This window comes from Streptomyces sp. KL116D, from assembly GCF_030766975.1.
GTDB lineage: Bacteria > Actinomycetota > Actinomycetes > Streptomycetales > Streptomycetaceae > Streptomyces > Streptomyces longispororuber_A.
The window spans coordinates 1-56,311 of record NZ_JASERH010000061.1; the positions used below are offsets into that span (position 1 = coordinate 1).

Annotated in this window: 53 protein-coding genes and 2 pseudogenes (1 of these 55 cut by a window edge); 23 read left to right on the forward strand and 32 right to left on the reverse strand. The window is 72.2% G+C overall.

Translation table 11 applies throughout. From position 1 onward, the window contains the following. Positions 1-218: 218 nt before the first annotated feature. Both RBJ77_RS25095 and RBJ77_RS25100 read right to left on the reverse strand, forming a co-directional pair. Entirely contained in the window at positions 219-725 is a 507-nt protein-coding gene (locus tag RBJ77_RS25095) for a flavin reductase family protein (protein ID WP_372347109.1), read from the reverse strand. Between the two features lie 227 nt (positions 726-952). Then, the gene (locus RBJ77_RS25100; protein ID WP_372347110.1) at positions 953-1,273 is read right to left on the reverse strand and encodes a TlpA family protein disulfide reductase; all 321 of its coding nucleotides are present in this window, start codon (positions 1,271-1,273) and stop codon (positions 953-955) included. 239 nt (positions 1,274-1,512) lie between these two features. On the opposite strand from RBJ77_RS25100, the gene RBJ77_RS25105 reads away from it, so the two are divergent. Then, positions 1,513-2,241 carry a lysophospholipid acyltransferase family protein gene (locus RBJ77_RS25105; protein WP_372347111.1) on the forward strand — a complete coding sequence of 243 codons (729 nt, stop codon included), beginning with the start codon at positions 1,513-1,515 and terminating at the stop codon, positions 2,239-2,241. 1 nt (position 2,242) lies between these two features. On the opposite strand, the gene RBJ77_RS25110 is transcribed toward RBJ77_RS25105, so the two are convergent. The 9 genes from RBJ77_RS25110 to RBJ77_RS25150 form a co-directional block, all read right to left on the reverse strand. Further along, positions 2,243-2,929, reverse strand: coding sequence for a B3/4 domain-containing protein (locus RBJ77_RS25110; protein WP_372347112.1), 687 nt, complete (start codon positions 2,927-2,929; stop codon positions 2,243-2,245). Positions 2,930-2,982: 53 nt separating this feature from the next. Beyond that, positions 2,983-3,582, reverse strand: a complete 600-nt coding sequence (locus RBJ77_RS25115) for a transglutaminase family protein (RefSeq protein WP_372347113.1) — start codon at positions 3,580-3,582, stop codon at positions 2,983-2,985. An 86-nt stretch (positions 3,583-3,668) separates the two neighbouring features. Next, positions 3,669-4,739, reverse strand: coding sequence for a low specificity L-threonine aldolase (locus RBJ77_RS25120; protein ID WP_372347114.1), 1,071 nt, complete (start codon positions 4,737-4,739; stop codon positions 3,669-3,671). Further along, entirely contained in the window at positions 4,736-5,500 is a 765-nt protein-coding gene (locus tag RBJ77_RS25125) for an SDR family NAD(P)-dependent oxidoreductase (protein WP_372347115.1), read from the reverse strand. Before RBJ77_RS25125 ends, RBJ77_RS25120 begins: the two co-directional genes overlap by 4 nt. 26 nt (positions 5,501-5,526) lie before the next feature. Further along, positions 5,527-6,936, reverse strand: a complete 1,410-nt coding sequence (locus tag RBJ77_RS25130) for a DUF6421 family protein (protein WP_372347116.1) — start codon at positions 6,934-6,936, stop codon at positions 5,527-5,529. An 81-nt stretch (positions 6,937-7,017) separates the two neighbouring features. Beyond that, complete coding sequence (locus tag RBJ77_RS25135) at positions 7,018-8,037, reverse strand: alpha/beta hydrolase (protein ID WP_372347117.1); 1,020 nt, start codon at positions 8,035-8,037, stop codon at positions 7,018-7,020. 605 nt (positions 8,038-8,642) lie between these two features. Continuing rightward, positions 8,643-9,764 (reverse strand): LLM class flavin-dependent oxidoreductase, encoded by a 1,122-nt coding sequence (locus RBJ77_RS25140; RefSeq protein WP_372347118.1) that lies wholly within the window; start codon positions 9,762-9,764, stop codon positions 8,643-8,645. A gap of 124 nt (positions 9,765-9,888) precedes the next feature. Further along, on the reverse strand, positions 9,889-10,887 hold the full coding sequence (gap, locus tag RBJ77_RS25145; protein WP_372347119.1) for a type I glyceraldehyde-3-phosphate dehydrogenase: 999 nt from the start codon (positions 10,885-10,887) through the stop codon (positions 9,889-9,891). Between the two features lie 159 nt (positions 10,888-11,046). Continuing rightward, positions 11,047-12,009, reverse strand: a complete 963-nt coding sequence (locus tag RBJ77_RS25150) for a GlxA family transcriptional regulator (protein ID WP_372347120.1) — start codon at positions 12,007-12,009, stop codon at positions 11,047-11,049. Between the two features lie 87 nt (positions 12,010-12,096). Between RBJ77_RS25150 and RBJ77_RS25155 the strand changes: the two genes are divergently transcribed. The 4 genes from RBJ77_RS25155 to RBJ77_RS25170 all read left to right on the forward strand — a co-directional run bounded on the left by RBJ77_RS25155 (position 12,097) and on the right by RBJ77_RS25170 (position 14,245). Continuing rightward, positions 12,097-12,639, forward strand: a complete 543-nt coding sequence (locus tag RBJ77_RS25155; protein WP_372347121.1) for an FABP family protein — start codon at positions 12,097-12,099, stop codon at positions 12,637-12,639. Between the two features lie 46 nt (positions 12,640-12,685). After that, positions 12,686-13,291: a PadR family transcriptional regulator gene (locus RBJ77_RS25160; protein ID WP_372347122.1), complete on the forward strand. Its 606-nt coding sequence runs from the start codon at positions 12,686-12,688 to the stop codon at positions 13,289-13,291. Positions 13,292-13,368: 77 nt separating this feature from the next. Beyond that, the gene (locus RBJ77_RS25165; RefSeq protein WP_372347123.1) at positions 13,369-13,494 is read left to right on the forward strand and encodes a hypothetical protein; all 126 of its coding nucleotides are present in this window, start codon (positions 13,369-13,371) and stop codon (positions 13,492-13,494) included. A gap of 67 nt (positions 13,495-13,561) precedes the next feature. After that, positions 13,562-14,245 carry a glycerophosphodiester phosphodiesterase family protein gene (locus RBJ77_RS25170; RefSeq protein ID WP_255982138.1) on the forward strand — a complete coding sequence of 228 codons (684 nt, stop codon included), beginning with the start codon at positions 13,562-13,564 and terminating at the stop codon, positions 14,243-14,245. 3 nt (positions 14,246-14,248) lie between these two features. Here RBJ77_RS25170 and RBJ77_RS25175 read toward each other — a convergent pair whose 3' ends face one another. After that, entirely contained in the window at positions 14,249-14,785 is a 537-nt protein-coding gene (locus RBJ77_RS25175) for a GNAT family N-acetyltransferase (RefSeq protein WP_372347124.1), read from the reverse strand. 80 nt (positions 14,786-14,865) lie between these two features. Here RBJ77_RS25175 and RBJ77_RS25180 point away from each other — a divergent pair, with 80 nt between their 5' ends. Next, positions 14,866-15,258 (forward strand): VOC family protein, encoded by a 393-nt coding sequence (locus tag RBJ77_RS25180; RefSeq protein WP_372347125.1) that lies wholly within the window; start codon positions 14,866-14,868, stop codon positions 15,256-15,258. Between the two features lie 587 nt (positions 15,259-15,845). Here RBJ77_RS25180 and RBJ77_RS25185 read toward each other — a convergent pair. After that, positions 15,846-16,070 (reverse strand): hypothetical protein, encoded by a 225-nt coding sequence (locus RBJ77_RS25185; protein WP_372347126.1) that lies wholly within the window; start codon positions 16,068-16,070, stop codon positions 15,846-15,848. A gap of 375 nt (positions 16,071-16,445) precedes the next feature. On the opposite strand from RBJ77_RS25185, the gene RBJ77_RS25190 reads away from it, so the two are divergent. From RBJ77_RS25190 to RBJ77_RS25200, 3 genes are all read left to right on the forward strand, one after another. Beyond that, positions 16,446-17,183, forward strand: coding sequence for a DUF6879 family protein (locus tag RBJ77_RS25190; protein ID WP_372347127.1), 738 nt, complete (start codon positions 16,446-16,448; stop codon positions 17,181-17,183). 13 nt (positions 17,184-17,196) lie between these two features. Beyond that, on the forward strand, positions 17,197-18,048 hold the full coding sequence (locus RBJ77_RS25195) for a helix-turn-helix domain-containing protein (protein WP_372347128.1): 852 nt from the start codon (positions 17,197-17,199) through the stop codon (positions 18,046-18,048). Between the two features lie 384 nt (positions 18,049-18,432). Next, positions 18,433-19,044 carry a hypothetical protein gene (locus RBJ77_RS25200; RefSeq protein ID WP_372347129.1) on the forward strand — a complete coding sequence of 204 codons (612 nt, stop codon included), beginning with the start codon at positions 18,433-18,435 and terminating at the stop codon, positions 19,042-19,044. Between the two features lie 4 nt (positions 19,045-19,048). Here RBJ77_RS25200 and RBJ77_RS25205 read toward each other — a convergent pair whose 3' ends face one another. Next, a complete protein-coding gene (locus tag RBJ77_RS25205) occupies positions 19,049-19,771 on the reverse strand; it encodes a recombinase family protein (protein ID WP_372347130.1) in 723 nt (240 codons plus the stop codon). Positions 19,772-19,980: 209 nt separating this feature from the next. Between RBJ77_RS25205 and RBJ77_RS25210 the strand changes: the two genes are divergently transcribed. After that, positions 19,981-21,420, forward strand: coding sequence for an NAD(P)/FAD-dependent oxidoreductase (locus RBJ77_RS25210; protein ID WP_372347131.1), 1,440 nt, complete (start codon positions 19,981-19,983; stop codon positions 21,418-21,420). Positions 21,421-21,446: 26 nt separating this feature from the next. Here RBJ77_RS25210 and RBJ77_RS25215 read toward each other — a convergent pair whose 3' ends face one another. From RBJ77_RS25215 to RBJ77_RS25245, 7 genes are all read right to left on the reverse strand, one after another. Beyond that, a complete protein-coding gene (locus RBJ77_RS25215; protein ID WP_372347132.1) occupies positions 21,447-23,732 on the reverse strand; it encodes a penicillin acylase family protein in 2,286 nt (761 codons plus the stop codon). 2 nt (positions 23,733-23,734) lie between these two features. Continuing rightward, positions 23,735-25,366, reverse strand: a complete 1,632-nt coding sequence (locus RBJ77_RS25220; protein ID WP_372347133.1) for an amidohydrolase — start codon at positions 25,364-25,366, stop codon at positions 23,735-23,737. Between the two features lie 6 nt (positions 25,367-25,372). Beyond that, the gene (locus tag RBJ77_RS25225) at positions 25,373-26,887 is read right to left on the reverse strand and encodes a sodium:solute symporter (protein WP_372347134.1); all 1,515 of its coding nucleotides are present in this window, start codon (positions 26,885-26,887) and stop codon (positions 25,373-25,375) included. Beyond that, the gene (locus RBJ77_RS25230) at positions 26,884-27,129 is read right to left on the reverse strand and encodes a DUF3311 domain-containing protein (RefSeq protein WP_372347135.1); all 246 of its coding nucleotides are present in this window, start codon (positions 27,127-27,129) and stop codon (positions 26,884-26,886) included. The genes RBJ77_RS25225 and RBJ77_RS25230 overlap by 4 nt, the downstream gene beginning before the upstream one ends. A gap of 77 nt (positions 27,130-27,206) precedes the next feature. Continuing rightward, entirely contained in the window at positions 27,207-27,974 is a 768-nt protein-coding gene (locus tag RBJ77_RS25235; protein ID WP_372347136.1) for an SDR family NAD(P)-dependent oxidoreductase, read from the reverse strand. Positions 27,975-27,994: 20 nt separating this feature from the next. Further along, the gene (locus RBJ77_RS25240) at positions 27,995-29,473 is read right to left on the reverse strand and encodes an aldehyde dehydrogenase family protein (protein ID WP_372347137.1); all 1,479 of its coding nucleotides are present in this window, start codon (positions 29,471-29,473) and stop codon (positions 27,995-27,997) included. Continuing rightward, positions 29,470-30,657 carry a M20 family metallopeptidase gene (locus RBJ77_RS25245; RefSeq protein ID WP_372347138.1) on the reverse strand — a complete coding sequence of 396 codons (1,188 nt, stop codon included), beginning with the start codon at positions 30,655-30,657 and terminating at the stop codon, positions 29,470-29,472. Before RBJ77_RS25245 ends, RBJ77_RS25240 begins: the two co-directional genes overlap by 4 nt. Before the next feature lie 183 nt (positions 30,658-30,840). Here RBJ77_RS25245 and RBJ77_RS25250 point away from each other — a divergent pair, with 183 nt between their 5' ends. Continuing rightward, entirely contained in the window at positions 30,841-31,602 is a 762-nt protein-coding gene (locus RBJ77_RS25250) for a FadR/GntR family transcriptional regulator (protein ID WP_372347139.1), read from the forward strand. Between the two features lie 538 nt (positions 31,603-32,140). Here the strand turns inward: RBJ77_RS25250 and RBJ77_RS25255 are convergent. Both RBJ77_RS25255 and RBJ77_RS25260 read right to left on the reverse strand, forming a co-directional pair. Then, positions 32,141-32,677, reverse strand: a complete 537-nt coding sequence (locus RBJ77_RS25255) for a MarR family winged helix-turn-helix transcriptional regulator (RefSeq protein ID WP_255974193.1) — start codon at positions 32,675-32,677, stop codon at positions 32,141-32,143. Between the two features lie 46 nt (positions 32,678-32,723). Then, positions 32,724-33,512, reverse strand: a pseudogene (locus tag RBJ77_RS25260) (FUSC family protein); the annotation flags it as partial. Positions 33,513-33,654: 142 nt separating this feature from the next. On the opposite strand from RBJ77_RS25260, the gene sigK reads away from it, so the two are divergent. From sigK to RBJ77_RS25290, 6 genes and pseudogenes are all read left to right on the forward strand, one after another. Then, positions 33,655-34,239, forward strand: a complete 585-nt coding sequence (sigK, locus tag RBJ77_RS25265; protein WP_255975534.1) for an ECF RNA polymerase sigma factor SigK — start codon at positions 33,655-33,657, stop codon at positions 34,237-34,239. Beyond that, positions 34,236-34,988 carry an anti-sigma factor domain-containing protein gene (locus RBJ77_RS25270; RefSeq protein WP_372347140.1) on the forward strand — a complete coding sequence of 251 codons (753 nt, stop codon included), beginning with the start codon at positions 34,236-34,238 and terminating at the stop codon, positions 34,986-34,988. The genes sigK and RBJ77_RS25270 overlap by 4 nt, the downstream gene beginning before the upstream one ends. A gap of 280 nt (positions 34,989-35,268) precedes the next feature. Next, positions 35,269-35,619 (forward strand): annotated as a pseudogene (locus RBJ77_RS25275) (molybdopterin-binding oxidoreductase); the annotation flags it as partial. A 127-nt stretch (positions 35,620-35,746) separates the two neighbouring features. Beyond that, positions 35,747-36,388 carry a fasciclin domain-containing protein gene (locus RBJ77_RS25280; protein ID WP_372347141.1) on the forward strand — a complete coding sequence of 214 codons (642 nt, stop codon included), beginning with the start codon at positions 35,747-35,749 and terminating at the stop codon, positions 36,386-36,388. A gap of 285 nt (positions 36,389-36,673) precedes the next feature. Further along, the gene (locus RBJ77_RS25285) at positions 36,674-38,599 is read left to right on the forward strand and encodes an AAA family ATPase (protein ID WP_372347142.1); all 1,926 of its coding nucleotides are present in this window, start codon (positions 36,674-36,676) and stop codon (positions 38,597-38,599) included. Positions 38,600-38,788: 189 nt separating this feature from the next. Then, positions 38,789-41,143 (forward strand): GH92 family glycosyl hydrolase, encoded by a 2,355-nt coding sequence (locus tag RBJ77_RS25290; protein ID WP_372347143.1) that lies wholly within the window; start codon positions 38,789-38,791, stop codon positions 41,141-41,143. Between the two features lie 54 nt (positions 41,144-41,197). Here RBJ77_RS25290 and RBJ77_RS25295 read toward each other — a convergent pair whose 3' ends face one another. The 4 genes from RBJ77_RS25295 to RBJ77_RS25310 form a co-directional block, all read right to left on the reverse strand. Beyond that, on the reverse strand, positions 41,198-42,337 hold the full coding sequence (locus RBJ77_RS25295; RefSeq protein WP_372347144.1) for an LCP family protein: 1,140 nt from the start codon (positions 42,335-42,337) through the stop codon (positions 41,198-41,200). A gap of 56 nt (positions 42,338-42,393) precedes the next feature. Continuing rightward, positions 42,394-42,909, reverse strand: a complete 516-nt coding sequence (locus tag RBJ77_RS25300) for a transglycosylase SLT domain-containing protein (RefSeq protein ID WP_372347145.1) — start codon at positions 42,907-42,909, stop codon at positions 42,394-42,396. A gap of 446 nt (positions 42,910-43,355) precedes the next feature. Then, positions 43,356-44,561: a cysteine desulfurase-like protein gene (locus RBJ77_RS25305; protein WP_372347146.1), complete on the reverse strand. Its 1,206-nt coding sequence runs from the start codon at positions 44,559-44,561 to the stop codon at positions 43,356-43,358. Positions 44,562-44,727: 166 nt separating this feature from the next. Continuing rightward, complete coding sequence (locus tag RBJ77_RS25310; RefSeq protein WP_372347147.1) at positions 44,728-45,138, reverse strand: RidA family protein; 411 nt, start codon at positions 45,136-45,138, stop codon at positions 44,728-44,730. A 411-nt stretch (positions 45,139-45,549) separates the two neighbouring features. Between RBJ77_RS25310 and RBJ77_RS25315 the strand changes: the two genes are divergently transcribed. The 3 genes from RBJ77_RS25315 to RBJ77_RS25325 all read left to right on the forward strand — a co-directional run bounded on the left by RBJ77_RS25315 (position 45,550) and on the right by RBJ77_RS25325 (position 50,156). Beyond that, the gene (locus tag RBJ77_RS25315; RefSeq protein ID WP_372347148.1) at positions 45,550-46,836 is read left to right on the forward strand and encodes a phosphatase PAP2 family protein; all 1,287 of its coding nucleotides are present in this window, start codon (positions 45,550-45,552) and stop codon (positions 46,834-46,836) included. A gap of 59 nt (positions 46,837-46,895) precedes the next feature. Next, a complete protein-coding gene (locus RBJ77_RS25320) occupies positions 46,896-49,373 on the forward strand; it encodes a Helicase associated domain protein (RefSeq protein ID WP_372347149.1) in 2,478 nt (825 codons plus the stop codon). Between the two features lie 90 nt (positions 49,374-49,463). Then, positions 49,464-50,156 (forward strand): DUF899 family protein, encoded by a 693-nt coding sequence (locus tag RBJ77_RS25325; RefSeq protein ID WP_372347150.1) that lies wholly within the window; start codon positions 49,464-49,466, stop codon positions 50,154-50,156. A gap of 19 nt (positions 50,157-50,175) precedes the next feature. Here the strand turns inward: RBJ77_RS25325 and RBJ77_RS25330 are convergent, their stop codons facing one another. The 3 genes from RBJ77_RS25330 to RBJ77_RS25340 all read right to left on the reverse strand — a co-directional run bounded on the left by RBJ77_RS25330 (position 50,176) and on the right by RBJ77_RS25340 (position 52,264). After that, the gene (locus RBJ77_RS25330; protein ID WP_372347151.1) at positions 50,176-51,021 is read right to left on the reverse strand and encodes a methyltransferase; all 846 of its coding nucleotides are present in this window, start codon (positions 51,019-51,021) and stop codon (positions 50,176-50,178) included. Positions 51,022-51,115: 94 nt separating this feature from the next. Beyond that, a complete protein-coding gene (locus RBJ77_RS25335) occupies positions 51,116-51,709 on the reverse strand; it encodes a helix-turn-helix domain-containing protein (protein WP_372347152.1) in 594 nt (197 codons plus the stop codon). A 57-nt stretch (positions 51,710-51,766) separates the two neighbouring features. Continuing rightward, positions 51,767-52,264: a DUF3592 domain-containing protein gene (locus tag RBJ77_RS25340; protein WP_372347153.1), complete on the reverse strand. Its 498-nt coding sequence runs from the start codon at positions 52,262-52,264 to the stop codon at positions 51,767-51,769. Between the two features lie 256 nt (positions 52,265-52,520). On the opposite strand from RBJ77_RS25340, the gene RBJ77_RS25345 reads away from it, so the two are divergent. The 3 genes from RBJ77_RS25345 to RBJ77_RS25355 all read left to right on the forward strand — a co-directional run bounded on the left by RBJ77_RS25345 (position 52,521) and on the right by RBJ77_RS25355 (position 54,809). Continuing rightward, positions 52,521-53,180, forward strand: a complete 660-nt coding sequence (locus tag RBJ77_RS25345; RefSeq protein WP_372347154.1) for a YceI family protein — start codon at positions 52,521-52,523, stop codon at positions 53,178-53,180. Positions 53,181-53,263: 83 nt separating this feature from the next. Further along, positions 53,264-53,863 (forward strand): cysteine hydrolase family protein, encoded by a 600-nt coding sequence (locus tag RBJ77_RS25350; RefSeq protein ID WP_372347155.1) that lies wholly within the window; start codon positions 53,264-53,266, stop codon positions 53,861-53,863. Between the two features lie 10 nt (positions 53,864-53,873). After that, positions 53,874-54,809: a GlxA family transcriptional regulator gene (locus RBJ77_RS25355; protein WP_372347156.1), complete on the forward strand. Its 936-nt coding sequence runs from the start codon at positions 53,874-53,876 to the stop codon at positions 54,807-54,809. On the opposite strand, the gene RBJ77_RS25360 is transcribed toward RBJ77_RS25355, so the two are convergent. After that, positions 54,806-56,149 carry a cytosine permease gene (locus tag RBJ77_RS25360; RefSeq protein ID WP_372347157.1) on the reverse strand — a complete coding sequence of 448 codons (1,344 nt, stop codon included), beginning with the start codon at positions 56,147-56,149 and terminating at the stop codon, positions 54,806-54,808. The genes RBJ77_RS25355 and RBJ77_RS25360 overlap by 4 nt on opposite strands. A 34-nt stretch (positions 56,150-56,183) precedes the next feature. Further along, positions 56,184-56,311 carry the 3' portion of a DUF1116 domain-containing protein gene (locus tag RBJ77_RS25365; protein WP_372347158.1) on the reverse strand. The gene runs 1,330 nt beyond the window's last position, so 128 of the gene's 1,458 nt are visible here — the last part of the coding sequence; its start codon lies beyond the right edge, outside the window; the stop codon is at positions 56,184-56,186.

Here is a 56,311-nt window from a genome sequence, read left to right on the forward strand (position 1 = left end):
CTCTCCTACTGCAATCGTCTTTTACTGGGCGGCCCAGCTGCTGCAACTGACCACGTCTTCTGCAGGCAGCATAGGCGCCTGAAGCGGACTCTTCCGGTCGGGGCGGCCCGCGCTCCGAACGAAACGTTACTCGTCAGTACATCCAGTTCATGCCCACTAAGCAAGCGCTTTGAACTGTGACCTTGCCAACGCTCCGTAACCGCCCCGCACAGGAACTCTCAGTCGCGCAGAGCGTTGAAGCGCCCCTGGTGGTAGAGCAGCGGACGCCCCGCTCCCGCCGGATCCCCGCAGACCGCCTCCGCGAGCACGATCCGGTGGTCCCCCGCGGGCACCCGGGCGATGACCCGGCAGACGAGCCACGCCAGCACGCCGTCGAGGACCGGGACGCCCTGGGGGCCCTCGAACCAGTCGGTCGACGCGCCGAACCGGTCGGCGCCGCTGCGGGCGAAGGTGCCCGCGAGTTCGGCCTGGTGCTCGCCGAGTATGTGCACGCCGACGTGGTCGGCCTCGGCGACGGTGGGCCAGCTGGAGGCGCCCAGGCCGATGCCGAACGAGATGACGGGGGGCTCGGCGGAGACCGAGGTGAGGGAGGTGGCGGTGAAGCCCACGGGGGCGGCACCGGCGGCGGTGATCACCGCGACGCCGGCCGCGTGCTGCCGGAAGACCGAGCGGAGCAGGTCGGGGGTGGCGGGCAGGGCGGTGCGCAGATCGGGCGTGGCCGTCATGGAGTTGTCCTTCTGCAGGAGGGTTCGAGCGGGATCCGTGGCTGCGTCAGGAGACGGGACAGCGGGCGCTCGAACAGCGCGCGAGATCCACATGGACTCGCTGGTAGAGAAGGAGTTCCGAGGGCATACGGTCAGACTGACGATACGTGGCGCGTGCAGTCAAGTGCGTTCCGTCATGTGGGAGATGCGTCACCAGACCCGCTGGGCCCGTCCCCCGGGGCACGGCGTCAGACCGCTTCGCCGAGCGCGGCGATCACATCGATCTTCCGGGGCTGCCCGGCGGCCCTGCGCACCTCGCGGCCGTGGGCATCGAGGACGAGGACGGTCGGGGTCTTGAGGACGCCCACCTCACGGACGAGATCGAGCCTCGCCTCGGCGTCGATCTCGACATGCGACACACCGGGGACCATGGCGGCGACCTCGTCGAGAACCCGCCGGGTGGCCCGGCAGGGCGCGCAGAAGGCGCTGGAGAACTGGACGAGCGTCGCCCGCTCCCCCAGCTCCTCGCCCAACTGCTCCGCGTCGAGCGCCACTTCACCCACGGTCACCTGACTCCTCCTTCGTAGGCCGCATTCGATGCAGCACTCGAACGCGCGCGCTGATTCCCGATGACGTGACAAGGATCTCGCGCACGGCCGGAACCAGGACTGGTCACCCGGCCGTTCTTGGGGCACGATCTGCGCAAGCCGGAAAACCTACGGCTGCGTAACTTACCGCCGGGAGCCCGCTCCTCCGGAAAGCCTCCGGGAGAGTTTCCCCACGGCACTAAGAAGGGTCCACCCCCTCCATGGCAGAGCTCGTCTACCGTCCGGTCATCGGCGCCGCGAAAACGATGTTCAAGGCGCTCGACCTGAAGATCGACTGCAAGGGCTCGGAGAACATTCCGCGCTCGGGCGGTGCCGTCCTGGTCAGCAACCACATCAGCTACCTGGACTTCATCTTCGACGGCCTCGCCGCCCTGCCGCAGAAGCGTCTCGTCCGTTTCATGGCGAAGGAGTCGGTGTTCCGGCACAAGATCTCCGGGCCGCTGATGCGCAGCATGAAGCACATTCCGGTGGACCGCGCGCAGGGTGAGCACGCGTACCAGCACGCCCTCCAGTCCCTGCGCTCGGGCGAGATCGTCGGGGTCTTCCCCGAGGCGACGATCTCGGAGTCCTTCACGCTGAAGAGCTTCAAGACGGGCGCCGTGCGACTGGCCCAGGAGGCCGGAGTGCCGCTGATCCCGATGGCGCTGTGGGGCACGCAGCGGGTGTGGACGAAGGGCCGTCCGCGCAACTTCAAGCGGCAGCACATCCCGATCACGATCCGGGTGGGCGAGGCCATGGAGGCGACGTCCGACCAGTACGCCGGGGCCATCACCCGCCGGCTGCGCGGCCGCGTGCAGGAACTCCTGGAGGCCGCTCAGCGCGCCTACCCCGTGCGTCCCAAGGGTCCGGACGACACGTGGTGGATGCCGGCGCACCTGGGCGGCACGGCCCCGACCCCCGAAGAGGTCAAGGCCGCCGAGGCCGGCTGAATCACTGCGCCGGGTGGACGGTGATGCGGGCGCCCGGGCTGAACTTCTCCAGGAGTTCGGCCAGTTCGGCGCCCGCCGCCTCCAGGCCGGCGTGCTCGCCCATGCCCTCCAGGAGGAACAGGGCGTTCACGGACGTGTCGTCGAGGCAGGTGCGCGGGCCCTGTCGCCAGTTCCAGCGGCGGCAGGTGACGCCCTCGTCGTCGCACCAGACGACCTCGCCCGCCTCCGGGTGGTCCACGACCCGCTCGCCGGAGGCGATGGTCACGAAGTCCTCGGTTCCGGTGGCCCGGACGAGCGTCATGCCGCCCACGATGCGGTCGAGGTCCTCGCCGCCGACCGGGATCAGATGGGCGACGCTGATCGCGTTGTAGACGTCGACGAGCGTGTTGATGCGGGGCAGTCCCGCCTCGCTCAGCGCCCGCTTCGCCAGCGCCTCCGCGGAGTTCCTGGTCCGGTTCGGCTTGGCGCCGAACGCGGTGTACGTCGCGCGCCAGGCCGCCATGTGCGGGTCCTCGTGCGGCGCACGCCCGTCCAGACGCTCGGCCAGCCGGCGCGCCGCGTCGTCGAGCAGGGCCGACGTGGCGTCCGTGCTGGGCGTGTTGACGAGGTCGTACGCCTCGATGGCGATGTGGTGGAAATCGGGCGCGAGTGCGTGGACGTCGTCGGAGACGGTGAGCCGGAGAGCCATGTTCTGCCTTGTCGGAGGGGTCACTGGGGTCACTCGGGGAGTCGCTCGGCGAGTCACAGGGGCAGCGAGTCGGGGAGGTTCTCCCAGAGGTACGGACGGTCCGGCGCGCTGCGCAGGACGTCGAGCACCACCGGATGCGGTACATCGAAGAGTACCGGATAGTCCACCTCATTGGACTCGGCGTCCGGCACCCAGGCCAGCCGCTCCCCGTCGAGCGAGAACTGGGCGTCGACCCCCGGCTTGTTCCCCCGGCAGTCCTGCCGGTGCCACGCCCCGTGGAACCGCACGGCGACCAGGCCGTGGACGCACCAGCCCGCGCCCGCGTCATGGGTGAGCCGCTGGTAGCAGAGGGCGGTCGGGATGTCCTCGGCCCGCAGCAGCGCGGTCAGGGCGTGCGCTTTCGCGTGGCAGATGCCGGTGCCCTGCTCCAGGACGCCGGAGGCCCGCCAGGTGACGCGCGGGTCTCCGCTGTCGGCGGAGTGCGGGATGGTGTCGCGGACGAACTCATAGGCGGCCCGAGCGTATGCATATGAATCGACGGCGTCCTTCGCGAGCCGCGCGGCCGTCTCCCGGACGAGCGGATGGTGGTGGTCGATTACGTCGTCGGCCGCCAAGTAGGCGGACAGATCAGGGGTGTTCTGGATCAGCTGCATGGCACGCGAGCATAGGAATGCGACCGACCGCGCGTCAATGACTTTACGGTCGATCGCATACCTATGCAGGATCCTGGGGTTTCCGGCTAGCGCGCCATCTCTTCCTTGAGGGCGGCGACGAAGCCGTCGACGTCCTCCTCACGGGTGTCGAAGGCGCACATCCAGCGGACGTCGCCGGCCGATTCGTCCCAGAAGTAGAAGCGGAACCGCTTCATCAGACGCTCGGACACGTCGTGCGGGAGACGGGCGAACACGCCGTTGGCCTGCACCGGATAGAGGATCTCCACGCCGTCGACGGCGCGGACGCCCTCGGCGAGGCGCTGGGCCATCTCGTTGGCGTGCCGGGCGTTGCGCAGCCACAGGTCCTTGGCGAGCAGCGCCTCCAGCTGCACGGACACGAACCGCATCTTGGAGGCGAGCTGCATGGACAGCTTGCGCAGGTGCTTCATGTGGCGCACGGCGTCCTGGTTGAGGACGACGACGGCCTCGCCGAACAGCGCGCCGTTCTTCGTGCCGCCGAGCGACAGGATGTCGACACCGACCGCGTTCGTGAACGTCCGCATCGGGACGTCGAGGGACGCGGCCGCGTTGGATATCCGCGAACCGTCCAGGTGCACGACCATGTTCCGCTCGTGGGCGTGGTCGCAGATCGCACGGATCTCGTCGGGCGTGTAGAGCGTGCCCAGTTCGGTGGACTGCGTGATCGACACGACCTGCGGCATCGCCCGGTGCTCGTCGTCCCAGCCGAACGCCTGCCGGTCGATGAGCTCGGGGGTGAGCTTGCCGTCGGGCGTGGGGACGGTGAGCAGCTTGAGGCCGCCCATCCGCTCCGGTGCGCCGCCCTCGTCCACGTTGATGTGCGCGGACTCGGCGCAGATCACGGCGCCCCAGCGGTCGGTGACCGCCTGGAGCGCCACGACGTTGGCACCCGTGCCGTTGAAGACCGGGAACGCCTCGGCGGTCGGGCCGAAGTGGCTGCGGATGATCTGCTGGAGGTGGTCCGTGTAGTCGTCCTCGCCGTAGGCGACCTGGTGCCCGCCGTTGGCGAGGGCGAGGGCCGCCATCACCTCGGGGTGGGCGCCCGCGTAGTTGTCGCTGGCGAAGCCCCTGATCGTGGGGTCGTGGTGCCTGCGGGCGTCGGTCCTGGGAGGGTTCACGGCTTCTCGGTCAGCCACAGGCGGGTCCCGTTCACTTCGGCGGCGGGCCGGTTCCAGACGCCGGCGATGGCCTCGGCCAGCTCCTTGACGTCCGTGAAGCCCGCGAACTTCGCGTTGGGGCGCTCCGCGCGCATCGCGTCGTGCACCAGCGCCTTGACCACCAGGATCGCAGCCGCCTGCTGCGGTCCGGCGTCGCCCCCCGCCTTGCGGAACGCGTCGCCGAGGGCGAGCGTCCACGCCTCGGCGGCGGCCTTCGACGCGGCGTACGCGGCGTTGCCCGCGGTCGGCTTGCTGGCGCCCGCGGCGCTGATCAGCAGGTAGCGGCCGCGGTCGGAGCGGCCGAGGCCCTCCTGGAAGGCGAGCGAGGTGTGCTGCACGGTGCGGATCAGGAGCTTCTCCAGCAGATCCCAGTCGGCGAGGTCGGTCTCGGCGAAGCTCGCGCTGCCGCGCCAGCCGCCGACGAGGTGGACGACGCCGTCGACCCGGCCGAAGTCCTTCTCCACCCGGCCCGCCCAGTCACGGGTGGCCTGCAGGTCGAGCAGGTCGACCGTGTCGCCGATGACCGTGGCACCGCCGTGCGCGTAGCGCGCCTCGTCGACGGCGGCGGCGAGCCGCTCGGCGTCCGCGTCGGCGCCGACGACGGTGGCACCGGCCTCCGCGAGCCGCTTCAACGTGGCGCGGCCGGCCGGGCCCGCCGCTCCCGCGACCGCGATCACGGCACCGCTCAGCGAGTCCCTGGTGACTTCGGTGGTGTCGGTCATGACAGTCGCCTCCTGTACGGGGTTGCTCACGCGGCCACCCGCTCGGCGTCCACCGCGGTGATGCCCTTCGTCGAGGCGATCACGTTCTTCAGCTTCTTCGAAAGGGCCTCATAGAACATGCTCAGCGGAAACTCGTCCGGAAGCACGTCGTCCACCAGTTTGCGCGGCGGCTGCGAGACGTCGAGCGCGTCGGGGCCCTTGGCCCAGCGGGACCCGGGGTGCGGGGCGAGGTACGTCGACACCAGGTCGTACGCGGCGAACCAGTGCACCAGCTTCGGGCGGTCGATGCCGTCCCGGTACAGGGTCTCGATCTCGGCGCACAGCTGGTTCGTCACCTCGGGGGCGCGCTGCCAGTCGATGTGCAGCTTGTTGTCCGTCCAGCGGACGACGTCGTGCTTGTGCAGGTACGCGAAGAGCAGCTGACCGCCGAGGCCGTCGTAGTTGCGCACGCGCTCGCCGGTGACCGGGAACCGGAACATCCGGTCGAAGAGCACGGCGTACTGGACGTCGCGGCCCTGCGGGAAGCCGTCGGACTCCAGCTTCACGGCCTCCTTGAAGGCGGTGAGGTCGCAGCGCAGCTCCTCCAGGCCGTACATCCAGAACGGCTGGCGCTGCTTGATCATGAACGGGTCGAAGGGCAGGTCGCCGTGGCTGTGCGTACGGTCGTGGACCATGTCCCACAGCACGAACGCCTGCTGACACCGGTCCTGGTCGCCGACCATGTCCTTGATGTCCTCGGGCAGTTCGAGCCCGAGGATGTCGACGGCGGCCTCGGTGACGCGGCGGAAGCGGGCCGCCTCGCGGTCGCAGAAGATGCCGCCCCAGGAGAACCGCTCGGGCGCCTCGCGCACGGCGATCGTCTCGGGGAAGAGCACCGCCGAGTTCGTGTCGTACCCGGAGGTGAAGTCCTCGAAGGTGATGCCGCAGAACAGCGGGTTGTCGTAGCGGGTGGCCTCCAGCTCGGCGAGCCAGTCGGGCCACACCATGCGCAGCACCACGGCTTCGAGGTTGCGGTCCGGGTTGCCGTTCTGCGTGTACATCGGGAACAGCACCAGGTGCTGCAGCCCGTCACGGCGCTGGGCGGCCGGCTGGAAGGCCAGCAGCGAGTCCAGGAAGTCGGGGACGACGAAGCCGCCGTCGGCCCAGCCGCGCAGGTCCCGGACGAGCGCCTCGTGGTACGCGGCGTCGTGCGGCAGCAGCGGAGCGAGCTGCTCCACGGCGGACACCACGCGGTCCACGGCCCGCAGAACAGTGGATATCGCGGGGGCGCCCTCGGCGTCGAAGTCGATGGACCCGTCCTTCTCCTGCCAGGTCCTGATCTCCTCCACGGCGTCCTTGAGCACGGGCCACGCCGGGTGCTCCACCACCCTGTCGCCAGCCACCTGGGCCGAAGGAACGATCCCCTCCACACCCGCCTGCACAAGAATTTCCGTCATGTCCCATCCTCCACGGGAGAACCTCGCGTATGGACACCGTATGCATGCGAGGTTCTCCGCCACAAGGGGAGACTCCGAAAATTATCCTGCGCGACCCCCTGTGTCACCGTCGTTTTTCCTGTCTCGAACGGTTGAAACGATGACCTGGGCCACATCGGCCCGTGCCCGGCGGGCGTCGTCGAGGAGCTCGGGGAAACCGAAGAAGCCGTGGAACATGCGCGGGAAGCGGCTCTCGGTGACGTCCGTCCCCGCGTCGCGGAGCGCCTTCGCGTAGGCCTGGCCCTCGTCGCACAGCGGGTCGCAGCCCGCGGTGACGACGTGGGCGGGCGGCAGTCCGGCGAGGTCGGCGGCGAGGAGCGGGGAGACGTGCGGGTGGGCGGGGTCGCCGTCGGGTCCGAGGTACTGCTCGCGGAACCAGACGCAGGCCGCGGCGGTGAGGAAGTAGCCGTCGGCGTTGGCGCCGAAGGAGGTGGAGGTCTGGCGGGCGTCGGTCACGGGGTAGACGAGGACCTGCCGGGCGATGTGCGGGCCGCCCCGGTCGCGGGCGAGGTGCGCCACGACCGCGGCGAGGTTCCCGCCGGCACTGTCCCCCGCCACGGTCAACGCCCGGGCGTCCGCGCCCAGTTGTGCCGCGTGGCCGGCGACCCAGCACAGGGCGGCGTACGCGTCCTCGACGGCGGCCGGGAAGGGGGCCTCGGGGGCGAGGCGGTAGTCGACGGAGACCACGACGGCGCCGGCGTCGCGGCACAGTCCGCGGGCGGTGGCGTCATGGCTGTCGAGGCCGCACAGCACCCAGCCGCCGCCGTGGAAGAACACGACGACGGGGCGCGCCGTGTCGGCGCCCTCCGGGACGTCCGGGACGTCCCGGACGTAGATCCGCACGGGTATCTCCGGCGCGTCCGGCGGGCCGGGTATGCGTCGGTCCTCCACGTGGCCTACGGCGGGTACGGGCAGCGGGGAGGTGGGCGCTGCCGCGAGGATCCGGCGGGCTTCGGCGGCGTCGGTGATGGTGCCGCCCACGTCGGGGAAGACGGTGGCGATGGCATCCACCAGCGGACGCGCCTCCGGGTCGAGCCGGTCGGGGTGGGCCGGGGTGGTCATGGCGGCTCCTGGGGTGGGTGGGGGTGCTTCGCGGTTCGGGCGGGTGCGGGTCTCGTCTTGGCTGGTCGCGCAGTTCCCCGCGCCCCTGAAATACCGACTGCGTCTGCCGGGTCGGGTTTCGTCGCGACCTGCGGGCCGGTGGGACTTCTCGCGCCGTTCCCCGCGCCCCTGAAAGCACGACTGCGTCTGCCGGGTCGGGATTCGTCGCCGGGTGCGGGCCGGTGGGGCTTCTCGCGCCGTTTTCCGCGCCCCTAAAAGCACGACTGCGGCTGCCGGACGGGGCTTTCGTCGCGGCCTGCGGGTCCGGTGGGGGCTGGTCGCGCAGTTCCCCGCGCCCCTGAGAGGCGCGCCCTTCGGGCGGCCTCTTCCCGGCGGGGGAAGGCTGCGCGCAGCGCATGCCTTCCAGGGGCGCGGGGAACTGCGCGAGAAGCCCCACCGGACGGTCAGACGGGAGCGAGACAGGCACGGTCAGGGGCGCGGGGAACTGCGCGAGCAACCACGACGGGACCCGCGGTCGAAGAACCGGCCGCCACCCGGCACACGGCCAGGGGCGCGGGGAACTGCGCGACCAGCCCCCACCGGGCCCGCAGACGCGCACGGGATGTCTACGCCCCACGGAAGTGCGGGATCACCCGTTCCCCCCACTGCCGCAGCGTCTCCACGCACGCCTCCTGCGGAACCGTGCCCATCTGGATGAGGCACATCACCTCATCCGCACCGGCGTCACGAAGACGCTCCACGTAGGCGATCGCATCGGCCGCAGTCCCGTACGCGTGGTCCGCGTTGAACGTGGCCGTGGCCGTCGGCCGGACCGGGATGCGCTGCTCGTTGAGCCGGGCCACGACCTGCTCGGCGGCCCGCCGCATCTCGGCCGCCTCGTCCGCTCCCTCGACGACCGCCTCGTCGGGAAGACCGGCCCCGCCGTACCAGTGCCCGATGGACTGGGCGAAGAAGCGCTGGCCCCGGATCCCGATGCTGCGCGCCGCCTCCCGGTCGTCCGAGACGATCGTGGGGCACAGGACCGCGAAGTGGTCGTTGACGACGGAGGAGACGAGGTGCTCCGGCGTCCGGGCGGCGAGCGCCGCGTCGTAGGCGTGCCGCATCTCGGCGATCGACTCCGGCCCCGCGAAGCCCATGACGAGGGCGCCGACACCGAGCCGGGCGGCCTGGCGCAGGGTGTCCGTGCGGCTGCAGGCGAGGAAGAGCGGCGGGTGCGGGGTCTGGGCGGGGCGGGGCAGGATCGGGTGCGGGTCGATGTCGAGGAGCGGGCCGTGGTGCTCCAGCTCGTCCTTCTCCCACGCCTTGCCGATGATCCGCAGCGCCTCCTCGACCTCCTGGGTCGTGCGGTCCCGGTCGACGCCGCACAGGGAGGTCTCCTGAACGGTGCCGCCCCGCCCGGCACCGAGGTCGAGCCGCCCGCCGGACAACAGGTCCAGCGTGGCGGCCCGTTCGGCGACCCGGGCGGGGTGGTTGAAGTGGAACGGCATGCACACCACGCCGTGGCCCACGCGGATCCGGGACGTCCGGGCCGCGACCCAGGTCAGGAAGATCTCCGGTGCGGACATGTGGGCGTACCACTTCAAGGAGTGGTGCTCGACCGCCCAGATCCGGTCGAACCCCATCTCCTCGGCGAGCACCGCCTGTTCGACGCAGTCGTGGAACAGGCGGTGCTCGCGCTCGACGGTGGGGTCGGCCAGCTGGGCCTCGAAGATGACGGAGAACTTCACGTTCCCTCCCGGGAGTTGCGCCCTAGGGCGTGTGGCATCGCCTCCATATGGCTAATAGCTATATGACGAACCGTCAGAGATGGGAAGAGTTACGGCACGGGTTGCGGCGCGATGAAGGTCTGCGTCAGCTCGCCGCCAGGAGCTCCAGCGTGTCGACCACCCGGTTCGAGAAGCCCCACTCGTTGTCGTACCAGGCGACGACCTTGACGTGCCGGCCGTCGACGCGGGTCAGGGCCGAGTCGAAGATCGAGGAGGCCGGGTTGCCGACGATGTCCGAGGAGACGAGCGGGTCGTCCGCGTACTCCAGGACACCCGCCAGCGGGCCGTCCGCCGCGGCCCGGTACGCCGCCAGCACGTCGTCTCGGGTCACGTCGCGCGCGACGGTCGTGTTGAGCTCGACGATCGAACCGACCGGGACGGGGACCCGGATGGAGTCGCCGGACAGCTTGCCCTCCAGGTTCGGCAGCACGAGACCGATCGCCTTGGCGGCGCCGGTCGTGGTCGGCACGATGTTGATGCCGGCGGCGCGGGCCCTGCGCGGGTCGCGGTGCGGGCCGTCCTGGAGGTTCTGCTCCTGCGTGTAGGCGTGCACGGTGGTCATGAACCCGTGCTCGATCCCGGCGAGTCGGTCGAGGACCGCGGCCAGCGGGGCCAGCGCGTTGGTCGTGCACGACGCGTTCGACACGATCGTGTGGACGGCCGGGTCGTAGGTGTCGGAGTTGACGCCGAACGCGAGGGTCACGTCCGCGCCGTCCGACGGAGCGCCGACGAGCACCCGGCGGGCGCCCGCGTCGAGGTGGGCGCGGGCCGCCTTGGCCGAGGTGAAGCGACCGGTGGCCTCCAGGACGAGGTCGACGCCGAGTTCGGCCCAGGGCAGCTGGGCGGGGTCGCGTTCGGCGAGGACCTTGATGCGCCGGCCGTCCACGACGAGCTCGTCGCCCTCGGCGGTCACCGGCCGGCCCAGGCGGCCCGCCGTGGAGTCGTAGGCGAGGAGCCGGGCGAGGGCAGTGGGCTCGGCGAGGTCGTTCACGGCGACGACTTCGAGGTCGGTGTCGCGTTCGAGCAGGGCGCGCAGCACGTTGCGGCCGATGCGTCCGAAACCGTTGATGGCGATGCGGGTCATGAGTGGTCTCCCTTCGGAACACCTCCAGGCTCGCGCGCGGCGACGGCCGGTGACAGCGGCGTGATCGCCATGGTTCGCAAGGATCCCGCCAGCCCCCGAGAGCCCCCGGTCAGTCCCGACGGGCACCTGCGGACAGCACCTGCGGAATCCCGCGGACGACTACTTCTCCGCGCCCTGCGAGAAGGTGCGCCGGTACTCGCTCGGCGTCGTACCGAGGATGCGGTGGAAGTGGAGCCGCAGGTTCGCGCCGGTGCCGAGGCCGACGTCGGCGGCGATCTGTTCGACGCCCCGCTGCGAGCGCTCCAGCAGTTCGCGGGCGCGGTCGATGCGGGCGCGCATCACCCACTGCATCGGCGTGTACCCGGTGTCCTCGACGAACCGCCGGGAGAACGTGCGCGGCGACACGGCGGCGTGCCGGGCCAGCGACTCCAGGGTGAGCGGTTCGTCGAGCCGGCGCAGCGCCCATTCGCGGGTGGCGGCGAACCGTTCGCCGAGCGGCTGGGGGACGCTGCGCGGCACGTACTGTGCCTGGCCGCCACTGCGGTAGGGCGCGGCGACGAGGCGCCGGGCGGCATGGTTCGACGCGGCCACGCCGAGGTCGCCGCGGAGCACGTGCAGGCACAGGTCGATGCCGGAGGCGGCGCCCGCCGAGGTCAGGACGCTGCCCTCGTCGACGAACAGGACGTTCTCGTCGACCTCGATCCGTGGGTACCGGTCCGCGAGCGCCCGCGTGTAGTGCCAGTGCGTCGTGGCGCGCCGGCCGTCGAGCAGGCCCGTCGCGGCGAGCGCGAAGGCGCCCGTGGAGATCGCGGCGAGCCGGGCACCCCGCTCGTGCGCGCCGGTCAGCGCGTCGACGACGCTGCGCGGCGGGTCGTCGCGGTCGGGGTGCCGGTAGCCGGGCACGTAGACGACGTCGGCCCACTCCAGCGCTTCGAGGCCGTGCGCCACCGCGTACGACAGCCCGTCGCCCCCGGTCACCGGTCCGGGCGCCGCACCGCAGACCCGGACCTCGTACGGCATGCTCGCCCGTGTCGTGAAGACCTGTGCCGGGATGCCGACGTCGAGAGGTTTCGCTCCTTCGAGCACGAGGACGGCGACGCGATGCAGACGGGAGGCGGGCACGCGCCCGAGCGTACGCGGCCCCGTGGGCACCGGCCCCCTTAGGCTTGCCCCGCCCCTCCGCAGGCCCACCACCCCAGGAGCTCCCCCGTGTTCGACCCCGCACCCGAGTACCCGTACGGCGAGTCCCTGGACCAGGGCGCGGCGCCCGCACCGCACCCGCTGCTCGGGCCGGTGCTCGGCCTGCTGGGCCGCTGGCACGGCCGGGGGCAGGGCGAGTACCCCACGCTCGACGACGCCTTCAGATACGCGCAGGAGGTCACGTTCAGCCACGACGGACGGCCCTTCCTGCGCTACGAGGCCCGCGCCTGGCTGCTCGGCACCGACGACGCCCCGCTGCGTCCGGCGGCCCGGGAGAGCGGCTGGTGGCGGCTGCAGCCCGACGGCCGGGTGGAGGCGCTGATCACCCAGCCGACCGGCATCGCGGAGATCGCGGTCGGCACGGCCATCGGTGACACGATCGACCTCGCCACGGACTCGGTGGCGCTCACCCCCACCGCCAAGCAGGTCGACGCGACCCGCCGCCGCTACACCCTCACCGACGAGGACACCCTCACCTTCACGCACGACCTCGCGGCCGTCGGGCAGCCGTTGCAGCACCACCTGTGGGCGCAGTTGCGCCGCAGGGCGTAGCCACGGCCTCTTGCGCGGACGGCCGCCGCTCACTTCAATGCGCCGCATGCCGACCTCGCAACTGCCGCCCACCGCCTGGGCCGTTCTGGGGCTCCTCTCCTTCCCCGGCGAGCGGACCGGGTACGAGCTGAAGAAGTGGGCGGACGCGTCGCTGCGGTTCTTCTACGGGGCGCCCGCCTTCAGCCAGATCTACGCCGAGCTGCGCCGCCTGGAGGAGCTCGGTCACGTCACGTCGCGGCGCTCGGGCCCCGAGGAGCCGCGCACGAAGCGGACGTACGCCATCACGGAAGAGGGGCGGGCGGCGCTCGCGAGCTGGGCGGCGGGCGGGCGGGACGCCGGTGCCGTGACGCTCAGGCACCCGGTCGTGCTGCGCGTGTGGCTCGGCCATCTCGCGGCGCCGGACCGGCTGCGGGCCCTCGTGGAGGAGCATGTGGCGCACGCCGAGGGCGAGTTGAAGGAGGTGCGGGACGCGCTCGCGCGGGCGGACGGCGTGGAGGCGTGGGCGCATCCGCAGATCGCGCTGCGCTGGAGCGAGCGGCACCTGCTGGCCGAAGTCGAGCTGGCGCGCGGCATGCTGGCCGACCTGGACGCGCTGCCGGCGGGGCCGACGGAGCCGGGTCAACCCGCACCGGAATCGCCCACGGACGGATGACATGGCGGGCGCCCGCGGCGGCCGGGCGGTAGGACGGGGCGGGTCCCCGTCCCCGTACCGTCCGGAGCGCGTCAGCCGTGAGCACCCGTGCCGTCCTCGTCGCCGCCGTCATCACCGGGCTCCTCCTGGGCGTCGTCGGCGCCAGAACGGACGACTCCGGTCACCCGCGTCGCAGCGGTTCCTTCGCCGAGGCGGGCCGTTAGGCTGCCAGGGCTGTCGCGTAGACGTACGAGCGGCAGCCGAGCCGCAGTCGACGGAAGCGAGACGATCTTGAACTTCCTCACCATCGGGCATCGTGGAGTCATGGGGGTCGAACCCGAGAACACCCTGCGGTCCTTCGTCGCAGCGGAGCGGGCCGGGCTCGACCTCATCGAGCTCGACCTGCACCTCAGCAAGGACGGCGCGCTCGTCGTCATGCACGACGCCGACGTGGACCGCACCACGGACGGCAAGGGGCCGATCGCCGAGAAGACCCTCGCCGAGCTGCGCGCGCTCGACGCGGGGCGCGGCGAGCGGGTGCCGGTCTTCGAGGAGGTCGTCGACGCGGTGAGCGCGCCGCTGCAGGCCGAGATCAAGACCACGGCGGCGGCGCGGTCCCTCGCCGAGGTGCTGCTGCGCCGCGATCTGGTGCACCGGGTCGAGGTGATCTCGTTCCACGACGAGGCCGTCGCGGAGATCGCCCGGCTGGTGCCCGGGATCCGTACGGCCCTGGTCGCGAGCCGCTACGGCACGGACGTCGTCGAGCGGGCCACGGCGGTCGGCGCCACGACCCTCGTGCTGAACATCCGGCGGCTCACCCAGGAGATCGTCGAGCACGCCCGCAAGGCGGACCTGCGGATCATCGGCTGGGTGGTGAACACCCAGGACGATCTGCGGCTCGTGCGGGCGCTCGGCCTGGACGGGGCGACCACCGACTACCCGGAGATCAAGCGCACCGGCCGGTTCACGGCCTGACGCTCAGCCCAGCGGCTTGACCAGCAGCTCGAACTGCAGGTCGTCGCGCTGCGGGATGCCGAAGCGCTCGTCGCCGTACGGGAAGGGGCTCATCTTTCCCGTACGGCGGTAGCCGCGGCGCTCGTACCAGGCGATGAGTTCCTCGCGCACGGAGATCACGGTCATGTGCATCTCGCGCACGCCCCACGTCTCGCGGACGAAGCGCTCCGCCTCCGCGATGATCACCTTGCCGAGTCCGGCGCCCTGGAGGGCCGGGCTGACCGCGAACATGCCGAAGTAGGCGTGGTCGTCGCGGTGCTCCAGCTGGCAGCAGGCGACGATCGTGCCGTCGCGCTCGACGGTGAGGAGCCGGCTGCCGGGGTTCTCGATGACGTCGAGGACGCCCTGCGGGTCGGTGCGCTGGCCCTCCAGGATGTCCGCCTCGGTGGTCCAGCCCGCCCGGCTGTCGTCCCCCCGGTACGCGGACTCGACGAGCGCGACGAGCGCGTCGGCGTCGGCGGTGACGGCGTCACGGAAGGTGAGGGGGGCGGCGGCGGTCATGGGCGGCTCTCCGATCTCGCATCTGTTTCGGGCCTGTCGGCGCCGTCGAGGTTAACCCGGTCGCACTACTCTGCGGCGGCATGGTTCACGTACTGAGCAGCAGGGTTCTGATCCGTCCCGTCGACCCCGAGCGGTCGCGGGCCTTCTACGGCGAGGCGCTGGGGCTGGCCGTGTACCGCGAGTTCGGCACGGGTCCCGAGCGGGGCACGGTGTACTTCCTCGGCGGCGGCTTCCTGGAGGTGTCGGGACGGGCCGACCGGCCACCGGTGCCGGGCCTGCGCCTCTGGCTCCAGGTGCCCGACGCGCAGGCCGCCCGCGACGAGCTGGTGGCGCACGGGGTGCCGGTGGTCAGGGAGCCGGTGCGGGAGCCGTGGGGGCTGGTCGAGATGTGGATCGCGGATCCGGACGGTACCGAAATTGTTATCGTCGAGATCCCGGCAGATCATCCGATCCGATACCGGCCTGGGATCTGATACCCGCAGGTCAGACCAAGTACGAACGGGTACCTACGCATCCCTAACGGCGACGCTGGGACCCTGGCGCCCACCGCGCTCCCGTCATGCAGGTGACGGGCTCGCGGGTCTAGGAGGGCAGAGACTTCCAATGGATCTCGCCCACGTCGAGGAGTCGGCCGGCATGCCATTGGTGTGGGTGCCGCGGGATGCGACCGCAGCGGAGGACGACCTGCGACAGATCACGGCCGCAGACGGCTAGGTAGCTGTCGACGATGCCCTTCGGGACCTGCTCCTCGGCGCCGCACACGGGGCGCTCCTCGTCGGCATTCACGGCGTCGCCTCCGGAGGCTCTACAGCAACGACGGCTCCATCCATGGGGACCGCATGCCAGAACGACGTCAGGTTGAACCGGTACCCGGTGTGAGACGGGTTCCCACCTACGTGCTGAAGCGCCCACTCCTCCGGCGCGTCCGTCTCGATGTCGACCTCCCCGGACGTCTTCGGGCAGGACGTACAGCTGACTTCCACGATCGGTTTCCGCGGACTCTCCGGACGCACGTCGGGGCCGATGTACCACCGCACCGGGCGGATGACTGAGCGCGTCATCAGGTCATCCCCTCAACGTATGCGAGCGGCGCCTCCAGGACGTTCGCCCGAAGCCGCTCATCCTCGTCGGCAGGTCGCAGACACTCCGGGTCGGCCTCCCATTCCCGTCCGCCTCCGGGGGCGCGGAGCTGGACATAGGGGCCCTCGCTCCCCATCACCTTCCCCAGCTTCTTTAGGGCCGTGTCGACGACCAATGTCCCCGTCTCGAACTTCCCCGCCTTCACGCTGTAGCGCCCCCTCTGCGGATAGCGGCAGCAAGCCTTATGCCGGTACCAGCGCGAGCCCTTCCAAGGTTCACGAGCCCCGGGCCGTACGACGCTGCGTCGACGCCGAGGGAAGGGAGCACGAATCCAATCCCGTCAAGTGCCGCGCGAAGAGCCTCAGTTACCTCGTGTGCGTCCGCTTCGGATGGCTTCACTTTGACCATGACTGAAACGCTACGAGCGGCTCATCCACCACGGCTATCCCACTTTCGCGAAATTTCGCAGAATGGCACTTGTCTTTCGCAGTCTTTCTCACAACAGTGTCCGTAGGCACTGGCTTACCGCATCGTCGCCTCGTGATCCTGTAGACCACCGAATCGAGCGAGAGGACTCAGCATGCCGCGACGTCTCCGTTTCAACGGCACAGGATCGGGCGAGGGCGGATGCCCGGCAGTGCACGAGGATCTGGAATCGGGGGAGGTCATCGTCCACGGACCACCGCTTCAAGATCCGGCAGACGTTGCCCAGTTGAAGCATCTGGACGAAGGAGAGGTTGCGATCGTCGTTCCGCGGAACACGCTCGCCGACTTCGGGCCCCGCGACGAGTCGCCGAGCATCATCGATCTCCACGCCTTCGGCCGGCTCTTCGAGAACTTCAAGTACACCTCGTGGCGCCTGGAGACGCGGAGGCGGTACACATCGGATGAAGAGACCTCCACCTATGCACAGTTCGTCGCAGGCGAGCGGCCGGCGTGGGACTACTCGTCCTCGTGGTGCCAGACGATCAGCGAGAAGGTGAGCACGGGGGCTCGTGTTGGGCGCGTGCGCATCATCGACTCCCCGGCGACCGTCGGTCAGCGCTACCTTCTCGCGCATGCAGAGAAGAACACGGCGCTCGGGGAGGACATCCGCAACCTCCGGCGCGACGAGGCGGAGCGGGAGCTCCTCGGGGACGAGGACTTCTGGATCTTTGACTCCCGCCTCGTCGCCCTGCTCAACTTCGACGCGGACGACAACTTCGTCAGCGCGGAGCTCATCACAGAGCCGGCACGAGTGGCGCGGTACGTCCAACTCCGCGACGTCGCACAGCACTACGCTTTGCCGTACGCGGACTTTCTGGCGTCCGACGGCTAGACGAGCGTGATCGGTGAGCACTGACTATCAGCAAGCCCGCGAGGCTTTGGGGCGACGGCTCCGAGAACTCCGCTTCAGCCATCCCGCGGGCCATCTCACCGGGGCACAACTTGCACAGCGACTCGGGTGGTCGGCGCCCAAAGTCTCCAAGCTGGAGAACGGGCGTCAGACTGCTACTCCTGACGATCTCCGCGCATGGGCCGACGCGACCGGGCACCCTGAGACCTTCGACGAGCTACGCGCCCGGCTCGCAGGGTTCGAGTCCCACATCCGGTCGTGGCGTCGGCAGTTGGCTGCGGGACACCGCGCCCCGCAGGAGGCCCACAACACCGCTCAGGCAGACGCGGCGCTCCTGCGCGCGTGGGAGTCGTCATGGGTCGTCGGCATCCTCCAGACTCCTGACTACGCGCGATCCATCTTCACGCGCTTCAGCGAGCTCCACCGGTCCCCCAAGGACATCGAGGAAGCCGTCCGGGCACGCATGAGGCGTCAAGAGCTCCTCTACAGCGGACAGCGCCGGTACCGGATCGTCCTCGGGGAAAGCGTCCTCCGCTCCCTCGTCTGCCCGCCGGCCGTACTCGCCGCGCAGCTCGACAGGCTCTACAACGTGATCGGCCTGGACACGGTGGAGTTGGGCATCGTGCCGTTCGGCGCGTCGCTGAAGCTGCCGCCGGGGCCAGGATTCTGGATCTACGACGATCGGCAGGTTGTCACGGAGACGTGGCACTCCGAGTTGTGGATAGAGGACGCCGACACCATCGCGACGTACGAGCGCGTGTGGGCCACACTCCAGGAGTCCGCGGTGTACGGCGCCGACGCACACAATGTCATCAACGCCGCCCAGCGAGCGCTGAGTTCGCCATGACCTCGTCCTCCCGCGACGGCCCGCGGGCCCCTTGCCGTCCGCCACACTATGGACTGCGTGGTGATCCTGCGACGCACCCGCAACACCACACCGGCGTAAACCGCAGCCATCATCCGCGCGATGCGGGGCTGGTCCTCCAGCGCCGGGTGTGTGGCCGTAGGTCGGGCTGTGAGGGCGGCTGCTGTGCCGCCTTCGCTACTGCTCTTGTGCCTATGGTGCCAGCCGCACAGGAGCCGCAGGTTCGCGTGCCTGTGGTCGTTCTCCAGGGACGGTGTGATCCACGTCAGTACCGGGCAAGCCGCACTGTGCGCCCTCGCTGTAGAGGGCAGGCCGTACGCGTGTGCCTTACTCTGTGGCTTCTGCGGTCGGGGAGGCCGCGTATTCGTGGGGGTTGCTGTGAGCACGTACCGTCGTCGCGCCGCTTTACTGGCCGTTCCTGCCGTCCTCGTCGCCGTACTGAGCGGCTGCTCCAGCGATGCGGAGCCAGACGCCAAGGACGCGCCGCAGAAGGTGCCTACGGCGTCCACGTCGGACATAGAGATGGGCCAGGCGAAGAAGGCTGACGGGCCCCCGGACGACGGCATCCCGTCCGTCCTACCTGGCGGAAGGACGATGTTCAAGAGCGGCGCAACGGCGTTGACCGTTGCAGTAGACGGAGTCGAGTACATCGACAAGCCGACGGACGAGGACTTCACGGCCACGGGCGACAACGGGCAGTTTCTCCGCCTCCGCCTCACCGTGATGAACACAGGCAAGACGGAAGGCGAGTTCTCCGCCGTGAGCGTCACGTGGGAGAGCGACAAAGTCGCGGAGCAAAGTGCATCGACGCTGGGCAGCACGAACGATCTTGCGCGCCTCAGTACGACGTACAAGCCGGGTCAGGGCGTCACAGGAAGCGTCATCCTCGACGCCGGCTCCAAGGGCGGCACGGTGTCGTTCTACGACGCGCAGGACACAGAAGCGCCTGCGTTCAAGGTCGTTCTCCCGTCTTCTTAGCGCTCTACGCCAACACCGCCATGTCGACGGCCTGGCGCCCGCCCGTCTTTCCGCCGTTCTCGCGTCCTTGCTTATTCGCCCAGTGGTCCCGAGAGCTGGGAATGCGCGACTTTCCGCTATGGAGAGCGACTGCGATCGATGTCGGGTTAGCGTTCCCGTCCTCCAGCAGATACCTAATGATCTTCTCGACTACCTTCACCGCATCCGGGTCTGGCACAAGAGTCTTCCCCGCCCCATCGGGCATGGGGGCATGGGCGCCGGCATGTAGGGGTGTGGGGCACGAGCCTCCCTCACCGTAGCGGCATGCTTCGGATGGCTTCAGCCCTGCACCCTCTCCCGGATGGCTTGCGCTTCCATCTGCGCCGCAAAAGGCCAGAAGCGTCACCATGATCTCGGCAATCGGGTCGAGGGGATTACGGAAGTCCAGCGTGAGCATCCCGCCGGGCCCTTCGGCGAACACAAGCATCGTGCGATACCCGCGCGCCCACCTGGCCGGCTCGTGCATGTCCGCCATCGATCGAACGGTCCGGTCGAGGCGCCACCAGAGGATCACGTCGAAGCGTCCCCGTAGCCACTCCCCCAGAGCCAGACGCTCAATCGGCGTAGTCTTCGGAGCCCAGACATCAAGATCTTCCGCCTCCCCGATGATCCTCGCGTTGATGGCCCTTGCGGATCTCTCGTTCGCCTCCCGTTGACGTGTCGGCGACGTGGTTTCGTCCGTGCGCACGCATAGGCGGATGGCAGACCCCGCCGATCACCCCATCAGATAACGGCCGGGAATCTGACCGGCGGACCACGCTGACGTGCGGCGACGTACCGCTCGTCGGAGGATGGCGCTGAGTCCGGGGATTCGGCGGCGCCGATCCGGATACGTATGACCGGCAACGCTCACCTGACAGCACCCATGCACCCCAGGAAGCCCAGGAGAGATCCGAGATGACCGCTCCCCGGAACACGAACGCTCCCCGCTCCTCCACCGTGCCGCGGATCCTGATCGTCGGCGGCGGGTTCGCCGGGATGGAGTGCGCGCACAAGCTGGAGAAGGAGCTCAAGCCCGGTGAGGCCGTGCTCAAGCTCATCAGCCCCATGGACCATCAGCTGTACCTGCCGCTGCTGCCGCACGTCGCGTCGGGCGTCCTGACGCCTCAGTCGGTGGCGGTGCCGCTGCGCAGGATGCTGCGGCGCACGTCGATCGTGCCGGGCGGCGCGGTCGGCGTCGACCCGGAGGCGAAGGCCGTCGTCGTCCGGAAGATCAACGGCGAGACCGTCGTGGAGCGCTACGACCATCTGGTGCTCACCCCCGGCAGCGTCACCCGCCAGTTCGACATCCCGGGTGTCGACCAGCACGCGGTGGGCGTGAAGACGCTGGCCGAGGCGGCCTGGATCCGGGACCACGTGATCTCGCAGCTCGACCTGGCGGCGGCCAGTTCCGACCCGGCCGAGCGCGAGGCCCGGCTGCAGTTCGTGGTGGTCGGCGGCGGCTACGCGGGCACGGAGACGGCCGCGTACCTGCAGCGGCTCACGACGTCCGCGGTGAAGCGCTATCCGGGGCTCGATCCGGCCGGGATCAAGTGGCACCTGGTCGACGTGGCGCCGAAGCTGATGCCGGAGTTGGGTGACCGGCTCGGCGACAAGGCGATGGCGATCCTGCAGCGGCGCGGGCTGCACGTGTCGCTGGGGGTGTCCGTGGCGAAGGCCACCGAGGACACCGTGACGCTGACCGACGGCCGGGAGCTGCCCTGCCACACGCTGATCTGGACGGCCGGTGTCGCGCCGAGCCCGCTGATCGCGACGCTGGACGCGGAGACGAACCGCGGGCGGCTCGTCGTCACCCCCGAGCTGACCGTGCCGGGCCTCGACGGCGTGTACGCGCTCGGGGACGCGGCCGCCGTGCCGGACGTCGTCAAGGGCGGTGACGCGATCTGCCCGCCGACGGCGCAGCACGCGATGCGGCAGGGCTGGGCGGCGGCCCGGAACGTGCTGGCGGCCGTGCGGGGCACACCGCTCGCCCCGTACCGCCACAAGGACCTCGGGCTCGTCGTCGACCTGGGCGGCATCCAGGCCGTGTCGAAGCCGATGGGGGTGCAGCTGACCGGGCTGCCCGCCCAGATCGTGGCGCGCGGCTACCACCTGGGCGCGCTGCGGACGTTCACGGCCCGCTTCCGCACGGCCGCGAACTGGGGGCTGAACGCGGTGGCCGGCGACGACTTCGTCCGCACCGGGTTCCAGCGCAACCGGCCGGCCACGCTCAAGGACTTCGAGATGACCGACGCGTATCTGTCGCCGGAGGAGATCCACGCGGCGGTGGCGGCGGCGGTGGCGGGCCGCTCGATGGCGCCGCAGAAGCCCGAACTGCCCATCAGCCCCGTCAACTAGGCGGTCCCGCCGACCACGCAGTCGCGTCAACCAGGCGGCGCCAGGGTGATCGTGCGCACGGCGTGCTTCTCGACCTGCTCGCGGCTGTAGAGCAGCGGGAAGGCGCCGTCCGCGGCCCACTCCTCGAACAGGTCGGCGTAGTGCTCGCTGCGCGGATCGCCGGACTGGCCGGGTGCGTTCATGGCCAGGGACTCGTCCCAGGAGCCGACGTCGACGACGAGCCGGAAGGTGGCTCCGGCGGTCTGCCGGAAGTCGCCGCCGTAGGCCGCCGCGCCGACGGTGTCCCCGCTGCCGCCGCGCGCGGCGGGTCCGACCTCGGTCCAGGCGGGCGCGGGCGCGCCGCCGGCCGCGTCGAGCAGGGCGGCCGCCGGGTGGACGAGGTGGGCGCGGTGCAGGGCGCCCCACGTCCAGGTGTCCGGGTCCGGGCCGAGCAGGTCCTCGCACTCGGCGAAGGCGGCGCGCAGCGTCGTGCCGAGCAGCTCGGGAGTGGCCAGGCCGCGGTCGACGAGTTCCAGGTCGACGCGGGCGTCGGCGGAGGCGTCCTCGGCGGGCAGGACGCGGGGCGGCACGGGGCCGCCGAACGCCTGCGTGTAGAGGGCGGGCCGCAGGTGCCGCCGGTACCAGATCTCGAAGAGCGCGGCGGCGGCCGAGCCGGCCGCGAGCGTGGCGTCCCAGTTCCTCAACAGGCCGATGGCGAACGCGAGTTCGCTCTCCTCGACGTCCTCGACCTGGTCGAGCAGCGGGACGATCCGGCGTGCGGGCAGGCTCACAGTGTCGGTCTGCAGCCGGACGCAGTCCCGTACGGTCCAGTCGTCGCGGGCGGCGAGCGCCTCGGCGATGCGGTCGTGGCGGGTGGGGGCGTACCAGTCGTACGTGACGGTGTGCCGGTCGTTGTCGTGGTCGAGCGGCAGGTTCATCTCGTTGGCGGTGGCGAACCAGCCCTGTTCCGGGTTGCGGCGGGAGGGCAGGTCGTCGAGGTCGAGGAAGCCGTCCCATTCGTAGCGTCCGTCGCCGGGGACCGGCAGGGTGCCGTCCCAGCCGGGCCGTACGGGGACGCGTCCGGCGGGACGCCAGCCGATGGTGCCGTCGGGGGCGGCGTACACCTGGTTCTCGCCGGGGGCGCCCCAGCGGCGCAGCGCGGTGACGAACGCGTCGGGGTCCTTCGCCCGCATGTAGTCCATGCTGCCGAGGTAGGGCGCCATGCCGGGGCCGAGCCAGGCGGCGCGCACCGCGAACGCGGCGTGTTTCTCGGGTAGCCGGCGGATGACGGGGCCGTGCCGGGTGAACGTCAGCTCGGTCTCCACGGGCTCCGCTCCCCTGACCGGGATGATCTCGGTGACGCGGGTCATCGGTTCCCAGCCGTCGCGGTAGCGGTACGCGTAGGGGTCGTCGGGGCGGGTCTCGTAGACGTACAGGTCCTCCTGGTCGATCGGGAAGATCGTCAGGCCGAACGCGAGGTGTCCGTTGTGGCCGATGGACAGGCCGGGCAGGGCGGGTTCGCCCGCGCCGACGACGTCGAGGCCGGGGGCGCTGAGGTGGGCGAGGTAGCGCAGCGAGGGCAGGGTGACGGCGCGGTGCGGGTCGTTGGCGAGGAGGGGGCGTCCGGTGGCGGTGCGGGACGGGGCGACGACCCAGTTGTTGGAGCCGTCGAGGCCCTGGCGCGGTGCCGCGGTCGCCCAGGGCGGGGTGGTGGCCAGGTCGTAGTCGCGCAGGACGTCGTCGGGGATGACGGAGAGGTCGAGCCCTTCGGGGACGCGCAGGGTGTGCGGGGCGGGTTCGCGGCGGCGGCGCAGGTCCTCGGCGGCCGGGCCGTGCTCGCGGAGGGTGAGGGCGCGGGCGACCTCGTCGCGCAGGTTGTACTGGAGTCCGTGGCTGCGGACGCGGGCGACGTCGGACGGGTCCCAGTGCGCGGGCTCGTATCCCAACAGGCCGAATTCGGGCGGCGGTACGGCGCCGCCCGAGCGGCACAGGTCGACGTACGCGTTGATCCCGGCGACGAACGCGGTCGTCGCCCGCTCGACGTCCTCGCCGTAGGCCCGCCACTCCTCGGTCATGTCGCCGCGGTAGAGGAACAGCCGGGCGGCGCGGTCGTGTTCGACGTAGGCGGGCCCGAACACCTCGGCGAGCAGGCCGAGTCCGCGCCGTCGCCACAGGTCGAGCTGGAAGAGGCGGTCGCGGGCGGCGTTGAACCCCTGCGCGCGGAACAGGTCGTCGGCCCCTGCGGCGTACAGGTGGGGGACGCCCCAGGGGTCGAGGAGGATCTCGACGGGGGCGGTCAGGCCGGGCACTTCGTACGTGGTGCGCTCGGGCACGGTCACTCCCCCGTCCCGTGCACGCGCCGGCCGCCGACGTAGGTGGCGCGGACGGGGATGGCGGCGATGCCGAACGGGTCGGTGGTGAGGGGGTTGTCGCCGAGCACGACGAAGTCCGCCAACTGCCCCGCCGCGAGGCGTCCCTTGTGGGTCTCCGTGCCCTCCGCCTCGGCCGAGCCGAGCGTGAAGACGCGCAGCGCCTCGGCGGCGGTGACGGCCTGGGCGGGTCCGGCGGCGATGCCGTCGTCGACGCCGGTGCGGGTGACCATCGACTGGAGGCCGAGCAGCGGCTGGTAGGGGCCGCACGGGTAGTCGGAGGAGCCGGCGACGGTGACGCCGGCGTCGAGGAACGAGCGGTGGGCGAACATCCGGTCCACGCGCTCGGGCCCGTACCAGTCGTTCAGCGCGCCTCCGTGGTAGGCGGCGTAGCCGGCGAACGGCACGGCGATCGCGCCCAGTCGGCGCATCCGGGCGAGGATCCCGTCGTCGACGACGCTGCAGTGCTCGATGCGGTGGCGCAGGCCGGGGCGCGGCAGGTCGCGGGACGCCTCCTCGAACGCGTCGAGGACGAGCCGGATCGCCGCGTCGCCGTTGGCGTGCACGCCGATCCGGTTGCCGTCGCCGTGCACGGTGCGCACGTGCGCGAACAGTTCCTCGGTCGGGGTCGTCTGCAGGCCGTGTCCCCCGTGGTCGGCGAACGGCTCGCTGAGGAGGCAGGTGCGGCCGCCGACGGCGCCGTCGAGGAACGCCTTGACGCCGACGAGCCGCAGCAGATCGTCGCCGAAGCCGCTGCCGACGCCGAGCGCCCGCGCCTTCTCGTAGTGGTCGATGGAGAGCAGCATGCCGACGCGGAGCGTCAACTGGTCCTGGGTGCGGGCGCGTTGGAGCAGGGCGATGTCGTCCGGTGCGATGAGCGCGTCGCACACGGAGGTCAGGCCCGCGGCGTGCCACAGCTCCTGTGCGCGCAGGAGGCCGCGCAGCCGGTCGTCGGCCGTGCTCGGCGGGAGGGCGGTGGCGCCGCGGGCGGTCGCCGGGTAGACGACGTTCATCAGGGCTCGTTCGACGAGCCGGCCGTCGAGCCGCCCGGTGTCGTCGCGGCCGTAGGCGCCGCCGTCCGGGTCGGGGGTGTCCTCGTCGACGCCGAGCGCGCGCAGGGCGGCGGAGTTGGCGACGCCCCAGTGTCCGGCGACGTGCACGACGAGGACGGGGTGGCCGGGTGCGGCATGGTCGAGTGCGGTGCGGGTGACGCGGCCGGTCTTCACGTCGTCGTAGCGGCTGCCGCGCACCCAGGATCCGGCGGGGGCGCGGGCGGCCTCGGCGGCGACGGCGGACAGCAGTCCTCCGGTTCCGGCCACGGCCGCCGCGGACAGGTCGAGGTGGAGCAGGTCCTCGGCCGCGATGGCGAGGTGGATGTGCGCGTCGTTCAGGCCGGGGACCAGGGTCGCGTCGCCGTGGTCGGCCTCGGGGGCGCCGGGGAACCGGTCGCGCAGGGCGGCGACGGTGCCGGTGGCCCGGATCCGGCCGTCGGCGACGGCGAGCATCTCCGGTTCGGGGCGGCCGTCGGCGTGCTGGGCGACGATGTGGGCGGCGCGGTGCAGGACGGGAACGGTCTCGTCGTCGTACGTCACGGGCATGCCGGGTCAGTGCTCCTTCGCCGTCGCGGGGGCGGGCTTGCGGGGTGCGGGGACGGTGGCCGTTCCGGAGGTGGGCGTCGTGAAGGTGACGGCCGCGGTCACGAGGAGGTTCGCGGCGAGCGCGATGATGCCGCCGTTGACGCCGTGGTACGGGTCGTTGTCGCTCGCCCACAGCGTGGTCATCACGGCGAGCCCGACGACCATGCCCGCGGCGGCGGCCCGGGCCGTCATCCGGCGCCAGAACAGGGCGAGCAGCACGACGGGGACGAGCTGGGCCAGTCCCTCGTAGGACAGCACGGACAGTTCGACGAGCGTGTTGGGGTAGAAGAGGCTGCCGCCGAGGGCGACCAGTCCGGCGACCACGCACACGGCCTGGGACAGCCGCTTGGTGCGGACGCCGTCGTCGCCCTCGTCCACGGGGGCGGGCCTGCGCGGGTCGGAGCCGTTGCCGCCGCCGAGGACGGTCCGGCCCCAGAGCGTGCCGATCGACAGCATGAACACGCTCATCGGCACGATCGCGGAGAGCGCTCCGGCGACCCCGATGAGGGCGACGACGGGTGCGGGCAGCGAGTCGGTGACGAGGCTGAAGAGGGCGAGGTCGGGGTTGCCGAGGGTGGGCAGCACGAACAGCGCGGTCGCCCCGACGATCATCGGGATGAACAGGAGCAGCTGGTACCAGGGCAGCAGCAGGGCGTTGCGGCGCAGCGCGTTGGGACTCTTGGCGCTCAGATAGCCGGCGACGGTGGTCGGGAAGATGGTGATGGTGACGGCGTTGAGGACGACGGTGCTCAGGAACCACATCGCGTTGCGGCCGCCGGACTCGTGTCCGGGAAACGTCAGCCACTCGGGCCGCTCGGTGACCATCCTCGTCATGAAGTCGCCGAAGCCGCCCAGGTAGTGCATCGGGATGTAGACGGCGAGGAAGACCACGGCGCCGATGACGAGGACGTCCTTGAGCGCGCTCACCCAGGCCGAGCCGCGCAGTCCCGACACGAGGATGAACACCTCGGCGACGACGAACGAGATGACGGCGGCGACGTGCAGGTCGACGCTCCCGTACGTCATCGCGTTGACGACGACGCCCATGCCCTGAATCTGCACCTGGATGTACGGGACGATGAACACGGTCGCGACGACGGCGACGAGGATTCCCAACGGTCTTGATTTGAACCGGAATTCGGCGATGTCGGCGATGGAGATGAGCCGGTGCCTGGTCGCGTACGTCCACAGCGCGGGGCCGACGACGTAGGCGACGGCGAAGCCGACGGTCAGGTAGGCGACGAGGTAGAGGATCGGGGCGCCGAACGAGTACGACCAGCCGGCCGTGCCGAGGAAGGAGAAACTCGTGTAGGTCTCCCCCGCCATCAGCAGCCAGATGAAGAGCACGCCGAGGCCGCGGCTGGACACGGACCATTCGGCGAGGCCCTTGGAACGGCCGCGGGCGGAGAGCAGGCCGATGCCGATGGTGGCGACCATGGCGAGACCGAAGACGGTCGTCGCGATCGCGGCGGAGCCGTTCACCGGGCGCCTCCTTCGGGAGTCGGGTCGTCGGCCGGGATGGGTTCCTCGGCGCCGGTCCGGTAGGCGGGGTCGAGGCGGGCGGCGAGCCAGATGACGAGCGGGCTGACGACGGTCGCGGCGAGGATCCAGGCGATCAGGAACGGGACGCCGAGGATGCGGGGTTCGATGCGGTTGGCGACGAACGGCGCGGAGCCGTAGAGGAGGACGGGGACGAGCAGCAGCCACAGAGAAGGCCGGGACATGTCGCTCCTTCTGGGGAGGTCTGTGGGCCGGGCGGGAAGCTCGGTCGGGGGCGTGGGGGGTGGGTGGGGCGTGAGGGTTACAGGGCCGGGTCGTAGCGGCCGTCGACCGCGGTCCAGCCGCCGTCGACGGTGAGCACGGTGCCGGTGACGTACGTCGCCGCGTCGGACACCAAGTAGGCGGCGGCACCGGCGAGTTCGTCGGCGCGGGCCCAGCGCTTGAGGGCGGAGGCCTGTGCGTACGCGTCGTACCAGGCGGGGTCGGCGGCGATCTGGTCGGTGAGGGGGGTGCGGACGACGCCGGGCGCGACGGCGTTGAAGCGGACGCCCTGGGGGCCCCATTCGGCGGCCGCGGTGCGCAGCAGCTGGACGAGTCCGGCCTTCGACGCGGCGTACGCGCCCTGGCCGGGCTCCACCTGGAAGGCCCGCATGGACGCGAACCCGACGACGCTGCCGCGGCCGCGTTCGGCCATGCCGGGGGCGACGGCCTGGACGAGGGTGAGGTAGGAGCGCAGGTTGAGGGCGATGACGCGGTCGAACTCGTCGAGGGTGTAGTCGGCGATGCGCTTGCGCACGTTGGCGCCGACGGTGACGACGAGTCCGTCGAGCGGGCCCCAGCCCTCGACGGCGGTGCGGGTGGCGTCGGCGTCCAGGACGTCGAGGGGGCACACGGACCCGGCGCCGGCGAGCCGGACGGTCTCCCCGGCCCCCTTCTCGTCCCGGTCGGCGACGACGACGTCGGCGCCCTGGGCGACGAGCGCGCACACCACTTCGCGGCCGATGCCGCTCGCACCGCCGACGACGGCGACGCGCCGCCCGTCGAGCCTGAACAGACGGGTGTAGTCCATGAGTTGACACCTCGGGCGGGTCAGGGCCGGATGACGGCCATGCGGGTCACGGTCAGCTCGTCGATGGCGAAGCGCGGTCCCTCGCGGCCGATGCCGGAGTCCTTGACGCCGCCGTACGGGGCGATGTCGCTGCGGTAGCCGGGCACGTCGTTGACGACGACGCCGCCCACGTCGAGGGCGTCGATCGCGGCGAGGGCGGTCCGCAGGTCCCTGGTGTGCACGGCGGCGTGCAGGCCGTATCGGCTGGCGTTGACGACGGCGTACGCCGTGTCGAGGTCGGGCACGGTGCGCAGGCACACGACGGGCCCGAACACCTCCTCCGCCCATACGGGTTGGCCGTCGGGGACGTCTTCGAGGACCGTCGGGGCGACGCAGCTCGGCTCGCCGGGCGCGCGCGTCCCGCCGGCCAGGAGCCGCGCCCCGGCCGCCCGCGCCTCGTCGATCCACTTCAGTACGCGGACGGTGGCGGCCTCGTCGATCAGGGCGGAGACCCGGGTGGCGGGGTCGCGCGGGTCCCCGACGGGGACGGACGCGACGCGCGCGAGGATCCTGCGCCTCAGTTCGTCGGCGACGTCCGCGACGGCGACGACGCGCTGCACCGAGATGCAGGCCTGTCCGCTGGCGTAGAGGCCGCCGCGGACCACCGCGTCGGCGGCGGCGTCCAGGTCGGCGTCGGCGGCCACGACGAGCGCGGCGTTCGATCCGAGTTCCAGGACGACCTTGCGGGGCGCGGCGTCCCGGGCGATGGCGTGGCCGACGGCGGCGGAGCCGGTGAAGGAGACGGCGGCGACGTCCGGGTGGGTGGTGAGGGTCCGGCCCACCTCCACGTCGCCGGTGACGAGCTGCACCGCGGCGGCGGGCGCCCCGGCCGCGGCCAGCCGCTCGCGCACCAGGTGGACGAGCCAGAGGGTGGCCAGCGGGGTCGCGGGGGCGGGCTTGAGGACGATCGGGCAGCCCGCCGCGAGGGCGGGGGCGATCTTGTGGGAGGCGAGGAGCACCGGGTAGTTGAACCCGGCGATGCCGACGACGACGCCGACCGGGCGCCGCGTCCAGAACCCGAGCAGCCCTTCGCCGGATTCCTGCGCGTCCAACGGCACGGTCTCGCCCCGCAGTTGCGACACCTCGTCGGCGGCCGCCCGCCAGGTGCCCACGGTCCTTCGCACTTCCACGTCGCAGTCGACGCGCGGCTTGCCGGTCTCCAGGACGAGCAGCTCCGCCATCCGGCCCGCCACCGCGTCCACGGCGTCCGCGACGTCGGCGAGGACCCGGCGGCGCAGATGGGCGGGCAGCGCGGCGACGTCCGAGCGCACACCGACGGCGTGCGCGACGGCGGCCCCGGCCAGGGCGGCGTCCCCGACGGGCGCGTCGGCGACGGTGCCGCCGTCGTAGGGGAAGGTGACGGGGTGGTGGGCGGCGACGGGCAGCCAGCCGGGGCCGACGGGCAGCCCGTCCGGCACCTCGGGCGCGGTCCGGGCCGCGGCCGGCTGGGCCCGCGTCACCACGCACCGCCGGTCAGGAAGGCACGGGCGGCGGCCGCGTAGACGCGGGCGTACTCGCCGATCTCGCGGACCTCCACGAACTCGTCCTTCTGGTGGGCGATCCACTTGCCGCCCGGCCCGTAGACGACCGTGGGCAGGCCCGCGTCGCGGGTGAGGATGGTGCCGTCCGTGGTGCCCGGTACGGCGCCGAACGGCGGGGCCTCGCCGTGCACTTGGGTATGGGCGCCGACCAGGGCGGTGACGACCGGGTGGTCCGCGGGGATCTCGATGGCGGGCCGGTCGTCGACGACGGTGACCGTGACGCCCACGCCGACCGTCGCCGCCGCGCGGCGCGCCGACTCCTCGATGCGGGCGATGAGTTCGGGGTGGTCGGTGCCCGGGACGGTGCGCACGTCGACGCCGACCACGGCGTGCGCGGGGATGACGTTCAGCTGGTCGGGGTCGCCGCCGAGCAGCACGGTCGGGGTGACCGTGACCCGGCCCGCGTGCGGATGCGTGCCGTACCGCTCGTGCGCCCACGTCTGCGCGGTGTCGAGCGCGGTGACGACGCGTGCGCCGGCGACGATGGGGCTGCGCCCCTCCTGCGGCATCGCTCCGTGGGCCATCACGCCGTGTAGATCGAGCCGGAGCCGGATGCCGCCCCGCGCCGAGGTGCACACCTCGTAGCCCTCCGGCTCGCAGACGATCACTCCGTCCACCTCACGGGCGAGCGGGGACGCCGCGAACGCCTTGGCGCCGAGCATCAGCCCTTCCTCGTCGCACAGCACGCCGACGACGATCCGGCCGGGGAACGGGCCGGCCAGCTGCAGCGCCCGGACTCCGTGGATCATGGCCGCCACACCGGACTTCATGTCGGCGGCGCCGCGGCCCCACAGCTTCCCGTCGCGGATCTCGCCGCCGTACGGGTCGACGGTCCAGTCCCCGGGGTCGCCCTCGGTCACGACGTCGACGTGCCCCTCGAACATCAGGGTGGGACCCGGCCCTCCCCCGCCCTCCACCACGGCGACGGTGTTGGGGCGGCCCGGCGCGACCTCGGTCACCTCGTAGGGCCACCCGAAGTCGTCGAAGAGCCGCCGCACGAGGTCAGCGGCGGGCTGTTCGACCTCAACGGCGCCCGTGGCGTTGACCGTTCGCAGTCTGACCAGGTCACGGGTCAGGGCGACGGCGGCGTCGGCATCGACCACGGGCTCGGTCGTCGACGGATGTGCACCGGCATGCATAGAACCTCCAACTCGACCGCCCACCAGGCCAGTCGACTGGTCAGACCAGGTGAATTCCCGTACTGTGCCCACACGTTCGAGCCGAGGTCAATGGTCCGATCATGGATTCACCGCGCGGTGACGCGCCGGCCTTACCCGGAGAGGCACATGACATCCGACGACGTTCTCTTCCGACCGGTGCAGCCGGTCCGCGCGTATCAGCGGGTCGCGGAGCAGATAGAGGAGCGCATCCTCAACGGGGACCTGCCGCCCGGCTCCCGGCTGCCCGCCGAGCGTGATCTCGTCACCCGGTTCGGGGTGGGCCGCTCCACGGTCCGGGAGGCGCTGCGGGTGCTGCAGTCGGCGGGCCTGATCCGGTCGCGGCCCGGCGATCCGCTGGGCGCGGAGGTGCTGGGCGTGTCGCCGGACAACCTGAGCCAGGCGCTCGGCCGGCTGACCCGCTCGCGCGTCGCGAGCCTCGGTGAGCTGGTGCAGTTCCGCATGGTGCTGGACGCCGAGAGCAACCGGCTCGCCGCGCGGTTGCACACGGCGGAGGACCTCGCGCGGATGCAGCAGGAGATCGACCGGATGGCGGCGCTCGGACCCGCCGAGCTGCACGCCTTCAGCGAGGCCGACGCCCGCTTCCACCAGGCGGTCGCCGAGGCCAGCGGCAACTCGTTGCTGGCGTTGTGCGCCCGCGCGGTGCACGAGGCGGTGGTCGCGGTCATCGAGAAGAAGATCGCGGGGGCGGCGGACGCGGCGGGGTGGATGGCGCGGTCGATCGAGCATCACCGTGCGGTGCTGGGGGCTGTCCGCTCGGGGGACGCGGAAGCGGCCTGCCGGCTGGGGCGGGAGGCGTTGTTCGCGTACTACGCGGATCTTGTGGAGCCGGAGGCGCGGCGGCTGTTGGAGGCGTCGGTGGAACCGTGAGCTCCGCTCCGCGGGGGGTGCGGATCGGCGTGTGCCGGGTGGGTGTGGGTTGTCGCGTGCGGGTTCGTCGTGGCTGGGCGCGCAGTTCCCCGCGCCCCTTTGGTGACCGTTGGCTGGGCCTTGCTGGAGCGTGCGGCGGAAGCGGGTTGGGAGGCCGGGTGCGGGTTCGTCGTGGCTGGGCGCGCAGTTCCCCGCGCCCCCTTGGTGACCGTTGGCTGGGCCTTGCTGGAGCGTGCGGCGGAAGCGGGTTCGGGATGCCGAGTGCGGGTTTGTGTGTGGCTGGTCGCGCAGTTCCCCGCGCCCCTTTGGTGACCGTTGGCTGGGCCTTGCTGGAGCATGCGGCGGAAGCGGGTTCGGGAGGCCGGGTGCGGGTTCGTCGTGGCTGGGCGCGCAGTTCCCCGCGCCCCTGTCGGGGCCGTTGGCGGGGTCCTATGGGAGCGTGCGCTGCATCGGGGCTCGCGGGTTCCCGGGTGCGGGTTTGTGTGTGGCTAGGCGCGCTGTTCCCCGCGCGCCTGTCGGGGCCGTGCCCGTGAGGGGGTCAGGCTCTGGGGCCGCCCAGTCGGCCCTCCAGCTGGGAGAGCAAGTCGCCCAGCAGGGCGCTGAGTTCGGCGTCTCGGCCGTTCGTGAGGCCCGAGAGGACCGATGTCTCGTACGCCAGCTGGCTCGGCAGCAGGTCGTCGACGAGGGCGCGGCCCTCGTCCGTGAGGCTCAGATGGGACACGCGGCGGTCGCGGGTGTCGCCGCGCCGCGCGACCAGGCCCCGCTCCTGGAGCTGCTTGAGCCGCTTGGTGACGGCCGCGCCGGAGGCGAACGTCTCGCGGGCCAGGTCGCCGGGGGTCAGCTCGCGCCCGGTCCGCCGCAACGTGCCCAGCAGGTCGAACTCGGGCCGGGTCAGTCCGGCGTGCCGCAGCGGCGCGTCCTCGGCCTGCTGGAGCAGCGCGGCGCACCGGTTGATCCGCCCGATGATCTCCATCGGACCGGTGTCGATGTCGGGCCGTACGGTCTGCCACTGCCGTACGACGGACGACACGGTGTCGAGCGGCCGCGCTGCCGCCCCGCCTTGCTGCGTGCTCATCCCTGCCTGACCGGCCCTTCCTCGCCGAGGTCGCCCGCCGGGGCGACTAGCCTCGGGCGCCGCTCCGGTCGCCCGTCCTCTCCCCAGTCTCGCCGACGCCCGCCTGACGTCGCACCGTGGCCGCGAGCGTACGGTGTCCGGCCTGCTCGGCCGCGAGGACCCGGTCCTCCGGCAGGGCCCGCTGCCACCACTCGCCGGCCGCGGTGTCGGCGGCGGCCCGCAGCTCCACGAGGGACCCGGCCAGCCGGCGCCCGGCGGTCTCCAGTGCCGCGGGCCCCGGCGCGGGCAGGGCGAGGACCCGGCCTGCCGCCTCCCGCGCGCAGTCGCACGCGGCGAGGGCCCGCTCGATGTGGTCGGCGGCGCGCCGGTTGGTGACGGCGACCGCGGCCAGGATCCCGACGAGCGCGCCGACGAGGGTGTCGACGATCCGGTCGGTGATCAGTTCGCCGGGCTCCTGGAACCGGGCGAACTCGGTGACGAGGAGCGCCATCGGCGTCACGCACAGGCTGCCGAGCCAGTAGTTGCGGGTGATGAGGGCCTCGGCGCCGAAGCTGAAGGCGAGGACGCAGACGATGAGGGCGGCGTGGCCGGTGTGCGCGAACGGGACGACGGCGGCGAAGACGAGCACCCCGGCCAGGTTCCCGACGACGCGCTGGACGCCGCGGCTCCAGGTCAGGGTGACGTTGGCCTGGTAGAGCGAGGCGGCGGTGACCAGCGCCCAGTAGGGGCGTCCGACACCGAGGGCGAGCGAGGCGTATCCGGCCAGCGCGCAGCCGACGAACGTGCGCAGGGCGACCGGCAGCAGCGGCGACCCCGGGCCGAGCCGCCGCCACAGCGACGGGACCGCGTGACACACCCCTCCGCCGTGCGGCGCGGGCCGGTTCCTCCGATCGACCCATCCGTGGAGCCCGCGGCTCCGTATTACCCGCGCACCCCCGACCGTCCGGGTGCGCCCGCAGAGCCTGGAGGTCCCGAACGTGAAGGAAGCCGTCCGCATCGGTCCCGCGCCTGGAGCCGGGCCCAGCCTGGAAGAGCTCATGGCCGATGTGGCGAAGGGGGACAAGGAGGCGTTCGCCTCGGTGTACGACGCCGTGGCGGGCTCCGTCCTGGGGGTGGTGCGCGGCGTCCTGCGGGACCGGGCGCAGTCGGAGGAGGTGGCGCAGGAGGTGCTCGTCGAGGTGTGGGGCAACGCGGCCCGCTACCGCACCGACCGCGGCACGGCCATCAACTGGGTGCTCACGCTCGCCCACCGGCGCGCGATCGACCGGGTCCGCTCGGTGGAGGCCGCCGCTGCGCGGGACCACCGGGCCGCGCTCCTGGCCCGGACCCCGGAGTTCGACGAGGTGACCGAGGAAGTGGAGACGCGTCTCGAACGCGAACAGCTGCGCCGCTGTCTGCGCACGCTCACCGAACTGCAGCGGCAGTCCGTCTCGTTGGCCTACTACCGCGGTCTGACCTACAGCGAGGTCGCCGAACTGCTGTCGGTGCCGCTGGGCACGATCAAGACGCGGCTGCGTGACGGTCTGATCCGGCTCCGGGACTGTCTGGGGGTCGGCGCATGACCGCCGTGGATCTGCACACGCTGACCGGGGCGTACGCCCTGCACGCGCTCGGGCCCGCCGAGCAGGCAGAGTTCGAGCGCCACCTCGCCGCGTGCGAGGCCTGTACGCAGGAGGTCCGCGAACTGTCCGCCACGGCGGCCCGGCTCGGGCTCGCCCTGACGGTGGTGCCGCCCGACGGCTTCAAGGAGTCGGTGCTGCGCCGGATCGACGGCGTGCGCCAGGCGCCGCCGAGCACGTCGTCGGACGCTGCCGGGGCCGGTGCGCCCCGGCGCGCGCGGCGGGTGCCGCGGTGGGCGCTGGCCGCCTGTGTCGCGGCGGTGGCCGGGCTCGGCGCGACCACGGTGTGGCAGTACGTGGAGGCGCGGGACGCACGGCAGGAGGCCCGCCGGGCGCAGGAGGCCACGGACCAGGTGGCCGATGTCCTCGCGGCCCCGGACGCCAAGGCGCGCACCGCCCGGCTCACGGACGGGGCGAGCGGCACCGTCGTCGTCTCCGAGAGCCGCGACCGGGCCGTGTTCGTGGCCGCTTCGATGGCGGAGCCGCCGAGCGGCAAGGTCTACCAGCTGTGGTTCGACGAGGACGGCACGATGCGTCCCGCCGGGCTGATGGACCCGCACCGCACGGCGCAGACCGTTCTCCTGGAGGGCGCGGTGGGCGACGCGTCCGGCATGGGCATCACGGTCGAGCCGGCGGGCGGGTCGGCGCACCCGACGTCGGCGCCGGTGGCCCTGATGCGCCTGCCCGCCTGACCGGTCTCCCCGCCCCGCGCTCAGCGGGGCGGGCTGTCGCGCCGGGCGGGCGCGGGAAGAAGCCGCTGGTGCGGGCGGCGTACGCGGCGTATCCGGACCGGTCCGCCATGTGCCGCTCCAGCAGCGGCTTCCCGTTCCGGGCGAGCTGATGGTCCCCGACGGCCTCGAAACAGAGACCGACGCCCCACCCCACCACCCCCGCGACGCGGTGCGGCCGGTCGTCGGCCGCGACCACGTCATGGGTGAGCGCGTGTCCGCCCAGCCGGTCGTCGGCCTCGGGGCGCGGCGCGCGCCGGTCAAGACGGCGTCGAGGATCGACACACCCAGGCCGTTCGCCCGCCCCGGGGCCGGCACCGCCATGGTCGCCGGGGTCGCCTGGGCGCAGCACCGCGGCATCGACAAGGTCGAGGTCCGCGTCGACGACGGGCCCTGGCAGGAGACGCGCCTCGCCGCCGAGGACACGGCGGACACCTGGCGCCAGTGGTCGTACGCCTGGCAGGCCCGCAAGGGCGGACACACGCTGACCGTACGGGCCACCGACCGGACCGGCGAGACGCAGACCGAGGAGCGCGCGCCCACCCTCCCCGACGGCGCCTCCGGCTGGCACTCCGTCGTCGTGACCGTCAACTGACCGTGCCGCCTTCCCGGATCCGGCCGTCACTCGTCCGGGCGACGCACCAATCCGCGTAGGGATCAGTTCCGGATTCCCCGTGACGCAAGGCAGACGCCTTCGTCAACGCCCTCGTCGAGGAGTTGTCATGCAGACCCGAATCCGTCGCTACGCCATCGCCGTCACCGTCAGCGCCATGCTGCCCCTGACTCTGACGGCGTGCTCGGACAGCGACTCCAAGGACAAGGCGTCCGGCACCGCGACCGCCGCCTCCGCCGAGCCGTCGGACATGGGCAGTCCGTCCGGCGGCATGAACGAGCCGTTCGGCCCGGCCTGTTCGTCCGTGCCCAAGGACGGCGCGGGTTCCTTCGACGGCATGGCCAAGGACCCCGTGGCCACGGCCGCGTCGAACAATCCCGACCTGTCCACGCTCGTGACGGCCGTCAAGAAGGCCGGGCTCGTCGACACCCTCAACAACGCAGAGAACATCACGGTGTTCGCGCCGACCAACGACGCCTTCGCCAAGATCCCGAAGGCGGATCTGGACAAGGTCCTCAACGACAAGGCCCAGCTCACCAAGATCCTGACGTACCACGTCGTGGGTCAGAAGCTGGCGCCCACGGACCTGGGCAACGGCTCCTTCGAGACCCTGGAGAAGTCGAAGCTCACCACCTCGGGCTCCGGCGAGTCCTACAAGGTCAACGACACGGCCAAGGTGGTCTGCGGCAACGTGAAGACCGCCAACGCCAACGTCTACATCATCGACACGGTCCTCATGCCCAAGAGCTGACGGCACGCGTTCACCGTCTTGTCGGCCGTCATCGCCCGCTCGCCGAACCGTGTTTCAGCGAGAGGGAGTTGACGGCCGGCGGGGGCCGCTGTCCGGCCCGATGCCGCAGCGTCCGCCCGGCCGGTCGCCCGCGAACCGTTACCACGGCCGCGCCTCCGCCGTTTGATTTCGTGGTTCTTCCCTCTGCAGGAACGTTCCGGCACCGACCATGGCCGGGCCGGTTCCCACAGCGGGACCCGGCGGCGACGTTGATGCGAGGCGAGCAGGACAGTGACGGATCGGCTGATGGGCAGGCTCCCCGGCCCCCGGGCGGCGCAGGACGAGGCGCCCAGCAGGCTGGTGGGGCGGGAGGAGGAGCTGCGCCGGGTCCGCCGACTGCTGCGCTCGCACAGCCTCGTGACGCTCGCCGGGCCGGCCGGGTCGGGCAAGAGCGCGCTGGCCGCCGAAGCGGCCGAACGCTTCGACGCCGAGGTCGTCCGGGTCCGCTGGTGGGACTCCGCCGCACCGACGGCACACGGCGTCCGCGCCATCGCGCAGGCGGTGCTCGCCCACCACGCCCCCGCCGACGCCGACGCGCCGGACCACGCGGAGCGCATGCTGTTGCTCCTCGACGACGCCGATCCGGTGCGCGAGGAGTGCATCGACATGGTGCAGCGGCTCGTCGCACAGTGCCCCGGGCTACGGGTGCTGGTGACGTCCCGGCAGCCGCTGGGCCTGGGGGCCGAACGCGTCGTGCGCCTGGGCCCGTTGGCCCTGCACGCGGCCGACGGGCACTCCCCCGGTCCTGCGGTGCGCCTGTTCCGCAGCCGGCTCGACCGACGCACCGCCAGCACCCTCGCCCCCGACGACGCGGGGCTCGTCGTCGACGTGTGCCGACGCACCGGACGCACGCCCCTGGCCCTCGAACTCGCCGCCCGCCAGGCGCGGGGACGGTCGCTCGGGGAACTGAGCGACCTGCTGGCGGGCGGCGACGGCTGGCTCAGCGACCCCCGGCACACCGGCCTCCACCGGCACCGCTCCCTGCACGCGGCGGCCGGTGCCACCTACCCGCTGCTGGACCGCCGCGAGCGCGTCGTGTGGGCCAGGGCGAGCCTGTTCACCGGGGACTTCGACGAGGCGGCCGCCACGTTCGTGTGCCAGGGCCCCGACCTGCCGGCCGACCTGGTGCCCGCCGCGCTGTCCCGGCTGGCGGCCGCGACCGTCCTCGACGTGGTCGACGACCCGGGCGGCGTCGTCCCCGCCCGCTACCGGATGCCCGCCGCCTCCCGCAGCGTCGGCAACGCCGTGCTGCGCGCGGCCGCCGAGTGGCCGGCCGCCGCCGACCGCCACTTCACCTGGCAGTGCCTGCTCGCCGACGAGGCCGGCGACCTGTGGCGGCACGGCCACCAGACCCTCGCCCTCGACCAACTGCGCGCCGGCGCAACGGACATCGCGGCCGCGCTCGCCCGCAGCACCGCCCACCCGGGGCGCACCGCGGACGCGCTGGGTCTGATGGTCGACCTGTGGTTCTGGTGGGGCGTCTGCGGCCGGGCCGCCGAGGGCTACGCCACGCTGCGGAGCCTGCTGCGGGCCGCCCGCCGGGAGGAGGTGCCGGTGCCCGCCGTCGCCCTGTGGCTGGCCGGATGGCTCGCCGCCCGGCTCGGCCGCCCCGAGGCACCACTGCTGCTGGGTGACGCCGCCGACGCCGCGCTGGCCGACAACGACCTGGGGCTGCTCGGCCAGATCTCGGAAGCCCTCGCCGTCCACGCGGCGTTCTGCGGCGACCGGGACCGGGCCGTCGGCCACCTCCAGGAAGCCGTCCTGCTCTCCCCCGAGCGGCCGATGCACGGACCGCCGGCCGCCGTCAGCCAGGCCGTTCTCGCCTGCAACGAGGCCCGCACCTCACCCGGCCGCGCCCGGGCCGGCCTGCGCAGGGCACTGAGCCACCCGTCCGCGCGCGACGACCTCTGGGTGCGCTGCACGACCGGGTACGCCCTGGCGTTCCTGGACCACGTACAGGGCCGCAAGTCCAAGGCCTGGCGCCGGGCGCACCGGGTCCTCGCGGACGCCGTCGCGCTCGACGCGCCGATCGGCATCGCCCTCGCCCGCGGCCTCATCCACCAACTCGCCACCGGCACGGGGCCGTCGACCCTGCCGTCCGCCGGGAATCTGCACGGCCCCGCCGCCCCCGGCCACCACGCGTCCGCGCCGCCGGCGCCGCACTTCGGCTGACTTCCGAGCCACGTCCGCATGACGTCCGGCTGGCAGTTCCGGCCCGGGCGTCCGGGCCGGGCCGCTCGGGATCCCCGCGGTCCGGCCGGATCAACGGACCGCCGGCAGAGGTGCATTGACGGATCATGGTCCGGAGAGAAAGGATCAGCGGGCACGGAGTTGACAACGTTGTCGCACGAGAGGATCACGATGAGAGCGCTGAAACGCGTCTTCACCGCCTTGTTGACCGTCACCACCCTGGCCGCGGCCACCACCGGTGTCGCGAACGCCGCACCCGGGGGACCCCGGTTCGCCGCCGACCCGACCACGCTGGTCGACACCTCGGTCGGCAACAACGGTGACGGCACCACCTTCCCCGGCGCGGCAGCTCCGTTCGGCATGGTCCAGTTGAGCCCCGACACCCAGCTCAACAAGTACGCCTCGTACGACTACGCGCAGGACACCATCCTCGGCTTCAGCCACACGCACCTGTCGGGCGTCGGCTGCCAGACGATGGGCAACATCCGGTTCATGCCGACGACCGGCGCGGTCACCTCGTCCGATCCGGCGCAGTACCGCGCCAAGTTCAGCCATGACAACGAGACGCGCTCGCCCGGCTATTACGGCGTGACGCTCGACAACGGCATCCAGGCCGAGCTCTCGGCGACCCGGCGGACCGGCCAGCACCGCTACACCTACCCCGCCGGTTCGGGCTCCGAGAACGTGCTCATAGAAGCCGGCGAGAGCAACGGCAGCACGTACGCGGGCGACATCAAGGTCGTCGGGGACGACACCGTGGAGGGCTGGGTCCAGGGCGGCAACTTCTGCGGCGAGACGGGCAAGGAGCGCTACCCCGTCTTCTTCAGCGCCAAGTTCGACCGGACGTTCTCGTCGTTCGGCACCTGGAGCGACGGCACCCTGACCGCCGGGCAGCGCGAGGCGTCGCGCGGCACGAAGCGGGCCGGTGCCTGGCTGACCTTCGACCAGGACGGCGGCCGGCAGGTCGGTTCGTCGGTGGGCCTGTCGTACACCTCGGTCGACGGTGCGCGGCTGAACCGCAAGGCCGAGCAGCCGAAGTCGTTCGGCGCCGCCCGCAGCGACGCGCACGACTCCTGGCAGGACGAGCTCAACCGGATGCGGGTGGCCGGCGGCAGCCGCGCCGACCAGCGCACGTACTACACCGCGCTCTACCACTCGCTGCTGCACCCCTCGATCGGGTCCGACGTCGACCGCCGCTACCGGGGCTTCGACGACAAGGTGCACCGCGCGGACTCGACGTACTACCAGATGTTCTCCCTGTGGGACACGTACCGCTCGCAGAACCAGCTGGTGGCCCTGCTGCACCCCGACAAGGCCGCCGACATGGCCAAGTCGGTGCTGCGGATCTACCAGGACGGCGGCTGGCTGCCGCGCTGGGGGCTCGGCGGCGGTGAGACGAACGTGATGAGCGGCGACCCCGTCACCCCGTGGGTCGTCGACCTCTACAACCGCGGTCTGCTCGACGACCGCACCGCGCGCGGCCTGTTCGACGCGCTCTGGAAGAACGCCAACGAGGTCCCCGCTGACCAGTCGCTCTTCCGCGGCCGCGACGGCAACCCGACGTACGTGAAGAACGGCTGGGTCGGCTACCAGAACCTGCCGGGCTACAAGTTCGGCGACAGCCGCCAGGCGGGCTCGGCGACACTCGAGTACGCGCTCGCCGACTGCGCGCTGTCCACGATGGCCGACGGCCTCGGCCACCGGGACGAGGCGGCGGTGCTGGCCTCGCGGTGCGGCAACTTCGCCAAGCTGTGGGACTCCGGCGTCACTTCGCAGGGCTTCACCGGCTTCCCCGTCACGCGGAACGCCGACGGCAGCGTCGCCGGTGACCCCGACCCCACCCAGTCCGGCGCGTTCCACGAGGGCACGGCCTGGCAGTACCAGTGGCTCGCCCAGCAGGACCCGAAGGCGCTCTTCGACCTGATGGGCGGTCAGAAGAGTGCCGAGCAGCGGCTCGACAAGTTCTTCGACCTGCCGACCGTGCTCACCGACCCGGCCAAGGCCGCGTCCGAGTCGTGGGTGACCGGCGCCTACGACTACCACAACAACTTCGCGTTCAACCCGAACAACGAGCCCGACTTCCACGCCCCGTGGATGTACACCTGGACCGGCGCTCCGTGGAAGACCTCCGCGGTGCTGCGCGCCATGCGCACGCTGTTCACCGACGACGCGTACGGCATGCCCGGCAACGACGACCTCGGCGCCACCTCGTCGCTGCTCGTCTTCGCCATGGCGGGCGTCTTCGAGGCGCAGCCCGGGTCCGCGAACTACATCGTCACGGCGCCCATGTTCGAGAAGGTCGAGATCCGGCCCGAGCACGGCCGCACGGTCACCGTCGAAGCACCGGGCGCCGACGCGTCGAAGCAGCAGTACGTGTCGTCCGTGCACACCCGCGCGGGCGCGCTGCACCGCAGCTGGCTGTCCCACGAGGACCTGCTGCGCGCCGGCACGATCAAGGTCGCGCTGTCCGGTACGCCGACGGACTGGGGCGTGAACGCGGCCCCGCCCGCGCTGGCCCGGCGCTGAGTTCGCCGGTGCGGCCCCTCTCGCACGAGAGGGGCCGCACCCTTGTGTCAGGTGTCAGGTGCCGGAGACGACCGGGGAGTCGGTCCTGTCGGCGACCGAGCCGTGGGTCGCCGTCTTCGGGACGGGCCGGTCGTGGCGCAGGGCCGTCCACACGCGGTGCGACGCCTTGTCGAGGGGCAGGACGCGGCCCGCGTCCTGCGCGTCGTAGGTGACCGGCATCGTGACCATGGTGGTGCGGTCGGGGCTGATGCCCTTCAGGTCCTTGGCGAGTCCGAGCAGCTTGTCCGCGGACGCCAGCTCGGAGTCGGCGCTGATGCTCTTGGTCGCCGTGTCGGCCAGCGCGTAGGACTTGGCCGGGCTGCCGAGCGGGTCGACGGTGTCGGCCCGGTGGATGAGGGCCTTCACGAACGCCTGCTGGAGCTGGATGCGGCCCAGGTCGCTGCCGTCGCCGACGCCGTGCCGGGTCCGTACGAGCGCCAGGGCGTCCTCGCCCTTGAGGCGGTGCTTTCCGGCGTCCAGGGAGAGACCGCTGTTGGGGTCCCGGATGGCGCTGCGGGTGCTGATGTCGACGCCGCCGAGCTCGTCGATGAGCTTCTGGAATCCCTTGAAGTCGACTTCGAGGTAGTGGTCCATGCGCAGGCCGGACATCGCCTCGACCGTCTTCACGGTGCAGGCGGGACCGCCCAGCGAGTAGGACGAGTTGAACATGGCCTGGTGCGCGGCCGGTACGGTGCCGCCGCCGTGCTGCGTCGTGCAGCTGGGGCGCTCGACCATGGTGTCGCGCGGGATGCTGACGACCGACGCCTTCTTGTGGGTCTTGTCGACGTGCAGGACCATCGCCGTGTCGGCGCGGGCGCCGAGGACGTCGCTGCCGTACCGGCCGTGGGTGCCCGCCCGGGAGTCGGAGCCGAGCAGCAGGATGTTCATGGCGCCGCCGCGCTGGGCGCTGGGCCGGTCGTCGCCGAGGGCGGCGTTGACGTCCGTGCCCTTGATGTTGCCGTTGAGGTGCTGCCAGGCGTAGGCCACGCCTCCGCCGCCGACCAGGGCCACGCCCAGGGTGCCCCAGGCGATCCAGCGCAGGGCGCTCTTGCGCCTCCTGTGCCGGGAGCGGCGCAGTCGCGCGGGCCCGTAGGCGGGTGCCGCGGGCTGTTCGGCCGGGTGCGGGTCGTGTGCGTTCCCGCTCTCGTACGGCATGTCCTGCCCTTCTTCGGTGGCCGGTGACCTGTGGCTCGCGGCGTGCGGCCGGTGGCTCAGTACGCGGAGTCGACGTTGTCGATCGAGCCGTAGCGGTCGGCGGCGTAGTTGGCGGCCGCGGTGATGTTGGCGACGGGGTCGGTCAGCTCGTTCGCGGTGCCGGAGACGTGGTAGGCGTCGAAGGTGGGCTGGATCACCTGGAGCAGGCCCTTGGACGGGGTGCCGTTCTGCGCGTTCACGTCCCAGCCGTTCTGGGCGTTCGGGTTGCCGGACGACTCGCGCATGATGTTGCGGTAGAGGCCGTCGTACGTGCCGGGGATGCCCTTGGCCTTCATGATGTCGAGCGACTCGCGGATCCAGCCGTCGAGGTTGTCGGCGTAGGTCTTGGCGGGCGCGGCGGCGGCTGCCTGGGCCGGCCGGGCGCCGGCGGCGGCGGGCTCGGCGGCCTGCGCGGAGGTGGGGACCAGGGTCAGCGCCATGGCGGCGGCGCCCGCCGCGGCGACGCCGGCGGCGGAGATCCTGCTGAACCGGGTGGTGCGGCCGGCGCGCGGCAGCGTCTGGGTGATGGCCATGCTGGCTCACTCTCCAAAGGGGGGTGGGATGCGGGGCGAGCCGGGGCCGGTCGCTCGGAACATCAGCCAGGGTTAGCCGTGCCGGGTGTCGGGACGCAAAGGTGTGACGTACTACCCGGGTACGCAGAGGCGCCGGTCGGGGCGCTGCCCCGGCGGTCTCACCGCGGTCTCTCCGGGCCGGCGGGTCTACTACCGCCGTTCGCATGTGCCGTGGCTCATATGGGTGGGCTCACAGGCTGGGGGGTCGCGGGGCGCGTCCGGCGGTGGTGCCGGTGGTCGTCCGGTGCGGGTGCGCGGGAGGGGGTCGCGGGCGCCGGCCGGGCCGACGATGGCGGCGGCGTCGAGCGGGCGTCCCACGGGCACGACGTCGCGGCGGCGGGGTGGGGACGGCGGGGCGGTGCGGCTGTCGGCGGGCGCCTTTCCGCAGCCGCCCCTGCGTCATGCGGTCAGTGGCGGTCGAGCGTCGCCAGGGCCGCGTGCAGGCGGTCGACGTCCTCCTCGTCGCTGTAGGGCGCCAGTCCCACCCGTACGCCGCCCTCCGCTCCCAGACCGAGGCGGTCCGCGGCGAGTGCGGCGTAGAAGGAACCGGCGGGGGCGTCGACGCCGTGCGCGGCCAGGTGTCGGGAGACGTCCGCGGGGCGGTGGCCCGCGACGGTGAACAGCTGGAGCGGGGACGGGGACATGGCGCGGCCGTGCACCGTGATCCCGTCGAGGGCGGCGAGGCCGTCCTCCAGCCGCTTGGCCAGGGCGTGTTCGTGCGCCTCCAGCGCGGCGAACGAGGCGGTCAGCCGCTCGCGGCGACTGCCCTTCGCGTCCGGGTCGAGGCCCGCGAGGAAGTCCACGGCGGCGTGCGCCCCGGCCAGCAACTCGTAGGGCAGGGTGCCCAGTTCGAAGCGCTCGGGCACGGCGTCGCTGGAGGGCAGGAGCTTGTCGGGGCGCAGCGACTCCAGCACCTCGGCGCGGCCGGTCAGCACGCCCAGGTGGGGGCCGAGGAACTTGTACGGGGAGCAGACGAGGGTGTCGGCGCCGAAGGCGTCCAGGTCCACCAGCGCGTGGGAGGCGTATCCCACGGCGTCGACGTGGAAGTGCGCGCCCGCCTCGTGGGCCAGGGCGGCGATCGCCGGCAGGTCGGGGCGGACACCGGTGAGGTTGGAGGACGCGGTGACGGCGACCAGGCGGGTACGGGCGGACAGGTGCGCCGCGATGTGCTCGGGGCGCAGCGCGCCCGTGGCCGCGTCGAACTCGGCCCACCGCACGGTCGCGCCGGCCGCCTCGGCGGCCTGGACCCAGGGCCGGATGTTGGAGTCGTGGTCGAGCGTGCTGACGACGACCTCGTCGCCGGGGCGCCAGGCCCTGGCCAGGGTCCGGGACAGGTCGTAGGCGAGCTGGGTCGCGCTGCGGCCGAAGACGACGGTGCCGGGCGTCGTGCCGAGGAAGTCGGCGAGGGCCGCGCGGGCCCCGCTCACGACGCGCTCCGCGTTGCGCTCGCCCTCGGTGGTCCCGCCGCGGTTCGCCAGCGGGCCGGTCAGGGTCGCGACGACGGCGTCGATGACCGGTTGCGGGGTCTGGGTGCCGCCGGGCGAGTCGAAGCGGGCGGAGCCGGAGGTGAGGGCGGGGATCCGTGCGCGGATCGCGGCGACGTCGAAGGGCATGACTCGACTCCTGGCTCGGGGGCGCGGTGGGGCGCCGGGCAGGCGCACGGGTGGCGCCTGCCCGGAGCGGTCCGGTTCAGCCGAACTCTCGCACGAGGCCGTACAGAAAGTCCCGCTGCCCCCGTCAGCGGACACCGCTGGCCCGTCGCCTCGGGCGGGCCGGACCTCAGCCGGACAGGACCGCCGTGGCCTCGATCTCGACGAGGTGGTCGGGAACGTCCAGGGTCACGACGCCGATCAGGGTGGCCGGAGGCGCCGTGGTGATCCCCAGCTTCTCGGTGGCCCGGGAGATGCCCTCCAGGAGCGTGGGCATCTTGTCGGCCGTCCAGTCGACCGCGTAGAAGGTCAGTCGCGCCACGTCGTCGAAGGAACCGCCCGCTGCGGCGAGGGCCGTGGCGACGTTGCGGTAGCACTGTTCGACCTGGGCGGCCAGGTCGCCCTCGCCGACCGTGGCGCCGTTCTCGTCCCAGGAGACCTGTCCGGAGACGAAGACGAGGCGTGTTCCGGAGGCGATGGCCACCTGGCGGTAGACGTCGGTCTCGGGCAGTCCCTGGGGGTTGAGCAGAGTGATCGGCATGGTTCGCACTTTCTCCCGTTTTGTTGCGGTCACTTGTGGTTCCTCAGTAACCGTAGGAGAGCGGTCCACAGCGGGGAAGAACGCACTTTTCCGTGACTGAGGAACCTTTTGGTGACCCAGCAGGCAGGGCCGGAGTCCGCCGGAGGAATCCGCTCCGCCGGGAGCGCCCGATCAGGCTTCTGACGTGCCCCTGTCTGTCGGCTGTGCATGCCGTTAGCATGTTCGAACTCGTGATGATCACCCGGATCGTCCGCTCTTCACCGGAAATTCGCGCCATCCCGCACAACACGTGAAGTTCTGCCCTTTGTGCCCTAAATCCACTACCGAGTCGGACAGTTGAAGACCACACCACGAATACCCCAGCAGCGTCAGTCCGGATCCGCGTCCGCCACGTGGCGTCAGCCGCGCACGGTGCTGTGGGCCACGGCGGGGGCGGCGACCCTCGCGTTCCTCGTCGCGCTGGAATTCGCGGCGCGCCACTACGGCCAGCCGGGCCCGATCTCCACCGAGGCGAGCGAGGTGATCTTCGCCCCGCACTCCGGGCCGCTGCTGTACGCCGGCCTGGCGCTGACGATGGTGGTGCTCACCTGGCGGCAGCGGCTGATCGCCGCCGCCACGGCGATCGGCATCGACATCGTCTTCCTGCTGGTGCGGATAGCCGTCGGCGCCGACCTGACCTTCGGCAACGGCGCACTGTGGGTGGTGGTGGCCATCGCGGTCATCGCCGTCACCCGGCACACCGGGGCGGAACGGATCCTGCTGCTCAAGGGCGTCGGGCTCGGCCTGCTCCTGGTGGTCGGCCACAAGACGGGTGACACCTGGCTGCTGATCACGTCGAAGACCCGCCCCGACGTGCTCGACCCGTACGTCGCCACCGCCGATCACGCGCTGGGCAACCCGTCCTGGCTCGTCGGCCGGGCCATGGAGGCCACCGGCCCCGTCAGCGGCCACGTCCTGAGCGTCGTCTACGGCCAGCTCCCGCTGGCGGCCGCGCTCGTCGGCCTCTACCAGCTGCGCCACGTGGCGGCCGAGCGCCGGTTCCCCGCCCACCACCTGGTGCGCACGTTCCTGGTCATCGGCCTGCTCGGACCGGCCATCTACATGATCTTCCCGGTGGTCGGACCGGTCTACGCGTACGGGGCCGAGGGCGCCCAGTGGGCAGCGGCCAACGTGTGGCCCGACGCGCTGCCGCGGATCGGCACCCCGCACCCGATCCCGTTCGACCAGCTCACCCCGCGCAACTGCATGCCGAGTCTGCACACGGCGTGGGCCACGACCCTGTTCATCCACTCCCGCCACGGCTCACGGCTGATGCGGTACGCGGGCACCTTCTGGCTGGTCGCCACGCTCACCGCGACCCTGGGCTTCGGCTACCACTACGGCGTGGACCTCGTCGCGGGCGTGGTGTTCGCGCTCACCATCGAGGCCGGCATGCGCTCCGTGTCCCGCGGCTGGGACCGTTCGGGCGTCCGCCTCGTCGCCTACGGATCGGTCGTGTTCACCGCGCTGATCGTGGCGTACCGCTACCTGCCGGTGCAGATGGCCGCGCACCCGTGGCTGTTCGGACCGCTCATGCTGCTGCTCATGGGCTCCGTCATCCACCTCTACGTGCGCACCACCAAGCAGTGGGAGCCGAAGCCGGAGCCGACACCGCAGCCGGACGCGCAGCCCGCGGGGCCCCAACCGGAACCCGTGTGAGGCAGGATCCCTACCGGAAGCGGCACGAGGCACTTCGGTGAGGGAAAGGGTGGGTGCGGATGGCCGAGCAGGTCCTGCGGCCTCATCAGGTCGAGGCGGTCGACGCGATCCTGCGCTCCTTGCAGGCACCCGCGGACGGACGGCTGCCGGCGGACGGACTGCGCGCCCAGTGCATCGCGGCCACCGGCTCCGGCAAGACGCTCGTGGCGAGCGCCGCCGCCCGGCGCCTCGGGGCGCACCGGGTGCTGGTGCTCGTCCCCACCCTCGACCTGCTCGTGCAGACCGCGACCGCGTGGCGGCGCGACGGCGGGCGGACCGGGGCGATGGTCGGGGTGTGTTCGCTGCGCGCCGAGGAGTCGGAGGGCGTGCCGTGCAGCACCGACCCCGCGGAACTCGTGGAGTGGCTGCGGGACCTGGACACGGTGACCGTGTTCGCGACGTACGCGTCGGTCGGCCAGGGCGTCCTGCAGCGCGCGCACCTGGCCGGCCTCGCGGCCTGGGACCTCATGGTGGTCGACGAGGCGCACCGGACGAGCGGTGACGGCCTCAAGCCGTGGGCCGCGGTGCACGACCAGCAGCTGCTGCCCGCGGCACGCCGGCTGTACATGACGGCGACGCCCCGCGTGTGGGAGGCCGCCGACGGCCGTCGGGCGCCGCGGCTCGTGGCGAGCATGAGCGAGGACTCCCCCGTCTTCGGCCCCGTGGCCTACCGGCTGTCGCTGTCCGAGGCCGTGAGCCGGGGCCTGGTGGCGCCCTATCAGGTGGTCTGCGTCGACATCCGCGGCCCCGAGCACGGGCGGCGGGCCTCACTCGGGACGGGCGTCGAGGAAATCCGCGGCGCCCGGCTGGCGGCGCTGCAGACAGGAGTGCTCACCGCGGCCGCGCAGGAGAACCTCCGCCGACTGCTCACCTTCCACACCCGGGTGGCCGAGGCGGAGGCGATGGCCGAGGGCATCGGCGAGGTCGCCGCACGGCTGTGGCAGCGGGACCCGGCCGTGTATCCGCACCCCGGGCGGGTGTGGGCGAGCTGGCTGTACGGCGAGCATCCGCCGGTGCACCGGCGCGCGGTCCTCGACGCGTTCGCGTCCGACGTCATCGAGCCCCGGTCCGACGAGGGCGTTGCACCCGAGCCGGTGCCGGCCGCGCTGCGCGTCCTGAGCTCCGTGAAGGTGCTCGGCGAAGGCGTCGACACGGCCTACTGCGACTCCGTCGCCTTCTGTGACGTCCGCGGGTCGATGGTCGACATCGTGCAGATGGTCGGCCGGGCACTGCGGGTGCGGCCCGGCGACGGGAAGCTCGCCTCGCTCGTGGTCCCGGTGTTCCTCGGCCGGGACGAGGACCCCGACGACATGCTCACCTCCCCCGCCTACGGCGCCCTGACCAAGGTCCTGGAGGCGCTGCGCGCGCACGACGCCGAGACGATCGAGGCGCTCGCCGACTCCCGTCCCCGCAGTGGGCCTGACCGGGCCGCCGAGCCGCAGCCCGAGGGGAAGGAGGAGGGCGACGACGGCGGGCCGGTCACCGTGATGAGCGCTCCCGCGCGCGAGCTGCTGAAGTTCTCGGCACCGCGCGACCCCGCACAACTGGCCCGCTTCATGCGGCTGCGCGTGATCCAGCCGGAGGGCGCGTACTGGCGGCGCGGGATCGAGGCCTGCGCCCGGTACGCGAAGGAGACCGGGACCGGGCAGCTGCGCGTGCCGTACGACTTCGTGACGCCCGACGACTGGAGCCCGGCCGGTTTCCCGCTGGGCACCTGGCTGGCCGACCAGCGCAGGCACCACAAGGCGGGCCGCCTGGACGCCGGCCGGGTCGCCGAGCTGAACGCGCAGGGCATGGTCTGGTCGCACCACGACGTGTCCTTCGACGAGGGCCTCACCGCGGCCCGCTCCTGGGCCGCCGAGCACGGTCACTTCCTGCCGCCCGCCACCGCCGTGTGGAACGGCTACCCGGTCGGGACGTGGGCGAAGAACCAGCGGGCCGCCGCGAAGGCCACCGGGGCCGGGGCCGCGGCGCTCACCCCGGCGCGCCGGAAGGCGCTGGAGGACGTCGACCCCGGCTGGTGCCCGGTCTGGGACGTGGGCTGGCAGCGTGCCTTCCGGCTGCTGCAGGCGCATGTGCGCGCCGGTGGCGGTGTCCCCGGCGCGGCCGGTGAACTCGTCGTGCAGGGCGAGGACCTGGGGCGCTGGGTCCGGGCGCAGCGGCACGCCCTCGACCAGCTGCTGCCCGCCCAGCGGTGGCTGCTCGTGCACGCCGTCGGGCTCGACCCCGCCGCCGCGGACGAGCGGCCCGGCCGGCTCAGCCAGGACGACAAGTGGGCGCTCAACCTGCGGGCCGCCCGCCGCTTCCACGCGCGCGAGGGCCATCTGAACGTGCCCCGCAAGCACACCGAGGTCCTCGAAGGCGAGGGGCTCGAAGGTGAGGGGGACGGCGCCACGGAGGTCAAGCTCGGCCTGTGGATCGCCAACGCGCGCCGGCGTGCGGAGAAACTGACACCGCGGCGGCGGGCCGACCTGGAGGAGATCGGCATGCGCTGGTGACACGGCCGGGAACGCCGGCGCCGCACCGATGAGTTCCCTGCCCCCGGGGAGTCAGCACTTCAGACACCACGCCCGACATCCGGAGGCACCATGTCCGCCAACCCGAAGTCCCTGCCACCCGTCGTCGACGCCGCCACCTGGGAGAAGGAGCTGGCCGCGCTCCGCGTCCGGGAGAAGGCCGCCACCCGTGAGCTGGACGCCGTCGCCGCCCAGCGCCGTCGGCTGCCCATGGTCGAGATGCCCGACTACGTGCTGGAGGGCGAGGACGGCCCGGTCCGGCTCGCCGAGATCTTCGGCGAGCACCCGCAGCTGATCGTCTACAGCCACATGTGGCACGACGGCGCGGAGTGGCAGTGCGGCGGCTGCACCGGCTTCACCTCCCAGTTCACCCGGCTCGCGGGCCTGGAGAAGTTCGACGCCCGGTTCGTGATCGTCACCCAGGGCCCCATCGACCAGGCGCTCGCGTACAAGCGCAAGGTCGGCAACACCATGACCTGGTACTCCACCGCGAACAGCTCCTTCGGCAGCGACGTCGGCGCCCCGCCGAACGCCGGGTTCGCGGTCAACGTGTTCCTGCGCGACGGCGACACCGTGTACCGGACCTGGCACACGGACGGCCGGGGCACCGAGCAGCTGAGCTACCTGTTCGGCCTGGTCGACCTGTTGCCGTACGGCCGCCAGGAGGTGTGGCAGGACTCCCCCGAGGGCTGGCCGCAGCAGCCGACGTACAGCCGGTGGGCCGGCCCGCAGGAGATCGCGGCGGCCTACGGCGAGGGCAGCTGACTCCGCCGCCCGGCCCCGGTCAGGCGCGGCGGGCCGCCCACACCGAGCGCTCGGTGCGCACGCCCAGGTCGGGGCGGCGCAGGATGCTGTCCGGGCCCTCGGTGTCGAGGAGCCGGTCGAGCGCGGCCAGGTCCTCGGCCGGCAGCGTGTCCGCGACGCCGCCGCGCAAGCGGCGCAGGCTCGCCAGGGCGTAGCGGCCCACGGCTCCGGCGGGCGGGGCGTCGATGTCGACGGTGACCGTGCGTTCGCCCGCGACGGCGAACCCGGCGCCCGTCAGCTTGGCGCCCCAGTCGGCGCCCCGGTGCGGGACCTGCTCGGCGTGGTGCCGGTCGAGCGCGGCGTGGCAGCGCTCCTCGAGCCCCGGCGCCTCGGCCGGGGCGTCCTCGGGCAGGAACCGCGGGAAGCCGGCCAGCTCGACGACGGCGAACAGGCCGCCCGGCGCCAGCAGTTCACGGACCTGGCGCAGGGTGCGGTCCGGGTCGGCCATGTGGTGCATCGAGGCCGACGCCCAGATCAGGTCCGGGCTGCCCAGGTCGGGCCAGTCCCGCGCGTCGAGGTCGGCCCGGACGAGGCGCACCCGGTCGGCCACGCCGGCCTCGGCCGCCTTCTCCCGCAGCCGGTGCAGATGGGCGTCCGAGGAGTCGACCGCGGTCACCTCGGCCCCGGGGAAGCGGTCGAGCAGGGCGAGGGTGCCCGCCCCGGTGCCGCAGCCCAGGTCCACGACGTGGCGGGGGCTCGTCGTGAGGGGCAGCCACCCGGTGATGGCGGCGGTGTGTTCGGCGAGCACCTCCGCGTCGAGGTCGAGGACCTCGGAGTGGTCGTCCTCGGCGTGGCTGTGCGTGGGGTGAGCTGAGAGGTGGTTCATGCCCGTCACGCTACGGCCGGCCATGCGCATGAGGCATCAGTGCTTTCGCGATACGCAAGAAGATGGGCCGCCGCACGGCGGATCGCGCAAACCCTCACGGCGCGGGGCGGTCCGCCCTGGCCTCGGCCTCGGTTCGCTGGTGGCCACGGCGGGCGTCGCGGTCGAAGATGCCGAGGACCTCGCAGGGGCCGCCCTCCGCGCCGATGGCGTGCGGCAGCATCGTGGGGAACTCGGCGGCCTGGTTGGTCTCGATGCGGAAGCGCCGGTTGCCCAGGAACAGGACGGCGGTGCCGGACAGGACGACGAGCCATTCGCGGCCCGGGTGGGCGCGCATCCGGGAGGGGTTGTCCGGCGGCGGGTCGGTCATGCGCTGGCGGATGACGGTCATGCCCGGCACCGCCTTGAGCGGCCAGCTCATCCGGCTGTGCGCCGCGTCGATGATCGGGCTGGAGACGACGTCGTCCGTCGCGGTCTCGACCAGCTGGTCCAGGGTGGTGTCCAGGGCGCGGGCGAGGGTGACGAGCTGGTCGAGGGCAAGCCGCCGCTGCCCGTTCTCGATGCGGGACAGCGTGGACTGACTGACCTTCGCCCGTCCGGCCAGCTCCTCCAGGGACCAGCCCTGGGCCACGCGCAGGGCACGGATCCGCTTGCGTACGAGACTGTCCAGCTCACCGGCTTCTTGCGTCATGAGCCGCATCGTATGCCCGTGCCGCAAGGCGTGCGCGGCGCCGACCGCCCGCCCGGATCAGAAACCCGGCGCGCCCGCGGCCCGGGAACGCCGCCGCGACAGCACCGCGATCGTCGTCCCGATGCCCGTCACCAGCAGCCCGACGCCGCCGAAGATCAGCGGCAGCAACCACTGCGAGACGAACCCCTCGACCTGCGCGTCCTTGGGGGAATCCGCCCGGTACAGCACCTCGACCCGCTCCCCCACCTCGTACGACGGCGGATTGGAACCGGTCGACTCGCGGAACGACCTCGACTCGCCGTCGGCCGACGTGAACTCGACGACGGGGTGCGCCACCGGCCCGTTGTCCGACCGCGACTTGCGGTAGCCGCCGCTGTGGCCGCCCGACTCCCAGTCCAGCGCCACCACGGTGCCGTCGGCGCGCTCGGCGCTCGTCAGGAAGGAGATCGACCGCCCCGCCATGACCAGTCCGATCACCAGGAACAGCCCTCCGAAGGCGATCACCCCGAACGTGATCCACCATCCGGCGCCCCGCCCACCCGTTCGCACCCGCACGACGTCCCTCTCCTTCGCCCGGCACCCTGCCCGGAGTCGGAGGAACGCTATCCCAGGTTCCGGCCACGGCCCGCCCGCACCCGAAGGTGACCATGTGTGACGCTCGGCGACCCGACAGTGCATCCACATTCATGTCGATCCTGTGCAACTTTGCAGACGGCGCCATGGAACCCGGACGAGGCCGCCCATCTCGCTCCGGGGCAGCCACCGGCCCCGTGATAGCACAGGGTGACCAAGATCGAAGGGGCTGCCAGTCATGGGTATCTTCAGCCGTCGCCAGAGCGCGACACTCGAACCGGCACCGGTCGCCGGTCCCGCCGTGCCGCCCGCGCCCACCGGGGCGGCCCCGCTCGACCCTGCGCTGCGCGCACTGACCGGGGAGTGGACCATCGACCGGCCGCACAGCCGCATCGGGTTCTCGGTGCGGCACGCCATGGTCACCACCGTCCGGGGCGCCTTCACGGACTACGACAGCACGCTCTACTTCGACGGCGCCCGGCCGTCGCAGTCGCGGGCCGAGCTCGCCATCCGGATCGACAGCGTCGACACCGGCGTCGAGCAGCGCGACGCCCACCTCGTCGGCCGGGACTTCTTCGACGCGCGCCGCTGGCCCCAGATGGTGTTCCGCAGCACGTCCACCGTCCACGAGGGCGGCGAGAGCTTCCGGATGGCCGGAGAGCTGACGATCCGTGACGTGACGCGCCCCGTCGAGCTCCAGCTCGACTACCTCGGGTCGGTCATGGACCCCTTCGGCTTCGAGCGGGCGGGCTTCGACGGCACCACCACGATCGACCGCACGGAGTGGGGCCTCGTCTACAACCAGCGCCTCAAGACGGGCGGCACCATGGTCAGCGAGAAGATCCGGCTCCAGCTCGACATCTCCGCGGTCCGGGCCGGCGCCACCGCCGCCGTGTAGCGCCTGCGGCGTGACCGGATCGGTCCGGCCCCGGACCCGATGGTGCCTGTCGGAGCCGGGGCCGCCACCGGCAGGGTGGAGCCATGAACCGAGCACTGATCGTCATCGACGTCCAGGAATCCTTCCGCGCCCGCCCGCTGTGGGCGACCGTCTCCGACCCGAAGATCGCCGACAAGGTGAACCGCCTGGTGCGGCTGGCCCGCGCGGCCGGAGACCTCGTCGTGTGGGTGCTGCACTGCGAGCCGGGGAGCGGCGGCGCCTTCGATCCGGCGCTCGGCCACGTCCGGCTGATGGAGGAGCTGACCCCGGCGGCATCGGACCCGGTCGTCCGCAAGACGTCCCACAACGCCTTCACCACCACGAACCTGCAGCAGCTGCTGACCGAGCGGGGCGTGCGCGAGCTGACCGTGTGCGGGATCCGCACGGAGCAGTGCGTGGAGACGACCACCCGGGTCGCCAGTGACCTCGGCTATCAGGTGACCTTCGTCGTCGACGCCACCGCCACCAACCCGATCCCGCACCGCGACGCCCCGGCCGACCTGAGCGTCGACGAGCTGCTCGCCGACCCCCGCACCCTCGGCGCCCAGGAGATCATCCGGCGCACCGAGTACGCGCTCGCCGGACGCTTCGCCACCATCGCCACCGTCGCGGAGCTGGAAGCCGCGCAGGGCGACCCGGCATGATGACCGGATCGTGAGCCGCATCGTCTTCTTCCTGGTTCCCGGAGTCCATCTGCTGGACCTGGCCGGCCCCGCGCAGGTCTTCTCCACGGCGGCGGACTTCGGGCACCCCTACACGCTCGCCTACGTCGCCGAACGGTCGCAGGTCCGCACGGCGCAGGGGCTGCCGCTCGTGGCGGACCTCGACTGGCCGGAGCTGGGGCCCGAGGACCTGATCGTGGTGCCGGGCTGGCGGTCGACCGCCCTCGCGGACAGTCCCGCGATCGGGGCCGACAGCCTGCGGGTCCTGGCCGACCACCACGCCCGGGGCGGCACGGTGGCCAGTGTGTGTGCCGCGGCCGAGGCGCTGGGCCGGGCCGGGCTGCTCGACGGCCGGCGCTGCACCACCCACCACGACGTCCAGGACGAGCTGGCCCGCCGCCATCCGCGGGCGACGGTCGTCCGCGACGTGCTGTACACCTCGGACGACCGGGTGGTGACCTCGGCGGGGATCGCCAGCGGCATCGATCTGGCGCTGCACCTGGTGGCCGTGCGGCACGGCCCGGCCGCCGCGGCCCGGGTCGCCCGGGACATGGTCGTGTACGCGCGGCGCAACGGCCACGAGGCGCAGGCCAGCACCATGCTGCGGCACCGCTCGCACCTCGACGACACCGTGCACCGGGCCCAGGACCTGCTCGACGCGCGCTATGCCGAACCGCTGCCGCTGCCGGCCCTGGCCTCGGCGGTGGGCGTCAGCGAACGCACCCTCACCCGGCTGTTCGGCCGCGCCACCGGCGGGCTCACCCCGCTCCGCTATCAGCAGGCGCTGCGTCTGGAGCGGGCCGAGCACCTCATCAGCCATGGCGCGACGGTCGAGGGAGCGGCTCGCGCGGTCGGCTTCGACGACGCCCGGATGCTGCGCCGTCTGCGCTCCCGCGCGAGCCTCGTCGGCCGGGGAGACAGGCCCTAGCCGATGGCCTCCTCGCGCGGCGCCGCCGTCGTGCGCACCGACCGCTCCAGGACGGCGTAGGCGATCACGGCCACGACGAGACCGGTGACCGCGTCCGACAGCTGCGGCGCCCACCAGTGGGCGGCGCCCGCGGCGGCGGCGCCGACCGCCCACGCCACGAAGGCCGTGGGGCGGACCGCCACGGTGGGCCGGGCGTCCATGGCGCCGCGACCGCCCCGCGCGAAGAACTGGTCGGCGATCAGCACACCGCCGAGCGGCGGCACGAAGACGCTGAGGATGACCAGCCAGTCCAGGAAGTGGTTCCACACGCCGGCGAGCGCGGCGACCGTGCCGATGAGACCGAGCACGATCGTCATCAGCCGCATCGTCGTGCCCGTCAGGTGCGACCAGCCGAGCGCGCCGTTGTAGAGGCAATGGCTGCACACCGACCCGAGGTTGACGAAGACGAAGACGGCCGCGATCACGTTCAGGATCCCGGAGTGCTCGCCGGTCAGGATCGGCAGGAAGTCGCCGCCCGCGGTGCCCGCGGACGCGATGGCGCCCGCCGCGACGACCAGACCGCCGGTGATCTGGGCGACGAGGCTCGCCACCGGGAAGGCGCTGATGGTGGCGAGGACGGCCTGGCGGCCGTTCTTGGACCAGCGGGTGAAGTCGGCGGTCATCGTGCCGGAGTCGGCGAACGTCGCCATGATCGTCGACACCGCCGCGCCGAAGGTCAGCGTGGAGGCGCCGCCGACCCCCTCGTACGAGAAGACGGCGCCCATGTCGTGGTCGCGGGCCACGAGGACCAGCGCGATGACGCCCGCGACGATGAACAGCGGGGCGGCGACCGCGCCCAGCCAGGACAGTGCTCTGATGCCCAGGTAGGTCAGGGCTATGAAGCCGAGGCCCGCCAGGACGGTGACGAGCTGTTCGTGCCAGCCGAACGACGAGTGCAGCGTCGCGCCGGTGGCACCGGTGTTGAACGCGAACCAGCCGACCACGATCGTGGCCAGGAACGCGGAGGCCACGATGTAGCCGCCGCGGCCGAAGGTGCGCGAGGCCTGCAGCGAGAAGCTCTCGCCGGTGGAGCCCGCGCGGTGGCTGAGGATGCCCACGTACAGGAGCATCACGAGGTTGGCCACGAGGATGGCCGCGAGCCCACGCCAGAAGCCCAGCATGGCGACGACCACGCCGCCGGGGATGGCGTTGGTCAGGATCATCGGGAACCCGAACCAGACGGCCGAGACCGTCAGGAGCGACTTCCGGCGGTCGGCCGGTACCGGGCTGTGCTCGAACTCGTCGTCGAGTTCCCGGTCCGCGGACGTGACCGTGTCCGCGGCGGATTGCTGTGTGTTCATCGTCTGTGGGCTTCCGGGTGGGCGCTCGCGCGCATCAGGAGGAGGAGCCGCCGAAGGCGTCGGCGAGAGCGGTGGCGGCCTTGGTGAACGCCTCGGCCGGCGGGTGCGTGATGCCCGCGCCGATCATGCCGATGCCCGCTTCCTTGTGGGCGATGGCGGTGT

Excerpts from the sequence above, each read along its gene's own strand:
- RBJ77_RS25300 (WP_372347145.1), bottom strand. The coding sequence starts at position 42,909 with ATGGCCATCACCCAGACGCTGCCGCGCGCCGGCCGCACCACCCGGTTC.
- RBJ77_RS25250 (WP_372347139.1), top strand. The coding sequence starts at position 30,841 with ATGACATCCGACGACGTTCTCTTCCGACCGGTGCAGCCGGTCCGCGCG.
- RBJ77_RS25270 (WP_372347140.1), top strand. The coding sequence starts at position 34,236 with ATGACCGCCGTGGATCTGCACACGCTGACCGGGGCGTACGCCCTGCAC.
- RBJ77_RS25295 (WP_372347144.1), bottom strand. The coding sequence starts at position 42,337 with ATGCCGTACGAGAGCGGGAACGCACACGACCCGCACCCGGCCGAACAG.
- RBJ77_RS25280 (WP_372347141.1), top strand. The coding sequence starts at position 35,747 with ATGCAGACCCGAATCCGTCGCTACGCCATCGCCGTCACCGTCAGCGCC.
- RBJ77_RS25310 (WP_372347147.1), bottom strand. The coding sequence starts at position 45,138 with ATGCCGATCACTCTGCTCAACCCCCAGGGACTGCCCGAGACCGACGTC.
- RBJ77_RS25220 (WP_372347133.1), bottom strand. The coding sequence starts at position 25,366 with ATGCCCGTGACGTACGACGACGAGACCGTTCCCGTCCTGCACCGCGCC.
- RBJ77_RS25135 (WP_372347117.1), bottom strand. The coding sequence starts at position 8,037 with ATGACCACCCCGGCCCACCCCGACCGGCTCGACCCGGAGGCGCGTCCG.
- RBJ77_RS25345 (WP_372347154.1), top strand. The coding sequence starts at position 52,521 with ATGGGTATCTTCAGCCGTCGCCAGAGCGCGACACTCGAACCGGCACCG.
- RBJ77_RS25350 (WP_372347155.1), top strand. The coding sequence starts at position 53,264 with ATGAACCGAGCACTGATCGTCATCGACGTCCAGGAATCCTTCCGCGCC.
- RBJ77_RS25330 (WP_372347151.1), bottom strand. The coding sequence starts at position 51,021 with ATGAACCACCTCTCAGCTCACCCCACGCACAGCCACGCCGAGGACGAC.
- RBJ77_RS25160 (WP_372347122.1), top strand. The coding sequence starts at position 12,686 with ATGCCGACCTCGCAACTGCCGCCCACCGCCTGGGCCGTTCTGGGGCTC.
- RBJ77_RS25180 (WP_372347125.1), top strand. The coding sequence starts at position 14,866 with ATGGTTCACGTACTGAGCAGCAGGGTTCTGATCCGTCCCGTCGACCCC.
- RBJ77_RS25285 (WP_372347142.1), top strand. The coding sequence starts at position 36,674 with ATGGGCAGGCTCCCCGGCCCCCGGGCGGCGCAGGACGAGGCGCCCAGC.
- RBJ77_RS25320 (WP_372347149.1), top strand. The coding sequence starts at position 46,896 with ATGGCCGAGCAGGTCCTGCGGCCTCATCAGGTCGAGGCGGTCGACGCG.
- RBJ77_RS25210 (WP_372347131.1), top strand. The coding sequence starts at position 19,981 with ATGACCGCTCCCCGGAACACGAACGCTCCCCGCTCCTCCACCGTGCCG.
- RBJ77_RS25125 (WP_372347115.1), bottom strand. The coding sequence starts at position 5,500 with ATGACCGACACCACCGAAGTCACCAGGGACTCGCTGAGCGGTGCCGTG.
- RBJ77_RS25335 (WP_372347152.1), bottom strand. The coding sequence starts at position 51,709 with ATGACGCAAGAAGCCGGTGAGCTGGACAGTCTCGTACGCAAGCGGATC.
- RBJ77_RS25110 (WP_372347112.1), bottom strand. The coding sequence starts at position 2,929 with ATGGCTCTCCGGCTCACCGTCTCCGACGACGTCCACGCACTCGCGCCC.
- RBJ77_RS25130 (WP_372347116.1), bottom strand. The coding sequence starts at position 6,936 with ATGACGGAAATTCTTGTGCAGGCGGGTGTGGAGGGGATCGTTCCTTCG.
- RBJ77_RS25360 (WP_372347157.1), bottom strand. The coding sequence starts at position 56,149 with ATGAACACACAGCAATCCGCCGCGGACACGGTCACGTCCGCGGACCGG.
- RBJ77_RS25325 (WP_372347150.1), top strand. The coding sequence starts at position 49,464 with ATGTCCGCCAACCCGAAGTCCCTGCCACCCGTCGTCGACGCCGCCACC.
- RBJ77_RS25095 (WP_372347109.1), bottom strand. The coding sequence starts at position 725 with ATGACGGCCACGCCCGATCTGCGCACCGCCCTGCCCGCCACCCCCGAC.
- RBJ77_RS25115 (WP_372347113.1), bottom strand. The coding sequence starts at position 3,582 with ATGCAGCTGATCCAGAACACCCCTGATCTGTCCGCCTACTTGGCGGCC.
- RBJ77_RS25305 (WP_372347146.1), bottom strand. The coding sequence starts at position 44,561 with ATGCCCTTCGACGTCGCCGCGATCCGCGCACGGATCCCCGCCCTCACC.
- gap (WP_372347119.1), bottom strand. The coding sequence starts at position 10,887 with ATGACCCGCATCGCCATCAACGGTTTCGGACGCATCGGCCGCAACGTG.
- RBJ77_RS25175 (WP_372347124.1), bottom strand. The coding sequence starts at position 14,785 with ATGACCGCCGCCGCCCCCCTCACCTTCCGTGACGCCGTCACCGCCGAC.
- RBJ77_RS25105 (WP_372347111.1), top strand. The coding sequence starts at position 1,513 with ATGGCAGAGCTCGTCTACCGTCCGGTCATCGGCGCCGCGAAAACGATG.
- RBJ77_RS25255 (WP_255974193.1), bottom strand. The coding sequence starts at position 32,677 with ATGAGCACGCAGCAAGGCGGGGCGGCAGCGCGGCCGCTCGACACCGTG.
- RBJ77_RS25235 (WP_372347136.1), bottom strand. The coding sequence starts at position 27,974 with ATGGACTACACCCGTCTGTTCAGGCTCGACGGGCGGCGCGTCGCCGTC.
- RBJ77_RS25230 (WP_372347135.1), bottom strand. The coding sequence starts at position 27,129 with ATGTCCCGGCCTTCTCTGTGGCTGCTGCTCGTCCCCGTCCTCCTCTAC.
- RBJ77_RS25190 (WP_372347127.1), top strand. The coding sequence starts at position 16,446 with ATGCCGCGACGTCTCCGTTTCAACGGCACAGGATCGGGCGAGGGCGGA.
- RBJ77_RS25290 (WP_372347143.1), top strand. The coding sequence starts at position 38,789 with ATGAGAGCGCTGAAACGCGTCTTCACCGCCTTGTTGACCGTCACCACC.